The 56,944-nt window shown below is 72.2% G+C and carries 51 protein-coding genes, 1 tRNA gene and 2 pseudogenes (2 of these 54 cut by a window edge); 34 read left to right on the top strand and 20 right to left on the bottom strand.

Going from position 1 to position 56,944, the window contains the following annotated elements; all coding sequences use genetic code 11:
- From DMB38_RS12735 to DMB38_RS12685, 11 genes are all read left to right on the top strand, one after another.
- On the top strand, positions 1–257 hold the 3' portion of the coding sequence (locus tag DMB38_RS12735; RefSeq protein ID WP_125935279.1) for a phage tail tube protein. Its footprint begins 214 nt before the window's first position; 257 of the gene's 471 nt are visible here — the last part of the coding sequence; its start codon lies off the left edge, out of view; the stop codon is at positions 255–257.
- Positions 257–814, top strand: coding sequence for a hypothetical protein (locus tag DMB38_RS12730; protein ID WP_125935278.1), 558 nt, complete (start codon positions 257–259; stop codon positions 812–814). Before DMB38_RS12735 ends, DMB38_RS12730 begins: the two co-directional genes overlap by 1 nt.
- A 53-nt stretch (positions 815–867) precedes the next feature.
- On the top strand, positions 868–1,023 hold the full coding sequence (locus tag DMB38_RS12725; protein ID WP_206337685.1) for a hypothetical protein: 156 nt from the start codon (positions 868–870) through the stop codon (positions 1,021–1,023).
- A gap of 52 nt (positions 1,024–1,075) precedes the next feature.
- A complete protein-coding gene (locus DMB38_RS12720) occupies positions 1,076–4,225 on the top strand; it encodes a hypothetical protein (RefSeq protein WP_125935277.1) in 3,150 nt (1,049 codons plus the stop codon).
- Positions 4,226–4,240: 15 nt separating this feature from the next.
- Positions 4,241–7,012 carry a hypothetical protein gene (locus DMB38_RS12715; protein WP_125935276.1) on the top strand — a complete coding sequence of 924 codons (2,772 nt, stop codon included), beginning with the start codon at positions 4,241–4,243 and terminating at the stop codon, positions 7,010–7,012.
- Positions 7,013–7,072: 60 nt separating this feature from the next.
- Positions 7,073–7,588: a hypothetical protein gene (locus DMB38_RS12710; RefSeq protein ID WP_125935275.1), complete on the top strand. Its 516-nt coding sequence runs from the start codon at positions 7,073–7,075 to the stop codon at positions 7,586–7,588.
- Positions 7,589–7,649: 61 nt separating this feature from the next.
- Entirely contained in the window at positions 7,650–8,564 is a 915-nt protein-coding gene (locus DMB38_RS12705) for an N-acetylmuramoyl-L-alanine amidase (RefSeq protein ID WP_125935274.1), read from the top strand.
- Positions 8,565–8,601: 37 nt separating this feature from the next.
- On the top strand, positions 8,602–8,919 hold the full coding sequence (locus DMB38_RS12700; protein WP_125935273.1) for a hypothetical protein: 318 nt from the start codon (positions 8,602–8,604) through the stop codon (positions 8,917–8,919).
- Between the two features lie 28 nt (positions 8,920–8,947).
- Entirely contained in the window at positions 8,948–9,235 is a 288-nt protein-coding gene (locus DMB38_RS12695; protein ID WP_125935272.1) for a hypothetical protein, read from the top strand.
- On the top strand, positions 9,232–9,960 hold the full coding sequence (locus DMB38_RS12690) for a collagen-like protein (RefSeq protein WP_125935271.1): 729 nt from the start codon (positions 9,232–9,234) through the stop codon (positions 9,958–9,960). The genes DMB38_RS12695 and DMB38_RS12690 overlap by 4 nt, the downstream gene beginning before the upstream one ends.
- Before the next feature lie 142 nt (positions 9,961–10,102).
- Positions 10,103–10,867, top strand: a complete 765-nt coding sequence (locus DMB38_RS12685; RefSeq protein WP_125935270.1) for an HNH endonuclease family protein — start codon at positions 10,103–10,105, stop codon at positions 10,865–10,867.
- Between the two features lie 116 nt (positions 10,868–10,983).
- Here the strand turns inward: DMB38_RS12685 and DMB38_RS12680 are convergent, their stop codons facing one another.
- The 3 genes from DMB38_RS12680 to DMB38_RS12670 are packed head-to-tail and all read right to left on the bottom strand — an operon-like array spanning position 10,984 to position 13,717.
- On the bottom strand, positions 10,984–11,451 hold the full coding sequence (locus DMB38_RS12680) for an NUDIX hydrolase (RefSeq protein ID WP_240662156.1): 468 nt from the start codon (positions 11,449–11,451) through the stop codon (positions 10,984–10,986).
- Positions 11,448–12,710 (bottom strand): aminotransferase class I/II-fold pyridoxal phosphate-dependent enzyme, encoded by a 1,263-nt coding sequence (locus DMB38_RS12675; RefSeq protein WP_125935269.1) that lies wholly within the window; start codon positions 12,708–12,710, stop codon positions 11,448–11,450. Before DMB38_RS12675 ends, DMB38_RS12680 begins: the two co-directional genes overlap by 4 nt.
- The gene (locus DMB38_RS12670) at positions 12,707–13,717 is read right to left on the bottom strand and encodes a Gfo/Idh/MocA family oxidoreductase (RefSeq protein ID WP_125935268.1); all 1,011 of its coding nucleotides are present in this window, start codon (positions 13,715–13,717) and stop codon (positions 12,707–12,709) included. The genes DMB38_RS12675 and DMB38_RS12670 overlap by 4 nt, the downstream gene beginning before the upstream one ends.
- Before the next feature lie 183 nt (positions 13,718–13,900).
- On the opposite strand from DMB38_RS12670, the gene DMB38_RS37475 reads away from it, so the two are divergent.
- The gene (locus DMB38_RS37475) at positions 13,901–15,283 is read left to right on the top strand and encodes a helix-turn-helix domain-containing protein (RefSeq protein WP_276314956.1); all 1,383 of its coding nucleotides are present in this window, start codon (positions 13,901–13,903) and stop codon (positions 15,281–15,283) included.
- Here the strand turns inward: DMB38_RS37475 and DMB38_RS12660 are convergent.
- The 3 genes from DMB38_RS12660 to DMB38_RS12650 all read right to left on the bottom strand — a co-directional run bounded on the left by DMB38_RS12660 (position 15,239) and on the right by DMB38_RS12650 (position 17,251).
- The gene (locus DMB38_RS12660) at positions 15,239–15,565 is read right to left on the bottom strand and encodes a hypothetical protein (protein WP_125935267.1); all 327 of its coding nucleotides are present in this window, start codon (positions 15,563–15,565) and stop codon (positions 15,239–15,241) included. The two genes, DMB38_RS37475 and DMB38_RS12660, sit on opposite strands and share 45 nt — an antisense overlap.
- Before the next feature lie 85 nt (positions 15,566–15,650).
- The gene (locus DMB38_RS12655; protein WP_125935266.1) at positions 15,651–16,502 is read right to left on the bottom strand and encodes a helix-turn-helix transcriptional regulator; all 852 of its coding nucleotides are present in this window, start codon (positions 16,500–16,502) and stop codon (positions 15,651–15,653) included.
- Positions 16,499–17,251 (bottom strand): DUF6879 family protein, encoded by a 753-nt coding sequence (locus DMB38_RS12650; protein ID WP_125935265.1) that lies wholly within the window; start codon positions 17,249–17,251, stop codon positions 16,499–16,501. The genes DMB38_RS12655 and DMB38_RS12650 overlap by 4 nt, the downstream gene beginning before the upstream one ends.
- Before the next feature lie 223 nt (positions 17,252–17,474).
- On the opposite strand from DMB38_RS12650, the gene DMB38_RS12645 reads away from it, so the two are divergent.
- Positions 17,475–17,657, top strand: coding sequence for a hypothetical protein (locus DMB38_RS12645; protein WP_240662697.1), 183 nt, complete (start codon positions 17,475–17,477; stop codon positions 17,655–17,657).
- A gap of 150 nt (positions 17,658–17,807) precedes the next feature.
- Positions 17,808–18,020 (top strand): hypothetical protein, encoded by a 213-nt coding sequence (locus DMB38_RS12635; RefSeq protein WP_125938983.1) that lies wholly within the window; start codon positions 17,808–17,810, stop codon positions 18,018–18,020.
- 642 nt (positions 18,021–18,662) lie between these two features.
- Here DMB38_RS12635 and DMB38_RS12630 read toward each other — a convergent pair.
- From DMB38_RS12630 to DMB38_RS12605, 6 genes and pseudogenes are all read right to left on the bottom strand, one after another.
- A tRNA-Arg gene (locus DMB38_RS12630) sits at positions 18,663–18,735 on the bottom strand.
- An 851-nt stretch (positions 18,736–19,586) separates the two neighbouring features.
- Positions 19,587–20,222 carry a LysE family translocator gene (locus DMB38_RS12620; RefSeq protein WP_164715967.1) on the bottom strand — a complete coding sequence of 212 codons (636 nt, stop codon included), beginning with the start codon at positions 20,220–20,222 and terminating at the stop codon, positions 19,587–19,589.
- Positions 20,223–20,272: 50 nt separating this feature from the next.
- The gene (locus DMB38_RS12615) at positions 20,273–20,650 is read right to left on the bottom strand and encodes a nuclear transport factor 2 family protein (RefSeq protein WP_125938982.1); all 378 of its coding nucleotides are present in this window, start codon (positions 20,648–20,650) and stop codon (positions 20,273–20,275) included.
- 93 nt (positions 20,651–20,743) lie between these two features.
- A pseudogene (locus DMB38_RS36795) lies at positions 20,744–21,135 on the bottom strand (transposase); the annotation flags it as partial.
- Between the two features lie 2 nt (positions 21,136–21,137).
- The gene (locus DMB38_RS12610) at positions 21,138–22,628 is read right to left on the bottom strand and encodes a hypothetical protein (RefSeq protein ID WP_125935262.1); all 1,491 of its coding nucleotides are present in this window, start codon (positions 22,626–22,628) and stop codon (positions 21,138–21,140) included.
- A 410-nt stretch (positions 22,629–23,038) separates the two neighbouring features.
- Positions 23,039–23,926, bottom strand: a complete 888-nt coding sequence (locus DMB38_RS12605; protein ID WP_125935261.1) for an MIP/aquaporin family protein — start codon at positions 23,924–23,926, stop codon at positions 23,039–23,041.
- Positions 23,927–24,946: 1,020 nt separating this feature from the next.
- On the opposite strand from DMB38_RS12605, the gene DMB38_RS12595 reads away from it, so the two are divergent.
- The 3 genes and pseudogenes from DMB38_RS12595 (at position 24,947) to DMB38_RS12590 (ending at position 28,487) form a co-directional block, all read left to right on the top strand.
- Positions 24,947–27,103: a DUF6351 family protein gene (locus DMB38_RS12595; RefSeq protein WP_125935260.1), complete on the top strand. Its 2,157-nt coding sequence runs from the start codon at positions 24,947–24,949 to the stop codon at positions 27,101–27,103.
- Between the two features lie 100 nt (positions 27,104–27,203).
- Positions 27,204–27,317 (top strand): annotated as a pseudogene (locus DMB38_RS37670) (DUF2510 domain-containing protein); the annotation flags it as partial.
- A gap of 321 nt (positions 27,318–27,638) precedes the next feature.
- Complete coding sequence (locus DMB38_RS12590) at positions 27,639–28,487, top strand: hypothetical protein (RefSeq protein WP_346429537.1); 849 nt, start codon at positions 27,639–27,641, stop codon at positions 28,485–28,487.
- Between the two features lie 136 nt (positions 28,488–28,623).
- Here DMB38_RS12590 and DMB38_RS12585 read toward each other — a convergent pair whose 3' ends face one another.
- Positions 28,624–30,534, bottom strand: a complete 1,911-nt coding sequence (locus DMB38_RS12585; protein ID WP_125935258.1) for an AMP-dependent synthetase/ligase — start codon at positions 30,532–30,534, stop codon at positions 28,624–28,626.
- A gap of 26 nt (positions 30,535–30,560) precedes the next feature.
- Positions 30,561–31,901 carry an acetyl-CoA C-acetyltransferase gene (locus DMB38_RS12580; protein WP_125935257.1) on the bottom strand — a complete coding sequence of 447 codons (1,341 nt, stop codon included), beginning with the start codon at positions 31,899–31,901 and terminating at the stop codon, positions 30,561–30,563.
- A 106-nt stretch (positions 31,902–32,007) separates the two neighbouring features.
- On the opposite strand from DMB38_RS12580, the gene DMB38_RS12575 reads away from it, so the two are divergent.
- Together DMB38_RS12575 and DMB38_RS12570 are read left to right on the top strand one after the other, a co-directional pair.
- Entirely contained in the window at positions 32,008–33,351 is a 1,344-nt protein-coding gene (locus DMB38_RS12575; RefSeq protein WP_125935256.1) for a 3-oxoacyl-ACP reductase, read from the top strand.
- Position 33,352: 1 nt separating this feature from the next.
- The gene (locus DMB38_RS12570) at positions 33,353–34,339 is read left to right on the top strand and encodes a MaoC/PaaZ C-terminal domain-containing protein (RefSeq protein WP_240662153.1); all 987 of its coding nucleotides are present in this window, start codon (positions 33,353–33,355) and stop codon (positions 34,337–34,339) included.
- Here the strand turns inward: DMB38_RS12570 and DMB38_RS12565 are convergent.
- A complete protein-coding gene (locus tag DMB38_RS12565) occupies positions 34,322–34,984 on the bottom strand; it encodes a TetR/AcrR family transcriptional regulator (protein WP_125935255.1) in 663 nt (220 codons plus the stop codon). The genes DMB38_RS12570 and DMB38_RS12565 overlap by 18 nt on opposite strands.
- Before the next feature lie 80 nt (positions 34,985–35,064).
- On the opposite strand from DMB38_RS12565, the gene DMB38_RS12560 reads away from it, so the two are divergent.
- Positions 35,065–35,529: an SCP2 sterol-binding domain-containing protein gene (locus DMB38_RS12560; protein ID WP_125935254.1), complete on the top strand. Its 465-nt coding sequence runs from the start codon at positions 35,065–35,067 to the stop codon at positions 35,527–35,529.
- 47 nt (positions 35,530–35,576) lie between these two features.
- Here the strand turns inward: DMB38_RS12560 and DMB38_RS12555 are convergent, their stop codons facing one another.
- From DMB38_RS12555 to DMB38_RS12535, 5 genes are all read right to left on the bottom strand, one after another.
- Entirely contained in the window at positions 35,577–36,863 is a 1,287-nt protein-coding gene (locus tag DMB38_RS12555; protein ID WP_164715966.1) for a helix-turn-helix domain-containing protein, read from the bottom strand.
- A gap of 295 nt (positions 36,864–37,158) precedes the next feature.
- Entirely contained in the window at positions 37,159–38,370 is a 1,212-nt protein-coding gene (locus DMB38_RS12550) for a PucR family transcriptional regulator (RefSeq protein ID WP_125938979.1), read from the bottom strand.
- Between the two features lie 367 nt (positions 38,371–38,737).
- Complete coding sequence (locus DMB38_RS12545) at positions 38,738–39,694, bottom strand: hypothetical protein (protein ID WP_125935253.1); 957 nt, start codon at positions 39,692–39,694, stop codon at positions 38,738–38,740.
- Positions 39,695–39,840: 146 nt separating this feature from the next.
- Complete coding sequence (locus DMB38_RS12540; protein WP_125935252.1) at positions 39,841–41,397, bottom strand: DUF6801 domain-containing protein; 1,557 nt, start codon at positions 41,395–41,397, stop codon at positions 39,841–39,843.
- 119 nt (positions 41,398–41,516) lie between these two features.
- The gene (locus tag DMB38_RS12535; RefSeq protein ID WP_125935251.1) at positions 41,517–42,134 is read right to left on the bottom strand and encodes a hypothetical protein; all 618 of its coding nucleotides are present in this window, start codon (positions 42,132–42,134) and stop codon (positions 41,517–41,519) included.
- Positions 42,135–43,159: 1,025 nt separating this feature from the next.
- On the opposite strand from DMB38_RS12535, the gene DMB38_RS12530 reads away from it, so the two are divergent.
- The 14 genes from DMB38_RS12530 to DMB38_RS12465 all read left to right on the top strand — a co-directional run.
- Positions 43,160–44,179 carry an ATP-binding cassette domain-containing protein gene (locus DMB38_RS12530; protein ID WP_125935250.1) on the top strand — a complete coding sequence of 340 codons (1,020 nt, stop codon included), beginning with the start codon at positions 43,160–43,162 and terminating at the stop codon, positions 44,177–44,179.
- A complete protein-coding gene (locus tag DMB38_RS12525) occupies positions 44,176–45,054 on the top strand; it encodes an ABC transporter permease (protein ID WP_125935249.1) in 879 nt (292 codons plus the stop codon). Before DMB38_RS12530 ends, DMB38_RS12525 begins: the two co-directional genes overlap by 4 nt.
- 3 nt (positions 45,055–45,057) lie before the next feature.
- Positions 45,058–45,939: an ABC transporter permease gene (locus DMB38_RS12520; protein WP_234380406.1), complete on the top strand. Its 882-nt coding sequence runs from the start codon at positions 45,058–45,060 to the stop codon at positions 45,937–45,939.
- The gene (locus DMB38_RS12515) at positions 45,936–47,231 is read left to right on the top strand and encodes an MCE family protein (protein WP_125935248.1); all 1,296 of its coding nucleotides are present in this window, start codon (positions 45,936–45,938) and stop codon (positions 47,229–47,231) included. Before DMB38_RS12520 ends, DMB38_RS12515 begins: the two co-directional genes overlap by 4 nt.
- Positions 47,228–48,259 (top strand): MCE family protein, encoded by a 1,032-nt coding sequence (locus DMB38_RS12510; RefSeq protein WP_125935247.1) that lies wholly within the window; start codon positions 47,228–47,230, stop codon positions 48,257–48,259. Before DMB38_RS12515 ends, DMB38_RS12510 begins: the two co-directional genes overlap by 4 nt.
- Positions 48,256–49,281 (top strand): MCE family protein, encoded by a 1,026-nt coding sequence (locus DMB38_RS12505; RefSeq protein WP_125935246.1) that lies wholly within the window; start codon positions 48,256–48,258, stop codon positions 49,279–49,281. The genes DMB38_RS12510 and DMB38_RS12505 overlap by 4 nt, the downstream gene beginning before the upstream one ends.
- Complete coding sequence (locus DMB38_RS12500) at positions 49,281–50,453, top strand: MCE family protein (RefSeq protein WP_125935245.1); 1,173 nt, start codon at positions 49,281–49,283, stop codon at positions 50,451–50,453. The genes DMB38_RS12505 and DMB38_RS12500 overlap by 1 nt, the downstream gene beginning before the upstream one ends.
- Complete coding sequence (locus DMB38_RS12495; RefSeq protein ID WP_125935244.1) at positions 50,450–51,859, top strand: MlaD family protein; 1,410 nt, start codon at positions 50,450–50,452, stop codon at positions 51,857–51,859. Before DMB38_RS12500 ends, DMB38_RS12495 begins: the two co-directional genes overlap by 4 nt.
- Positions 51,856–53,121, top strand: coding sequence for an MlaD family protein (locus DMB38_RS12490; RefSeq protein WP_125935243.1), 1,266 nt, complete (start codon positions 51,856–51,858; stop codon positions 53,119–53,121). Before DMB38_RS12495 ends, DMB38_RS12490 begins: the two co-directional genes overlap by 4 nt.
- Entirely contained in the window at positions 53,118–53,660 is a 543-nt protein-coding gene (locus DMB38_RS12485) for a hypothetical protein (RefSeq protein WP_125935242.1), read from the top strand. The genes DMB38_RS12490 and DMB38_RS12485 overlap by 4 nt, the downstream gene beginning before the upstream one ends.
- Positions 53,657–54,310 carry a nuclear transport factor 2 family protein gene (locus DMB38_RS12480; RefSeq protein WP_125935241.1) on the top strand — a complete coding sequence of 218 codons (654 nt, stop codon included), beginning with the start codon at positions 53,657–53,659 and terminating at the stop codon, positions 54,308–54,310. The genes DMB38_RS12485 and DMB38_RS12480 overlap by 4 nt, the downstream gene beginning before the upstream one ends.
- 17 nt (positions 54,311–54,327) lie before the next feature.
- On the top strand, positions 54,328–54,942 hold the full coding sequence (locus tag DMB38_RS12475; RefSeq protein ID WP_125935240.1) for a hypothetical protein: 615 nt from the start codon (positions 54,328–54,330) through the stop codon (positions 54,940–54,942).
- Between the two features lie 22 nt (positions 54,943–54,964).
- Positions 54,965–55,705 carry a nuclear transport factor 2 family protein gene (locus DMB38_RS12470; RefSeq protein ID WP_125935239.1) on the top strand — a complete coding sequence of 247 codons (741 nt, stop codon included), beginning with the start codon at positions 54,965–54,967 and terminating at the stop codon, positions 55,703–55,705.
- A 79-nt stretch (positions 55,706–55,784) separates the two neighbouring features.
- A protein-coding gene (locus tag DMB38_RS12465) for a lytic transglycosylase domain-containing protein (RefSeq protein ID WP_125938978.1) crosses the window boundary here: on the top strand, positions 55,785–56,944 show its 5' portion. 136 nt of this gene lie beyond the right edge of the window; 1,160 of the gene's 1,296 nt are visible here — the first part of the coding sequence; its start codon is at positions 55,785–55,787; the stop codon falls past the right edge of the window.

Raw genomic sequence — 56,944 nt, 5'->3', positions numbered from 1 at the left:
ACAGGAAGCACACCCCCGACGACACCGCGTACAGCCCGGTGCACGAGAAGATCCGCACCGCGTTCTTCGCCTACGGCGACGACTCGAAGGTCCACCTGCGGTTCATGGACCGCAACGGGCTCCCCGAGGCGTACGAGGGCAAGGCACTGGTCAACTGGGCCCCGTCCGGCGGCGAGTACACCGCGCTGGACCAGGTCGAGGCCACGTTCACCGGCACCGGGCCGCTGACGCCGATCACGAACCCGATCGCGCCCTGATGGCCCGGTTCGAAGCTCTCGCCGAGCTGCACGACGACTCCCTCACCCTGCCCGTGAAGGGCGGCGACGGGCGCGTCCGCGAGTACACCATCCCCGCACCGTCAGCCGAGGTCGGGCTGAAGGTCCAGCAGTTGGCCGGCATGGCCGTGGGCCTCCTCGCCGGCGGCGCCGAGCCGGACACCTCCGCGCTCGACGACGCCGACGAGCTGGACCTCTACAAGATGTGCCTCGGGGACGTCCACGAGCAGCTCATCAAGGACGGCGTGACCTGGCCCTGGCACCGCCACGTGGCGATCACCGCCGTGCGGTGGATCATCGACGGGCTCGACGCCGCCGCGGAATACTGGAAGGCCGCGGGGGACCCTACGCAGGTGGCGGGCCCGAACCGGGAGGCCCGCCGCACCGCCGCCAAGGCGAAGAAGCCGAAGTCGAAGAAGAGTGGATCGGCTGCGGCGAGCAAGACCCGGTCACGGGCCTCTTCGAGTGGTACGAGCGCCCGGAAGGCTACGTCGACCGCCGCCGCCGAGACACCGGCGGAGGACTCTTCGCCGACCTGACGTGGTCGGACCTGCTCGAGCAGTGGGCGCTCATCGAGGCCGACCTCCACCAGGTGTACGGCATCGACGTCGAGGACGCCCACCTGCTGCGCCGCCGGTCGTGGCGGTGGCTGAAGATCCGCATCTTCGGCCTGCTGTCCAACGAGACGAGCAGGCTCTTCCGGCACTTCGCACCACCTCCCGAGGACATCGCCAAGCCCACGCGCTGACGCCACCGCGACCGCGCGCACCTCCGATCCGGCCGAACGGGGGTGCGCGGCGATGGCACTCACGATCGGGGAACTCGTCGGCGTCGTCACGGTCGACGACACCGGCGCCATCGCCGGCATCGACCGCACCGAGCGGCGTATGCGCGGGCTCCAGCGGGGCATGGACAGCCAGCTCCGCGCCATCGCCGGCAGTCTGCTGTCGGTCGGTGCGCGGATCGGCACGCTCGGCCTGGCGCTCGGCGGCGCGATCCCGGTAGCGGCCGGACTGGTTGCCACGCTCGTCGAGATCGCACCGGCCGCGGCCGTCGGCACCACCGCGATGCTCGCGATGGTCTCGGCGCAGACCGCTTTCAAGATCGGCATGCAGGGCGTCGGGGACGCCGTCGCAGCGGCGATGGATCCCTCCGACCCCGAGAAGTACGCCGAGGCACTGAAGAAACTCGCCCCGAACGCACGGGCGTTCGTCGAGCAGATCCGCAGCATGCAGCCCGCGCTCCACCGGCTGCAGCAGCAGGTACAGAACCGGCTCTTCGCCGACCTCGACCAGGACCTCGCGCGCACTGCGCGGGTGACCCTGCCGGCGCTGCGCAGCGCGCTCACCTCGTCCGCGTCGACGCTTAACGAGATGGGCCGCGGCGTGCTCACCACCGCGCGCGGCCTGGGCCGCTCCGGGGTGCTGGGCAAGGCCCTGTCGTCGGCCACCAGCGGGCTGAAGAACCTCGCCGACATCCCCGGCCAGATCCTCCAGGGCTTCGCCCAACTCGCCGCCGCCGCGGGCCCGACGTTCACCCGGCTGACCGCCGCCCTCGGCGACAAGGCCGGCGACCTGGCAGGGGTGCTCACCAGCGCGTTCGAGTCGGGCAGCATGCAGCGCGCCATCGAGCAGGCCGTCGAGCTGTCCGGCGACCTGTTCGACGTCCTCGGCAACGTCGGCTCCATCGTCGGGAGCATCTTCGGGGCCGCGGACACCTCGGGCGCCGGGTTCCTCAGCACGCTGAAGGAGATCACCGAGAGCATCGACGACGCGTTCGCGTCGTCCGCGGTGCAGTCCGGGCTGCAGGCCCTGATCGGCACGATGGCGACCCTCGCCGAGACCGCGGGCCCGATCCTCGGCACGGCCCTCCAGGTCGTCGGCCGCGTCTTCGCCAAGCTCGGACCGCCCGCGCAGAAACTGATCGGCGCGCTCGGCGACGCCCTCCTGCCCGTGATCAGCGCGGCCGAGCCGGTCCTGCTCGAAATGGCGGACGCCGCCGGAGAGATGGTCACCGCCGCCCTGCCGCTCCTGCCGGTGATCAGCCAGCTCGCGGTGTCCCTGCTGCCAGCCGTCACCCCGCTCTTTGCCGCGCTGGGAAGGATCTTCCGCGACTCCGCCCCGGTGATCAAGGAAACCGCGCAGATCCTCCTCGCCAGCCTGCAGCCCGCCCTTGCTGCGCTGCCGCAGATCATCGGCCCACTCGCGCAAATGTTTGCACAGAATCTGAACAATTCTCTGCAAATCTTCTCGCAGCTTCTCGTCGCCCTCGGGCCCAGCCTGATCGTGCTCGGCCAAGCTTTCGCGGACATCATGATCGCCGCCGGGCCGCTGATCCTCGCCTTTTCGCAGGTCAGCGCCGAAATTCTGACCGCGCTGATGCCCGCGCTCCGGCCGCTGATCGCTCTCGTCGGCCGCGTCGCGTCGGTGCTCGCCGGACGCCTCGCCTCGCAGATCACCGGCGTCGTGGTGCCCGCGCTGCGCGCGCTGACCGCGCTCCTGAGCGGCGACTTCTCCACCGCCTGGCGGCTCATGCGCCAGGCGGTGTCCACCTCTGTCCGACAGACCCTCGCCTTGGTCACTGCGGTGCCGCGGCGGATCATCGGCGCCCTCGCGCCGCTCGGCGGCATGCTGTTCGGCGCCATGGCCCGTGCCGGCGGCCGGATGCTGTCGGCCACGATCAGCCGGGCGACCGCCGTAGTCCGCTACATGAGCCGCGTACCGGGGATGATCGTCCGTGCGGTCGGCAGCCTCGGCTCCCTGCTGTACGGCGCCGGGCAGGCCGTCGTCGAGGGTCTGTGGAACGGCATCAGCAGCATGGGCGGCTGGCTGTCCAGCAAGGTCGGCTCCTTCGCCAGCTCGGTGATCCCGGGGCCGATCGCGTCCGCGCTCGGCATCAGCTCCCCGTCCAAGGTCACCGCCGCGCAGGGCCGTTGGATCGCCCGCGGCCTCGTCGAGGGCCTCACCGGCTCTGCCAAGCAGGTCCGCTCCGCCTCACAGCGCCTCGCGGACATCGTCCGCGACAGCCTCGCCCCCGGGCGCCGCCGCAGCGGCGCGCTCGACCGCATCAGCCGCCGCAACAAGCAGTTGACGAGGCTGGCGAACCAGGAAGCGCGGGTCGAGAAGAGGCTCGCCGCCGCGGAGAAGAAGCTCAAGGACCGGATCCGGGCGCGCGATCAGCTCGCCTCCCAGGTCCGCGGCGGCATCCTCCAGGGAGCCGCGGTCACCGCGCAGGACACCACCGGCGGGCCGGTCACCGCCTCCTCGATCATCACCGGTCTGAGGGCGGACGCGGCCGACGCGCAGATTTTCGCGCGGAACCTGGCCAAGCTCCGCAAGCTCGGGGTGTCGAAGAACATCATCGCGGACATCGCACAGGCCGGTGTCGAGGGCGGCGGCGCGCAAGCCGCGGCCCTGGCCACCGCCAACCGGGCCCAGATCAAGCAGCTCAACGGCCAGCAGAAGCTGCTGCAGCAGGCCGCCGGGCGGGCCGGGGACGTAGCCGGTAACGCGATGTACAGCTCCGGTATCCAGGCCGCCAAGGGCCTCGTCCGCGGCCTGCGCTCGCAGGACAAGGCCCTCGAGCGGGCCATGCTGCGGATCGCGAAGAACCTGCGGACGGGCATCCGGAAGGCGCTCGGGATCCACTCCCCGTCCCGCGTGATGGACAGAGACGTCGGCCGCTACATCCCCGCCGGTCTCGTACGCGGCATCCAGCATGGGCAGGCTGCGGTCGACGCGGCGATGTCGTCGCTGGTGTCGGTCCCGTCCCCGGCGACGGCGGGCGCGGCGGGCGGCGGCACGCCGGCCATGGCCGGCGCCAGCGCGGGCGGCGCCGTGGCAACGCTGCGGATCGAACTGGCCGGGCCCTCGGAGATGCGGCGCATCATCCGGCGCATCGTGCAGGTCGACGGCCGCGGCTCCATACAGGTCGCCTTCGGGAACAAGTAGAGGAAGGCGAGGACTGTGCCTGAGACGCTGTTGGAGATCCTCGCAGGCGCCACGCGGGTGCCGGTCACCGCGAAGGCGTACACGCGCGATCCGATCCAGATCCAGCGCGGCCGGCAGGACGCCGGGGCCGAACTGGGCCCCGGCTCCTGCAACATCACGCTGAACAACCTGGACGGCACGTGGTCGCCGAGGAACCCGCGCTCGCCTTACTACGGGGTCATCGGCCAGAACACGCCGGTCAGGGTGTGGGCGCGCGGCCCGCGCCGGTACCTGTGGCTGCCGGGCGCCCCTGGCGACCGCGCCCGCGTCGCCTCGGACAACGCCTTGAACGTGGCCGGGGACCTGGACGTGCGCGTCGACGTCGCGCTCGACCGCCTCCCGACGCTCTCCAGCATCCTCGCCCCGCAGGTCAACGAACTCATCGGCCGCTACAACATCAACTCCAACGCCCGCATGTGGCGCCTGCTGCTCACCAACGACGGGCGCCCCTCCCTGACCTGGTCCACCGACGGCGCCAACGCGATCGAACGTATCGGGACCGCCGTGGTGCCGCACTTCAGCGGACAGCGGTTCGCGCTGCGCGCCACCCTCGACACCGACAACGGGGCGTCGGGTCACAGCGTCACGTTCTACACGGCCCGGACGATGGCCGGCCCCTGGGAGCAGCTCGGCGACGCGGTCGTGACCGCCGGGACCACGTCGGTCAACACGGCGGGGACGGCGGACCTTGAGGTCGGGGAGATCAGCACGATCGGGTTCTCCCCGGGCGGCGGCCGGTACTACGCCGCGGAGGTCCGCGACGGCATCGGCGGCCCGGCGGTCGCGAACCCGGACTTCACGGCGCAGCCGGAGGGAACCGGCTCCTTCACGGACTCGGCGGGCCGGTCGTGGACGATCCAGGGCGGCGGGACGATCACCGCCCTGTACTGCCGGTTCGTCGGGGAGGCCGCGAAGTGGCCCGACCGCTGGGCACCTTCCGGAAAGGACGTGTGGGTCGAGCTGGAGGTCGCGGGGATGCTGCGGCGTTACGGCCAGCGGAACAAGGCCCTTGAGAGCACGCTGCGGCGCTTCATCCCGGGCCACAGCGGGCTTCTGGCGTACTGGCCTATGGAGGACGGCGCCGAGGCCACCCGAGCAGTGTCCGCGCTGGCCGACGGCCGCCCGATGCTCGCGCGCGATCTCGCGTTCGCCGCGAACGACAGCCTGGTCAGCAGCGACGCACTGCCCGCCCTCGGGGACGCCGCCAGCATCAACGCGCCGCTGCCCGCCCTGCCGTCGGGCTCGACCGGCTGGCGTGTCGAGATGGTCTACCGCCTCGACGCCATCCCCACCGGCAGCCAAAAGACCATGATCTCCGTGGCGACCAGCGGCGGCGGTATCGCGCAGATCGTCGGGTCCTACAGCACCGCCGGGCTCCAGGTGGCCGCGTACGACGGCGACGGCGTGCTCCTCGGCAGCTTCAACACCACCGACGCCGGCATCCTCGCCCTGGGGGCGCAGGGCTGGTCCCGGCTCATCCTGCGGGCACGACCCGGCACCAACCCGGGAGACACCGACTACTGGCTCATCGTCGCCCCGATCGGCCAGAACACGCAGCAGGGCGTCTTCTACACCCGCAGCGGGTTCACCCGGCCGCGGCGGATCGCCACCTCGTACGGCTCCGGACTCGCCTCCATGCCCATCGGGCACATCACCTACACCGCGAGCCCGGACACGAGCGTCCTGGGCGGCGGCGAAGGCGCCGCGGACTCCGCATACCGCGGCGAGACCGCGGTCGCCCGCCTCCGCCGCCTGGCGCAGGAGGAGCAACTCCTCCTCATCGCCACCGGACTCAGCTCCAACTCCGAACCCATGGGCCCGCAGCGCATCGCCACCGCCCTCGACGTCATACAGGACTGCGAGGACGTCGACGGCGGCGTCCTGGCCGAGCAGCGCGAGACGCTGGGGCTGCAGTACCGGGCCCGCCGCATGCGGTACAACCAGCGGCCGCGGCTGACTCTGGACTACACCGCCCCGGGGCACCTGGCCCCGCCGCTGGAGCCGGACAGCGACGACCTGACCATCCGCAACCAGGTCACCGTCTCGGTGCCCGAAGGCTCCTCGTCGCCGCCGGTGGCCCTGGAGGAGGGCCCGCTGAGCGTGCAGCCGCCGCCAGCCGGAGCGGGTGTTTACGACGAGGCGGTGACGCTCAACCTGGCCTCCGACGAGCAGGCAGAGCCTCAAGCCTGGTGGCGCGTGCATCTGGGCACCTGGGATGAGGCGCGCTACCCGTCGGTGACAATCAAGCTGCACACGGCGCCGGATACCGTCGTCGAGGACGTCCTCAACCTCGACTCCGGCGACATCATCGAGATCACCAATCTCCCCGACTGGCTTCCCCCCGGCCCCGTACGGCTGATCGTGGAGGGCTACACCGAGACGATCCTGCCGCGCACATGGGAGATCACCTTCGCGTGCTCGCCGGCAGGCCCGTGGACGGTCGGAGTCGTCGGCGACCCGGTGCTCGGCCGCGTCGACACCGCGGGCTCCGTCCTGGCCGCCGCCGTCGGGGCGGCGGACACCACGCTGCTCGTGAACGCCAGCGGCGACCTGCCGTGGGCCACGGACGCCGAGGTCCCCTTCGACGTGACCCTCGCCGGCGAAGACGTAACGGTCACCGCGGTGGCGCCGGGCGCCCCCACCGCAGACCGGGCCCTGACGGTGACCCGCTCCGTCAACGGCATCACCAAGCCGCACGCCCTGGGCACGTCCGTCGCGCTCAAGCAGCCCGCCGTCGTCGCGCTGTAGTCCACCCGCTCCGCGAGGCGGCACCCTCGCGCCCTCGCCGCCCGCCCGGAGGTGCTCTTCGTGGTCGCCATCGTCCAGCCCGGCCAGACGCTGACCGCTGACCGGCTCAACTCGGGTTTCCTCGTCGGGATGCTGCTTTTCCGCGCGACGAGGGACACCAACCAGGCCATCGCCACCGGCAACAACCCCATCGTCGGGAACGCGATCTCGTGGGAGACGGTCGAGCTGGACGACCTCGGCGGCTGGGCTGTGGCCAACCCGACGCGCTACACCTGCCGGCGCGCCGGCTGGTACGAGCTGACCGGTGAGGTGTCCCTCGAGGCGTCGACCGGGGGATCGGTCAGGGGCGCGGCCTGGTACCTGAACGGCTCGCTGGTGCAAGCCGGGCACGGAAACAGGATCACGGCGACGCCGACGAACCTGGTCACGGTGGTCTCGGCGCGAACCCTGAACCTCATGCTCGCGGTGGGCGATTACGTCGAGCTGGTGGCCGTGCAGAACTCCGGCGCGGCGCTGAACACCGGCACGGGCGGCGGCCGACCGTCGATGAACGTCACCTACAAGCGACCCGTCTGACCTGCTCCGCACGCCCCGGCGCCGGTCTGGCCCCGGGGCTTCACCATGTCTGGAGTCCCGCATGGCCGATCCACTGTCCGCCTCCGTCGTCCTGCGCGTGCTGAAGCGCGAAGGCTGCACGGTCGTCGAGCACGACGGATGGCGTACGCACAACCGCAACGGGCGCGGGCCGTGGGGCCCGGTGCACGGCGTGATGCTCCACCACACCGCCAGCGGTGACGGCCAGGGCATCATCGACGTCTGCCGCCGCGGCCGGCCCGACCTGCCGGGCCCGCTGTGCCACGGCGTCATCGACAAGCGCGGCCGCGTCCACCTCATCGGCCACGGCCGTACGAACCACGCCGGCCTGGGCGACGACGATGTGCTGCGCGCGGTCATCGCCGAGCGCTCCCTGCCCGACGAGAACGAGCTGAACACGGATGGGAACGCGAGGTTCTACGGGTTCGAGTGCGTCAACCGCGGCGATGGCGACGACCCGTGGCCCGACGTCCAGTTGGACGCGATCGAGCGCGCGGCCGCGGCGTTGTGCCGGGCGCACGGCTGGGGGGCGCGCTCGGTGCTCGGGCACGCGGAGTGGAGCCCGCAGAAGATCGACCCGCGCGGGTTCAGCATGGGCGGCATGCGGGGGCGGATCGGCGACCGGCTAGGTGACAAGGCACCACGGCCGGCCCTGCCGAAGCCCACGCTGCCCGTGGTTGACCTGTCCCGGCTGCGGACCGCGGCCAAGACCGACCCGCCGAAGAAGGGCACGCCCACGTCGTACGGCAGCGGCGTGCGGACTGTCGAGGCGGCGCTCGTCGACGCCGGTCTACTGCGCAAGGCGCACCTCGACGGCCACTTCGGTACCTCCACCGTCGCCGCCTACGCGGCGTGGCAGCGGCGCTGCGGCTACTCCGGCCCGGACGCCGACGGCATCCCCGGCAGGGCAACGCTGGCCCGTCTCGGCGACGCCGCGGGCTTCCGAGTCGTGGCCTGATCTCCGTCCGAACCTCTACTCGCAGAACGGATCACCTATGGACGTAAATCTCGATGCCGCGTACTGGCTCGGCCTCGTCATCTCCGTCGTACTGCCCGTGCTCGTCGGACTCGTCACCACCCGCGTGACGCATGCTGGCGTGAAGGCCGTCCTCCTGCTCTTCCTCAGCACCCTGAACGGCTTCCTCGTCGAGCTGGCGAGTCCCGGGCCCGACTTCGAGCCGGCGACCGCCGCCGTGCTCGCGCTCGTGAGCTTCGCGACCGGGGTGCTCACGCACTTCGGACTGTGGAAGCCCACCGGGGTCACCGCGGCGGCGCAGGACACCCTCGTCAAGGACGCGCCTCGCGGCGCCTGACGGCCGGTACGCGCGTTCGGGAGGTGGCATGGACGCCGCCATGGTCACGGCCGTAGCCGCTCTACTCGGCTCGCCTGTGGCCGCGGCGGCGGCCGTGTACGGCTCCCGGGCCGCGGCCAGGGCCCAGCGGGAGGGCGGCATCATCGGCGGATACGACAGCCTCACCGGCCGGTTGACCGCAGAGCGGGACAAGGCCGAGCGGGACCAGGCCGCGGCCGAGGCGCGCGCCTCCGCGGCCGAGGCGAAGGTCCACGCACTTGAAGCGGAAGTCGAGCGCCTGCGGACGCAGGTCGTGCAGCTCGGGGGGACGCTGTGACGCGCACAGAGCACGTCTTCGCCCGCCGCCGGCACGTGCTGTGGCTCGTCGCCGGGCTGCTGTTCCTCGGCGGCGTCGTCGGCGTGGTGTGGGTGCAGACGCAGAGCGAGGCTTCGCGGGCAACGGCGCGGGCGGACAAGCTCGCTGCCGAGGCCGCGCGGCTGGCCGACGAGGCGGACCGGCGCGGTGAGGCGGTCAGCACGCTGGCGACGGACGTACGGCAACTGCGCGCTCAGGTACAGGGGTCGGGGGAGCAGCCGGTCGCGCCGGATCCGGCCGAGGCGGTATCCGGACTGCCGGACCGTGCCGAGGTGCCGGTGCCGATCCCGGGGCCGCGCGGCCCCCGCGGGCCGGCGGGTCGGCCGGCGCCGACGATCACGCCGAGTCCCGGTGCGCCCGGGGCCGCCGGCCAGCCAGGGAAGGACTCGACGGTGCCGGGGCCGCCGGGTGAGCCGGGCGCGGATTCGACGGTGCCGGGGCCGCCGGGCCCGCAGGGAGCGGAGGGCCCTCGAGGCCCGCAGGGAGAACAAGGGCCGCGCGGTGAGCCCGGCGTGGAAGGGCCCCCCGGCCCGGCGTGCCCGGACGGCTACACCCTCCAGCCGCCCGCTTGGGATCCGGACGCGCTCATGTGCCGCCGCAGCGATGCCCCGGCGCCGTCGGACGGCTCCGGTGCGCCCGCCGCGCTGTCCATGGGCCTCGACCCGAACCGCCGCCAGTACCTGTGAACTATCGAGCCCCGGCCGCCCGAAGGCGGCCGAGGCTTCTGCACGTGCCGCTGCGCCGGCGTGGGCTGAGCGGCTCTCCCCGAAAGGGTGACGCCCGGCGCGGCGAGGGGGGCGGGGCTGGTGCTGGCGCTATCCAAGGCTCATGAAACTCACGAGATGGTTCGCCCGTGGGGTAGTCGGCGCGCTCGCCGCTGTTCTCGCGCTGTTGCTCCTGCCCGCAGGCTCCGCAGCGGCCGCACAGGGCGAGGTGGTGAAGGCTCCGTTGTCGGAGCTGATCGCCGCCCTGCCCGTCGAGGACGAAGGTCCCCGCGCCGGTTACAGCCGCGCCGAGTTCAAGCACTGGGTCGACCAGGATCGCGACGGCTGCGACACCAGGGCCGAAATCTTGCTCAGGGACGCGGTCACGGCGCCGCAGATCACCGGCCGCTGCACCATCGCGAGGGACACCGGCACCTGGTATTCCTGGTACGACGAAAGCACCCAGACGAGCAAGGTCGACGTCGATATCGACCACATGGTGCCTCTCGGTGAAGCCTGGGACAGCGGCGCGGCGACATGGACTGCTGCCGAGCGGGAGGGCTACGCCAACGACCTTGAGGACGAGCGCGCCCTCCTCGCGGTCTACGACAAGCAGAACCAGTCGAAGGCCGACCGCGACCCCGCCGAGTGGATGCCCCCTGCCGCATCAGCGACCTGCCGCTACCTCACCGACTGGGTCGTGGTGAAGATCCGCTGGGGGCTGACCGTCAACCCGGCCGAGCACGCCGCCATCCAGCGCATCGCCTCTGGCTGCGACGATGAGGAGATCACCGTCGTCCGCGCACGATCGGCACCTGCCGAACTGACTCCCGCGGTGCCGAAGACGCGATCCGATGTCCAACCGTCCTGGTTCGAGCCTGCGGCATAGCCGCCCCCGGCCCCATGCACCCCACCCCCGTCGTCCGGCCATCGGGCCGGGCGACGGGGGCGTTTCTGCATGCCCAGGCTGCGCGGGGTGGAGGCGTTCGCGCCTCCTGGCCTGTGTCAGTCGGTGTGCTGGCGCCATGCGGCCAGCACCTTCTGGACAGCTTCGGAGGTCTTGTGCTGCCCGGCGGTTTCGGCCCATTCGTACTCGTCGTGCTCAGTGAGCTTGACCGCGGTGCAGGAGGCGACTTCGGCGGCGAAGTTGAACTGGCGGGTGCGCCGGCCGCTGCCGGACAGGTAGTCGAAATGCCCCAGGTAGCTGCTGATGCCGGTGACGGGTAGCCCTGTCTCTTCGGCGACTTCGCGGCGTACAGCGTCGAGGAGGGTTTCGCCGTCCTCGACGCCGCCGGAGGGCAGCTCCCATAGGCCGCCGAGGAAGTCGTCGGCGGGCCGGTGCAGGAGCAGGACCTGGCCGGCGTCGTCGGGGATGACGGCGCCGACGACGCGCTTGGTGATGCCGTCGGCGTCGGCGGCGGTGGTGAGCGCCTGGAGCAGGGCGGCGTCGACTGGTGCGGCTGGTGCGATCACAGCAGGTCCTTGTGGTGGCGGGCGACTTTGGCCAGCGCCGCGGCGTAGGCGTCGGCGATTGCGGAGTCCTCGGGGCGGTGCCAGACGGGCAGCTTGAGCGTGCTGGCGTGTACGCGCGCGGCGCTGTGGCAGTCCCCGGGGGCGGGGTCCTGGGCGACAGGGTAGTGGGGGATCAGCTTCCCCGGGGTGTGGAAGAGGGGGTGGTCGCGGAGGGGGCGGGTGGAGCCGGGGTGGTCGACCTCGGTGGCTCCCTCGGCATGGGCCGCGGCCAGGAAGCGGGCCAGGGGCAGGCCGCCGAGTGCAGCCGACTCGTACCGCAGTGGCAGCGCGTACCAGGACGCTCGGGCCGCCGGGTCGAGGTGGGGGACGCGCAGTCCGGGGACATCTTCCAGGGCGGCGCAGATGCGCTTGGCGCAGGCGGCGCGGCCGGTGAGGTAGCCCTCTAGGCGGGGGAGTTGCGCGCGGGCGAGGGCGGCGGCGAGGGGGTGGATGCGCAGCTTGAGTCCTTGGCCGGTGGTCGCGTACTTCGCTAGCGGGTGGCCGGCCGGGATTTCGGTGCGGCAGCGCTTGTTGTACTGGCCGTGCAGCAGCAGCCGGTAGTACAGCTCGGTGTCGTCGGTGGCGACGAAGCCGCCCTCGCCGGCGGCTAGGGGTTTCGGTCCGTTGAGGCTGAAGGCCGCCGCCCGCCCGTAGGTGCCGACGAGCCGGCCGTTCCAGGAGGCGCCGTGGGCGTGGGAGCCGTCCTCCAGCAGCACCACGTCGTGCTCGCCGGCGAACGCGGCCAGGGCGTCGGCGTTCTCGGGCAGGCCCCACAGGTGCACGGCGACCATGGCCTTCGTCCGGGGCGAGACGAGGCGTGCGGCCGCGTCGAGGTCGAGCTGCCCGTCGTCGTCGACGTCGACGAGGACGGGGCGGGCGCCGAGGTGCAGCAGCGGGGTCGCCGTGGCGTGGAAGGTCAGCGCGGGCACGAGCACCTCGTCGCCGGGGCCGATACCGGCGGCGGCGTACATCGAGTGCAGCGCCGCGGTGCCGGTGCACGTGGTGACCACGTGCCGGACGCCGAGCCAGGCGGCCAGGGCGTCCTCCAGGTCGGCGACGATGCCGGAGCGGTCGGGAATCGAGACGGCTTCCATCACCTGCCCGGTGACGGCCTCGATGTCCCGACTGTCGATCGGCGGCCACGAGAAGTGCGCTCCGGGCGTGGTGATCTCCGGCTTCCCTCCGAGGAGGGCGAGCGAGGAAGTGGACGAGTCGGTCACGGCAGGTACTCCTTGGGGTCGCTCGGACGGGCGGTCGTGGCGGATTCGTAGGCGGCGGCCAGGAACGCGGCGTGCGCCCGGTGGGTCTCGGGCGGGGACGGGTTGGTGCGGGTGCCGTCCAGGACCCGGCAGAAGGCGTCGATCTGCGCGGCCGCGGCAGCCGGCCATGCGGGCTGGCGGGTCAGGGACTCGATCTGCTGGCCGGCCGGGTCCAGTCGGCGCACGCTGCCCCGCTCGACGATCACCTTGCCGCGGGTGCCGGTGATGGCCAGGGCCTCGCTCTTCGGGCCGCTGGAGCGGGAGATCAGCAGCGAGCCGTACAGGCCCGTGTCGTAGGACAGGTGGACCAGCGCGGTGTCCTCGGCGTCGTAGTCCGCGTGCGGGGCCGCGGCCGTGGAGACGTCGGCCAGGATCCGGTCCGGCAGCCCGAGGTACCAGATCAGCAGGTCGATCAGGTGGTAGCCCATGTCCATCAGCGCCCCGCCGCCGGCGAGCGTGCGCTGCCCGCGCCAGCCGGCGGCGGGGTCGGCGCAGCAGAAGGTGTAGCGGCCCTCGACGAGGTACGGGGTGCCGATCTGCTCCAGCAGTTGCAGCGCGGCGGTGTAGATGGGGTGGAAGCGGCGCTGGACGGTCACCATCAACTCGATGCCCGCCTTCGCGCAGACCGCCGCCAGATCAGCAGCCTCGACGGGATCGACGGCGAAGGGCTTCTCCTTCATCACGTGCACCCCCGCCGCGGCGCACGTCTCGATCACCTGACGGCCGGCGTGGTGCGGCACCGCGGCGATGACGAAGTCGGGCCGCACCTCGGCGAGCATCTTCTCCAGGTCGGTGTAGCCGGGCACCCGCCAGGCGACGGCCTGGCCCCCGGCGGTCTCCCTGTCGGTGTCGCAGACCGCCGCCAGCTCGGCGAACTGGCAGTCCGCGAGCGCCGGGAGGTGGTCCTCCCGGGCCTGGGAGCCCAGCCCCACCACCGCGGCTCTGCGCAGGGTCGTTTCGTTCAGCATGCACGGCCTCCCTCGGGGTCAGCGGGCGAGTCGCCCGCACTGCCCAGAGCACCGCGCCCCGGAGGGTTCCGGCAGAGCCGTCTGCGATCCGCGCACGCGGTTTGCACCGGGTGTAAACGGCTTGCAACAGACTGCGCTGGCACACCGGTTGCGGGGACAATGAAGTCCGGCAGGAGGTGGTCCATGGACGCCCTGGACAGCTCGCACCCGCTGTGGCACACGCCCGCCATGCGCGACGCCCTCACCCGCCGCGACGCCGGCGCGATCGTGCGCCTGGCCCGCCGCGCCGCGGACGTCACCCTCGCCGACCTGGGCCAGGCCGTCGGCTACACCGCGGCTTCGCTGTCGAGGATGGAACGCGGACAGCAGCCGATGCGTGACATCGACCTCCTCACGCGCATCGCCGGCCTCCTCGGCATTCCGCCGCATCTGCTCGGGCTGGCACCGCGACACGATCCAGCGACGGCAGCCTCATACGGCTCCGCCGCCCCACCCGGCATCGATAGCCTGAGCCGTGAGCCGATCGGCGAGGAGGATGAGGACCCGGTGCGACGCCGCAAACTCCTGGCCCGCGTAGCCGGGGCCACCACCAGCGTGATCCTCACCCCCACCGCGGCCACCGCTGCACCACGGCCCAGCCTGTCCGGCCTGGAGGACGTCCTCCTCTACCGCAACACCCCGGCCCTGGCCGCCCCGGAGCCGACGCCGGCCGCGGTCGCCGCGGCCCTCGACGCCGCCCGGCGCGACTTCGCCGCCTGCCGCTACGACCGCCTCGCCCGCGCACTCCCAAGCCATCTCGCCCTCGCCCAGGCCCTCACCGGCGCCGGGCACCCCGAGGCCGGGGCGACCGCGGTCGCCGAGCTGTACAACATCGCCACCCGGCTGTGCATCAAAATGGGCGAGGACGAGATGGCCGCCGCCACCGCCGACCGCGCGCTGACCGCGTGCCGCGGCGGCGCGGACGCACTGACCACCGCCGAGGCCCACCGCATGGTCTCCTCTGTCTGGCGCCGCGCCCAGCACTACACCCGCGCCACCGACGTCGCCGTCACCGCTGCCCAGCAGCTCACCGGCGCCAGCAACGATGCCGCCGTGCTGTCGGCGAAGGGCAACCTGTACGCCACCGCCGCCTACACCGCGGGCAAACAAGGCGACCGGTACCTGGCCCGCGACCTGATCGCCGAAGCCGGCGCCACCGCCGACCAGCTCGGGCACGACGCAGTCACCGGCGGCGCGGTGTTCGGCCCCAGCCAGGTGATCCTTCACCAGATTTCCATCAGCTACCTGCTGGGCGACGCCGGTACCGCCATCGAGCACGCCCGCAGAATCCGCCCGGCGACGCTGCCGACCCCCGAACGCCAGGCCCGCTACTACGTCGACGTCGCCCGCGCATTCGACCAATGGGGCAAGCCCGACCGCTGCTACAGCGCCCTGTTGGCCGCCGAGAAGGCGGCACCCCAGGAAGTCCGCCTCGGCTCCGTACGTACCATCGCCGCGGGTCTGATGCGCCACGACCGCCACCTACCCGGTATTCGGAACTTCGCCGCTCGTGTCGGTGCTCTCTGAACCGTCTTCCGACGGGATGAGGCGCATCGTGCGGCGGTCCCACCGGTAGGTGCGGCAGAACGTCTGGAGCATGCCGTCGAGGTCCGGCGCAGGGAGTCGGATCGTGACCTGCAAACCGATCTTGCCGTCCGGCCAGTCGTGACGCGCCATCACGGTAGCGGTGCGCCAGTCGCCTTCCGTGCGGACCAGCAGGCGCGGCGGGTGCCTCGCCGGGTAGACGCGGACACGTGGCGGGCGGCCCGAATCCGGGCGCCACGGTCGCATCTCTACAGCTTCGAGCACACGTTCGATTGTAAGTCAGGCGTCGTTCGGCGGCCCCTGCTCAACGAGTTCGGACCGAAACGAGCGCAGCTTCCAGGCACCCGGTTCACGGGGGGCCGAGCGTATTCCGCGCTCGGGTGATGACCCGGTGCGCGTCGGCGCCGTAGACGGCGGAGTCGCGGAGCCTGTCCCAGGTGCGCTGGTAGACAGCAATGCTGTCGGCGTCCTCGACCCACAGCTCGGTGTGCCAGTCCTCCACGATCACCAGGCGCTCGTCATAGATCCAGAAGGCATTCGCGGGCGGGATCTTCAGCGACGCGGTGAGCGGGATGACCCCGAGTTCCACGGTGTCCATGCCGATGATGCCGGCCAGCCGGTCGAGCTGAGCGCGGAGTACAGCCGGCGGACAGATCAGGGCGTGCAGCGCCGCTTCCCACATGATGATGTGGAACATGCGGCCCGGCTGGTACAGCAGCTCCTGCCGCTTCATACGGGCGCGCACCGCGGCTTCGGCGTCGCGTGGGGACTGTTGCAGTTCGGCGTATCGGGTGAAGATCGCCCGCGCGTAGTCCGCTGTCTGCAGGATGCCGACGATCATCGCGCCTTCCCAAGCGCGGAGGACGGCAGAGCGCTCGTACTCGGCGTTCAGCGCGTCCTGTACCGGGCGGTGCCCCGCGGTGAGTTGGCGGCGCCAGGACCGGGCGTGAGTCTCCAGCGCGTGCAGGCGGGCGAGCAGCTCCTCGGCGGCCTGCGGCTGGCCGACCCCGCGTGCCCAGGCGCGCAAGTCTGCCTCGGTGGCGGTCTGCCGCCCGTTCTCCAGCTTCGAGACCTTCGACTGCGCCCAACCGAGCCGCTCGGCGAGCTGCAAGCCGGTGAGCCGGCCCTCGGGGCTGCGCGTACGCAGTTCGCGCAGCCTTTCCCCGAGGGCCACTCTGGCTTGCTGGAAATCGGTGCTCACTCGCCAGCAGACACCTGCGGCTCGAAGCGCTCGAACGGAGTGGCATGGTGCCAGGCGGCTTCGCGGGCCTGGCAGTAGATCAGCACTTCGGCCGGGTTGGTGACGAGGTCGATGCCGGTGATCTCGTCCCCGTCATCGAAGTGGAGCAGGGCCACCACCCGCGAATCGAAGATCCAGAAATCGTCATCCGGCAACGTAAGTTCGGCGGCCTGGGCCCGGGTGAGGATCCGGATGTCCTCGCCGACCGCTCGGTTGCGGCGTGCGTTGTCCAGCAGGTAGAGCTGCCCGGGGGTGGCTGGCTCATCGACTATCCGTACGCGCTCGTACCGCTTGCCGAGCGCTGTCTGCTCACGGCGCTCGGCGCACCACGGATCGTCGAGATCCCAGTGCACAGCCTCGCCGCGCGCGAACTGCCGGTAGGTCTCCGTGCGCTCGTCGGAGGCGTAGCGGCGGCGCGTCTCCAGGCGCCATGCGGAGTGCGCCAGCGTAGAGAACATGCCATCGAAGTCGTCGAAGCCGATGGTCTCGCGCGTGGGGATCGCCTCCTTCGGGGCGAAGTTCGCCAGCAGTTCCCGCGGCACCACGACCGCGGCCTCGCCTGGGGCGAGGTGCCGCAATTGGGCGGCGTCTTCGGGATCGTCGTCCAGGACGCCCTGGACGACGAACTCCCCGCTGTCGAGGTCCTCGTACAACGTGGGGCAGCCGTTGTTGCCTGATCCGGAGCCGTTGAAGCGTAGCCGACGCGCCATGAGCGCTCCCTTCGGTGGGCCTACCGGCCTACAGCATGACCAGCAGTGCATGCCCTGCTCCACAGAGTGCACCTGTACGTCGTGAGAAAGAAGACGAATCTTCCTCCCGACCTTGCGAATATCCGAGAAAGTTCGATGGCTGGTCGACCGCGATCGTCCCTACGGTGCCGGGCATGGCGACTTCTCAGGCCCGGCCGTCGACCCGCACTCGGCCGTCGAGCAACTGCGTGCCGCGCTCACGCGGGCGGACATCGTTCTGCCGTCGCTCGCGGTTGATCCGGTCTCGCCCGATCTGCGGCTCGTCTACCTCGGCAACGTACGCGCTGACGTGGTGGTCAAGCTCGCCCGAGTGATCAGAGACGGGGGTGACTGCAATGGCCAATGCCGAGGTACAGCAACAGCCTGACGCCCCCCTGCTGACGCTGCGCGTGTCCCGCGACAGCGGGCGCACCTTCGAGCCCGAGAAGCGGTTCTACTCCCGCGACTGCGAGCCCCCTCTGCTTAACGGCGTCATGCCGCCCTGCGAGTGCGCCCGCTGCGGTGGACGGCGGTGACCATGACCGCCGAGGCCGGGGACGTGACCGACCCGCAGACCTACCCCTCGGAGCCCGTGTTCCTGCCCGTCCGCGAGGCCCGGGAGGCGCAGCCCTCCCTCGGCTGCGAGCGATGCAGCGAACTCGACCAGGAGCGCCGGGACGCGCGCAACCGAGGCGACTACTCCGCCGCCACCGACTGCTCCGTCCTCATCCGCCGGCACCCCCACCACTGAACTCCGCCCCCTGGTTGCCTGCCCGATCCCGCCAGGGGGCGGGCCAGAAGCCCCGCCCGCCCATTACGCCGGCTCCGGCGGGCGGGGCACGCACCAACGCCCGGGCCGCGCCCCCCGGCGCGGTCACGTTACTCGTGCTCGTGTAGGGGCAAATGCTTTCAGGTCGGAGCGTCACGCCGCTGTCGGTATCTACCCCCCACGCGAACGCCCGCCGGGCCATGCGGTCAGAGGCGGGCTGGGGGCGGCGCAGCGGCGTACGTGGATCCGCCGCAGTGTGCCCCCTCACGCTCTGATTCGGTCAGAGCAACCGCCCCACCCCCTGTGCGGGGGTGGGGCGGCCTAGTCTTCAGGGAGCCCCCGCCGACGCATTCGGCGGGGGCTCCCGCCTGCGGGACGGACCTCCCCGCCCGGGCACCGCAGGAGTGGGAGGGCGTGGATCTGGCGCGCTGGGGAGCCGCGCAGTCCCCTCCAATACCACAAAGCGTAGGGCGTCCCACTGGCCACCTGGGGTCACTCACACGGGTGATCTGCCGCATGATCGCAGGGGGTTGTGGACTCTACGTGGACCCTGATCATGAAGAGGCCGCCCCGTTCGATTGATCGGGGCGGCCTCTACCGTGCTTGACCTGCGAGTTATTCGTGTGCCCCCGGCAGGATTCGAACCTGCGACACCCGCTTTAGGAGAGCGGTGCTCTATCCCCTGAGCTACGGAGGCGGGGATCTGTCGGAAAACATTTCTGAAAGTCGCCCAAAAGGGGACAAGGCAGCTCAACTGTGTTCTGGCAGACCTGCGGTGACGTAGGCGGCAGCCCTGCGTCGCCGCAGCCAGTGTACCGGGTGGCCCGCGGCGAACGTGGCCGGCTCTGTCTCTTGGCGGTGTGGGTCGCTTCGGGCCCCCTGCCGAGCGCGGCGTCGGGGCTCTTCGTGAGTCGTCTGGAGAGGGCAGTCGGGTCCTCAGTGCAGGGCGCGGGCGATCGAGTTGTTCGCCCAGGCGTACCCGATGTAGATCAGGAGGGCCGCGTCGGCCCGTAGGCGGGGACGCGCTTGTGTGGGTACGCCCGATCGAATCGTGAGTGCTGTGATCTGCTGTCCTGCCGGAAGCCTTTCAGGCGACGTCCTGCGGGGGTGTCGGGGCGACTTGCCTGAGGTGATCGGTTCTGTTGAATCGCTGCCGCTTGGTGACGGATCGATTCGTCGGCTCGGATTCTGATTTCCTGGTTTCCGTGTGTTTGACGGGTCGGACTGCGGTGGTCCCTTCGTCGTCTCGATGCGGCTCCTGGGCTCGCTTCTTGTGGCGTACCGATTCGAGGGCAAGGATGATTCGACTGTGCGGCGCGTTGGCCATCCGGATGGCCAGGGAGAAGAACCTGTTACCGTAAACCCGGCTCTGATCGCGGTGCGCGTAGCAGGCGTACCGTCTGCGGGAGTGAAGTGACAGGCCGGATAAAGGGTCCGGATGGCCCTGTGCGCGCGACCATGCTCAGGCCCTGAAGATGCTCAGTGTGGGCCTCGTCGGGCTCGAGGTCGGCTGGACCTGCCCGGTGCCACGCGCTTGACGCCGCGTGATCAGTGGGCGCCGGCCGTGAAGGCTGCGGTGGCGAGCAGCAGGGCCGCGGAGACAGCGCTGAGCCTTCGGGCCGCGCGCGGGCTCTTACCGAAGGTGCTGCTGGCACGGGCGGAGGCGAGCGCGACCAGTACGTAGCCGAGCGTGCAGTTGACGACGTGCAGCAGGCCGAGTACCGCAGTCTGCACTCCCAGCGGCAGGGCCGCGTCCGGGTTGATGAACTGCGGGATCAGCGCCAGGTAGAGCAGGAGTCCCTTCGGGTTGAGCAGCGCCGTGAGCAGGCTCTGCCGCAGCACCGTCGCCGGGCTCGGGCCCGTTTCGGCGAGCCCGTCCGCGGCTGCGCGCAGGCCACCGGCGTGACGCAGCGAGCGCAGCAATGGAAACGCGAGGAAGAGCAGGTATGCCGCGCCCGCGTAGCGCAGTGCGGGCAGGGCATCGGGTACCGCCCCCAGTGCCGCCGCGAGGCCGACCGCGGCGAGCACGGTGTGCGCGGCGTAGCCGGTGCCGATGCCGGCGACCGCGTACAGCGCCGCCTGGCGACCCTGGCCGAGACCGCGGGCGACGATGTACAGCCAGTCGGGCCCGGGGGTGGCGATGAGGAGCAGGTCGACGCCGACGCCGTCGGCCGCGGCTTCCAAGCGTTCGTCACCGTGGCGCCGGCGGCTCCTCGGGTTTGCTCCCGCCATCTCTACATCGGTTCGACGAAGGCGGCCCGCCATTGAGGCTGCGGGTCCGCTCCCAGGCTCGTCCAGTACTCCGTCCCCCGGACGATCTGCCCGTCACGGACAGTCCAGAACGACGCCGCGCGGAAGACGCCGAGATTGTCGTGTGGCACTTCGACCTCGGAGACGACTTCGTCGCCCTCGGCCACCACCTTGAGCACCCGAATCGACCAGCCCTCCGGATACTCACGGTTCACCGCGACGAAGTTCCCCCGGCCGCTGATGCGTTCGAGGCTGGTCGGCCACTCGACAATGACATCCTCCGCGAGCAACGCAGCGACACCGGCCCAGTCGCGAGCCTGGATCCGGTCCCACAGGCTCTCAATGACTTTCGAAGATTCCATCGACGGAGCCTCCCACAGCGCTCTGACAGCGGCCGCCCCGATGGTGAGCGCCCCCGAGTCCGCGGTGCGTGAGTGACGTGGTGGTGTGCCGGTCCGCCGTTCCCAGCGGATGCGCCGGTGCCGGAAGCTGCGGAGCCAAGCGAAGATCCGCTCGAACACCCACCTGCAGGCGCCCCAGACCTGTGCCGCGCCGCGTGCCGCGGCGGGCCATGGCCACCGCGATGCCCCAGTCGCGGATGCTCGCGGTGATGGTTCGTGGTCGTAGCCGCGGTCACCGAAGAGCGAGTCGGGCTTGCGACAGGGACGGGCGACCCGGCCACGGACCGAGGTCGCGTCGAGCAGCGGGATCAGCTGGGTGACGCCGTTGCGGTGGCCGCCTGCCGGCAGGACCGCCGCCGGGTGCCGTGCCCGTCGGTAATCAGGTGATGTTTCGAGCCGGCCCGTGCGGGTTCCACTTTTACGTGTTCGCCCGCTCGGGCTCCTCGGGTCACTCCCCATTCCGTCGTCGGCGCAGTGTCACCACCAGCGCCGCGGCAGCCGCCGACGTGACCGCGGCGCCCGTGCCCCAGGCTGCCGGGCCGAGGCCAGAGCCGTCCGCGGCATGTGATCCGGGGACCGCCATCCGGACGGGGGCCTGGTCGTTGGCGGGTTCCGGGTCCCGGACCCGTACGCCGTCCTGAGTGTTCAAGAGCATCGTGGATGCGGCAACGCTCCCCGGGCGGTCGTCCTTGTTCATGATGCGCAGCGTGAAGTCGAAGAAAACCTGCTCGCCGACCGCGCCGTGGCTGGTGCACACGTACGTTCGCCCCTCGTCCTCCTTCTTGCAGAGCTGGGGGAGCATCTCTTCATCAAGCTCTGGGTCGTACGGCGCTTTCACCACCTCGGCGCCGGGCGGCACGGTGAATACGGCGCGGGTTTCCGCGGTATCCGGATCGGCCGGGCCGTTGTTGCGGAAGCCGATGCTGATCCGGTGCTCCGTGCCGACGGCGCCATGCAGGAAGTCGCCGATGGCTTCGACGTCGGCGCTGTTGCGCACCGGCACGGTCACGTCGGCTGGATCGAAGGTCGGGGTGAACTCGACCCCGGCGTCGCCACCGGGGTCTCTGGCGAGGGAGAGCGGGGCAGCCGTGCCACGCGTGGTCCTACCCGGCGGAAGGTCGCGCCGGAAACCGGTGTGGAAGGCCCATGCGCCATACGAGAGCCGGGCGTCGAGCGCACTGCGGCGCGGCTTCACGCGCGGGTCGGGGGCTACCCGAAACGTCTCTCCCGGGGCGATCTCGACATCGGGGAACCTGCAGTGCATAGCGCTGCCGCCAGCCGCGTAGCGGCAGTTGGAGTGCCGCCTGTCCAGGTCCATGGTGCCGTCCGCGTCGAGCACGAGGTCGACGCCGAGGGCCGGCACGTCACCCTCGTTCCGGATCAGGACCGGCGCGTCAAAGGACTTGCCTACGGCCTTCACGCCGACCCGGCCGCCGGTGTTGACGCGCAGCTCCGGCCGCCCGGCGACGACCGTGACGCTGCCCTTCACGGCGGGCAGCCCGGCCGGCTTGAGGGAGTAGCGCAGCACACCGGAGTCGCCGGCCCGGGCCCCTGCGGCCGCCTCGAAGATCAGCTCCTGCCGGGCCCAGTCGTCGGACAGCCGTATCGAGCAGCTGAATTCCGGCTTGGCCGGCCGGCAGCCGTCAGCTCCCCCTGTGATGTCCGCGACGCCCTCGATCCCGCCGACGTCAACCGTAAGTTCGGCTTCCGTGTCCGGGCCCGAGTGATCAAACTCCAGCGGCAGCACGTTCGCGCCCGCCCACGCGGTCTCGGGGTGCAGCGACGCGTAGTAGTACGGAGGGGTGAGGTCGCGTGGCGCTCGCTTGTCCGCGAACGTGGCTCCAGGCCCGACCGCCGTCGTGGCGACTGCAGCGATGACGGCCAGGGAGAGCGTGAGCAGTTGGCAGGTCCGGTGTCTGTCTCCTCGGGTGCCGGTCATGTCTGCGGAGTCTGCCGCGCTCCGGAGCAACCGGGAGACACGGCCGGGTCACGATGCACTCACGCGGCTCCGGCAGAACTGCCGCACGTACTCGGGCAGTCCGGGTCGCGCGCCGCTCACCGTGAGGCCGTGCCTGGCGCGACCCGGGCGCGGTCGGCCTGGAGCCGCTGCCGACGGAGATGACCGATGCCCTGGTCGACCCGCTGATCGCCCTGGTGCAGAAGATCAACACCCCTGCCGGGCGGCGGGTGGCGAGGCAGCTCACGGCGGCGTTGAAAGGACCGCGGCAAGGAGGGGCATCCTCTTCAAGCTCGCCGACGCAGCGATCGGCAAGCCGGACGAGACGTGCGTACCGCGCTGTATCCGGTGGTCGGGGCGAATCCACTGCCGGACGGAGTCTGCTCCGTGTTCTACGGCTCCTCGGTGGCGGGTCCTTCTTCGGGTTCTACCCTCCTGGCCTTGATCAGCGGAGAGATGACCAGGTCGTACACCGCGACACCGGCGAGTCCGCCGACGAGCGGGCCGACGATGGGGATCCACCAATAGCCGCTGAACCAGTCGAACGTACCGGGGAGAGCAATAGAGCCCCAGCCTTCGAAATACGTCAGCAATCGGGGGCCGAAGTCACGTGCGGGATTGATTGCGTACCCGGCGTTTGTGCCGAAAGACAAACCGATCGCGACGACCACAAAACCGATGAGGAACGGATGGAGATTGGACATCGGAGCGGTATTGCGCTTGTCGATGAGTGCGCAGATCAGCAGAAGCAGGATGCCGGTCCCCACGATCTGGTCGAGCAAGGGGCCCCACCAGGAGTCTCCGTAGTATTCGGCGGGGAACGTGGCGAAGATCGAGTATGTGGGCAGCGATTTGTCTCGCGGGACACCCTCCTTTTTGATGGCCGCGTCGATGGCCCACCTGTAGGTCGCGTAGATGAGCGCGGCGGCGACGAAGGCGCCCACGACCTGCGCCAGCCAGTAGGGCAGGACCTTCCTCCAGGGGAAATCCCGTCGAGCCGCGAAGCCGAGGGTCACTGCGGGATTGAGGTGGGCTCCACTGATACCTCCTGCCACATACACGCCGAATACCACGGCGAGGCCCCATCCCCACGAGATGATGAGCCAGTTGGCGGGCCCGAAGTCCCCGGTCTGCCGGCCTGATCCCGGCAGACCGGCGACCGCTACAGCCACCGACCCGACACCCAGCAGAATCAGGACGAACGTGCCCAGGAACTCGGCAGCCATCTCGCCGCCTAGTCCTTCTCGATACCCACGTCGACGAACGATGCGTTCAGCCATGGACCCTCCTCGGTCAGAAAGTAACCAAACTTTCAATTCCTCATCCGAAATGCAGGGTAATTCGGTGTGGACGCGCCGGTGAATCTGCAGATTTAACCTATACGGAGCAATTCGCGCGCCATTTCCCGGCGGCCGCGCAAGATGTCACAAGACAGGCGGACGGCCGCCAGCGCTGACGGCTCGTCGTCCCAGATCACGGCTAACTAACCCGTGCATGGTCAGCGGCGCTTGCAGCGCGTCCCCGTCAGCGGGCCGTGGGTGCTGGGGCGAAATACAAGCTTGGCTTCATCGACCGCCTGCTGTTCGGAGATCACCCACGCCCGCCAGTGAGGGCTGGTCAAGGTGCTGGCCGACGGACCATCGGTCGAGATCCTGGCGGATGCCGGCTGTCAAGGTACGAGGAGATGCACGAGCGCCAGCGCAGCGCCCCCTCCTCACGGCCCACCCGGGTCGAGCACGGTGGTACTGCCAGTGTCCGGGGGCGGATCGTCTCGCCCGGACGGGATCCTGGTGCCGCGCACGCGGTGGGACACGCCGCTGTCCCGCGGAGCGGGTCGGCACGGGCCGAGCGTTCTACCATGACAAATGCCCCCTTCCTGGGTGGTGGCCGACAGGGTCCCCGGGCGTTTCCATGGTCCGTGGGAGTGTTCGGGCTACGGCCTGGCCCTGGAGGTACTCAGCACTCCCGCGGGGCCGCGGGAGTGTCTGAGAAAATGCCCAGCGGGCATCGGGCAGACACAAGATCACGAGCCAGTGCGGCTTTGATCGCCGACTCAAGACATCCTCCGTGCTCTTTCATGATTCTTTGGTCCGCGCACGGAGCGACGGGATTTCCCGCACGTCCCACGGAGGCGGGGTGGGCCCGTGGCCCGGTCACCCGCGACGGTGTAGCGGGTGGCGGGGCTGTGCGGGGTGGTGGGGGTGGGGCGGGGGTGGGGTTGTGTGGTGCGGTGTCTTTTCGGGGTGGGGTTGAACGCGTACGGTCAAGTTGTAGGCCGCAACGAACCGGAGGACCCCTGCATGCGCCCACGCCGTGCTCTGCTCGTCCCCCTCTCCGCAGCGCTCGCCGCTCTCCTCGCCCTCCCGCTCACCGCCCAGGCCGCCGCCCCCCAGGCATCCCAGCGCATCGACCTCGACGTGCTCTCCGGCCGCCCCGGCTCCGTCACCGGCGGCGACGCGCTGCTCCGCGTCGCCGCCGCCGACCCCGCCGCCGTGGAGATCCGGCTCAACGGGGAGGACGTCACCCCGCTCTTCGCCCCCGACGGACCCGGCGCCGTCTCCGGCGTCGTCGACGGGATACGCGACGGGCGCAACACCGTCACCGCCACCGCCCCCGGCCACCGCGCCGCCCGGCTCACGCTCACCGGGCACCCCGCCCAGGGCCCCGTCTTCTCCGGGCCGCACCAGCAGCCCTTCGTCTGCGAGACCGGCACCTTCCGGCTGCCCGTCGTCGGCGGCACCCTCGGCGACCCGCTCGACGACGACTGCTCCGCGAAGACCCGCGTCGACTACTTCTACCGGAACACCGCCGGCGTCTACACCGCCTGGCCCGCCGGCGCCACCGGCTACCCCGCCGACCTCGGCCGCACCACCACCTCCACCGGCCGCACCGTCCCGTTCATCGTGCGCATGGAGACCGGCACCGCCAACCGCGGCATCTACCAGTCCACGATCCTCCACGACCCCCTCGCCGAGCCGGACCCCGATCCCCGCAGCCGCCCCGCGGGATGGAACGGCCGCGCCGTCTACACCCTCGGCGGCGGCTGCATCGGCGGCTGGTACCGGCAGGGCAACACCACCGGCGGCGTCACCGACACCCACATGCTCGGCCGCGGGTACGCCGTCATGTCCTCGTCCCTCAACGTCTTCGGCGCCAACTGCCACGACCTCACCGCCGCCGAGACCGCGATGATGGTCAAGGAGCGGTTCACCGAGGCGTACGGGCCGGTCGACCACACCATCGGCTTCGGCTGCTCCGGCGGTTCGTACCAGGCGTACCAGATCGTGGACAACTACCCCGGCATCCTCGACGGCATCCTGCCCGCCTGCTCCTTCCCCGACGTCGGCTTCGCGATGACGAACAGGGTCACCGACACCCGGCTGCTCACCGAGTACTTCGCCGGTGACACGGACCTGTCCTGGACCGAGGAGCAGAAGCGCGCCGTCACCGGCTTCGCCTCGTACGCCGTCGCCACCGGCACCCAGGGCGACGCCGCGCGCATCGACCCGACGGGCAACTGCGGCGTGCTGCCCGAGGAGTTGCGCTACGACCCGGAGACCAACCCCCGCGGCGCGCGCTGCGATCTCTACGACCACGCCATCAACGTCTACGGCCCCGACCCGCGCACCGGCTTCGCCCGCCGCCCGCTCGACAACGTCGGCGTGCAGTACGGCCTCGGCGCCCTCGCCGCCGGGACGATCGGCAAGGAGCAGTTCCTGGAACTGAACGAGCGCGTCGGCGGCTACGACCACGACGCCCGGATCGTCGGCGCCCGTACCACCGCCGACCCGATCGCCACCCGTACCGCGTACCGCACGGGACGGCTCACCAACGGCGGCGGGGGCCTCACGGACGTGCCGATCATCGAGTACCGCGCGTACGTGGACGACGCCCCCCGCGGCGACACCCACCTGCGCTACTACTCGCTCTCCATGCGCAAGCGCCTGGTGAAGGCCAACGGCACCGCGGCCAACATGGTCTCCCTCATGGAGGACAACCGCTACGGCGGCCAGAGCACCGCCAGCCCCCTCGTCCGCCACTCCCTCGCGATGATGGACCGCTGGCTCACGAACCTCGACGCCGACACCTCCGCCGCCCCGCGCCTCGACAAGATCGTGGCGGCGAAGCCCGAGGAGCTGCGGGAGGGCTGCAACACCCGGGACGCCGAGCCGCGGTTCGTCGCCGAGGCGCTGGACCGCGACCCGGACAGCACCTGCGAGAAGCTCTACCCGTCGAACTCCTTCCCGCGCGAGGTCGCCGGCGAGGACATCGCCACGGACGTGATCAAGTGCCGTACGGAGCCGCCGCGGCGGGACACGTACGCGAAGGAGTACGGCGTGACGTGGACGGACGCCGAGTGGCGGCGGCTGCGGGCCGTCTTCGACCAGGGCGTCTGCGACTACTCCCGGACGGGGGTGGGGCAGCAGGGGCTCGCGGGCACCTGGCTCTCCTTCTGAGCGCTCCCCGGGACGTCTTCTGAGGGTTTGCGCAGTTGGACGGGCATAAGGTTCAGACCGCTCTCATCCGGTTCTCAGGGAGCCTCGATAGCCTGCATGCATGAGTGGAATGGCACCTGCAGGGTGGTATCCCGACCCGGACCGCAGCGACGACCAGTCGCCGAGGGAGCGGAGGTGGGACGGTGAAGGCTGGACGGACGAGGTCAGGCCCGCTCCTGTCGCCGCAGATGTCCCTGCGCAGAGCCCCGAAGGGGGCACCGGGGCCGACGGAGCCGCCGACGGGGCCGCCGGCGGGGCCAAGGGGCCTGACGGGCCCGCGGACCCCGCGGCGCCCCCGGCTCTCCCGGCCCCCGGTGCCCCGCAGGACGCCCCGTCCGGCGGCCTCTCCGGCGGCTTGCCTCCGCCCGGCGGCATGCACGGGGCGCCCACGGAAGTCATATCCGGCGGCCACGCCGAACCGCTCGGTCCCGAGGGGCCGTACGCGAAGAAGCGCTGGGCGGCCAGGCGCCCGCTCGCGCTCGGCATCGCCATCGGCGTGGCCGCCGCGGCGCTCGTCGGCGGCGGCATCGCCGGCGGGTACGCGATGTGGGGCGGCGACGACGGCGACGAGGCCGGGGGCGGCGGCCCCGTGGTCTACGGCCCGGACGGCGAGCCCCGTTCGCCGGGCCCCGACGAGGGGCCGGGCGGCGGCGGCTCCGGCGGTTCCGGCGGCGGGCCGGGGGAGTCGCCGGGCCCGCAGGACCCCGAGGGCGGCGAGCAGGATCCCCGCGACCCCGACGGCGGGCAGCCGCCGATGGAGATCCCCAGCGAGGACGGCTTCGCCACCGACCTCGCCAGCGGCATCAAGATCCCGGTGCCCGACGGCTGGAAGGGACAGTCCGGGCAGATAGGCGCCTCGGTGTCGGTGGGCGAGTACAAGTGCCCGACGTCACCGAAGGACACGTGCGTACGCGGCGGGGTGAACTCCGCGCCCGCCCTCGCCCTCGGCATCGACGCGACCAGCCCGAAGAGCATCGCCGAGAAGGACATCGAGCCCAACGCCGAGGCGTCGTACGGCGACGAGGCGTACGGCGGCATCACCTCGCACGACGAGGTGGAGTCCGGCGAGGTCGAGGTGGCCGGCGAGGAGGGCTACCTGGTGCGCTGGAAGGTCGTGACGAAGGAGGGCGACGACGGCTACGTGCAGTCGCTCGCGTTCCCGTCCCCGGCCAACCCGGACACGCTGGTCCTCGTCCGCGCCGGCTTCGACATCGGCGACGACGCGCCCGCGCTGGACGAACTGGACGAGATCACGGACGGCATCAAGGAGTCCGAGGGCGGCGCGGGCCTCCCGGGCGGCGGCCGGCCGGCGAGCTTCACGCCGGCGGCGATCGCTCGGAGCTGAACCACGGCGGACACCTCCGGGACGCCGTGCGGCGCGCCCGGGGTCGTATCCGTACGACCCCGGGCACCGCCGCGGCCCGGCGGCACCCGGCCACGGCGCCCGGCCGCGGCACCAGGCCACGGCGCCCGGCTGCGGCTCACCCCTCGTACAGCGCCTCGATCTCCCTCGCGTACGCCGCCTCCACCGCGTGCCGCTTCACCTTCATCGACGGCGTCAGCATCCCGTTCTCCTCCGTGAACTCCCCGGCGACGATGGTGAACCTGCGGATCGACTCCGCCCGCGACACCGCCTCGTTCGCGTAGTCCACCGCCCGCTGCACGTCGGCCCGGAGCTCCGGGTCGTCCCGCAGCTCCGCGAGCGGCGTGTCCCGGGGCCGCTTCCGTACCGCCAGCCAGTGCGCCAGCGCCTCCGGCTCCAGCGTCACCAGTGCCGCCACGTACGACCGCTTGTCGCCCACCACCAGCACCTGCCCCACCGGCGGCCGGCTGCGCAGCCGGTCCTCCAGCACCGCGGGGGAGACGTTCTTGCCGCCCGTGGTGATGAGGAGGTCCTTCTTCCGCCCGGTGATCGTCAGATAGCCGTCCTCGTCCAGCGCGCCCAGGTCGCCCGTCGCGAACCAGCCGTCCGCCAGCACCTCCGCCGTCGCCTCCGGATTCCGCCAGTACTCGCCGAAGACGATGCCGCCCTTGATCAGCACCTCCCCGTCGTCCGCGATACGGATCGCCGTCCCCGGCAGCGGCCGGCCGACCGTGCCGGGGCGGGGGCGCAGCGGCGGGGTGATGGTGGCGGCGGCGGTGGTCTCGGTGAGGCCGTAGCCCTCGTAGACGACGATGCCCGCGGCGTAGAAGAAGAGGTTGAGGTTGCGGTCGAGCGGGGAGGCGCCGCTGATGGCGTAGTGGAGCCGGCCGCCCAGCTCCTTGCGGATGCGCCGGTAGACGAGCAGGTCGTACAGGCCCCACGCCAGGGTCAGTCCTGGGCCGGGGCCCTTTCCGGTGCCGAGGAACTTGTTCAGGTGGGCCTCGCCGAAGCGCACCGCGATGCGGTCGGCGCGGTCGAAGGACGCGCCGCGGCCCAGCTTCTCGGCCATCTCCCGGCCGGTGTGGTGGATCTTCTCGAAGAGGTACGGGACGCCGACGAGGAACGTCGGCCTGAAGGTCTTGAACTCCGGCCGCAGCTCGTCGGGTTTGATCGACGGCCAGTGGCCGATCTCGATGCGCGCGGAGAGGCAGGCGATCTGGATCGCGCGGCCGAGGATGTGGGCGAGGGGCAGGAAGAGGAGCGTCGAGGCGGTCTGCCCGGTGACCTCCTTGAAGATGGGGTGCAGCAACTCGACGCTGTTGGCGGCCTCGGCGTGCAGGTTGCCGTGGGTGAGGACGCAGCCCTTGGGGCGGCCGGTGGTGCCGGAGGTGTAGCAGAGGGTGGCGATGGTGCCGGGGGTGAGGGCGGCGCGGCGCTTGGCGATCTCGTCGTCGGACACGTCCCGGCCGAGGGCCTTCAGCTCGTCCAGGCAGCCGTCGTCGAGCTGCCAGACGTGCGCGTCGGGGGCGGCGGTACGGACCGTCCGCTCGTTGGCGGCGGTCTCGGTGACGACGAAGCGGGTGCCGGAGTCGTGCAGGATCCAGGCGACCTGGTCGGCGGAGGAGGTCGCGTACACCGGTACGGACTGGCCGCCGGCGGCCCAGACGGCGAAGTCCAGCACGCACCACTCGTAGCGCGTACGGGACATGAGGGCGACCCGCCCGCCGGGTTCGAGCCCGGCGGCGACGAGGCCCTTGGCCACCGCCGTCACCTCGTCGGCGAACGCGCGGGCGGTGACCGGGACCCAGCGGCCGCCGGCCTTGCGGCGGATGACGACGGCGCCGGGGGCCTCGGCGGCGTTGGCGTACGGGATGCCGGCGACGGCGCTGCCGCTCTCCGGGGCCGGCGCGGCGAGCCGCGGTACGGTCGCCTGGCGCACGACGCCGCCGTCGGTGCGTACGTCGACGGGGGCGCGCCCGGCGAGGTCCGAGCGCTTCCGCGCGGTCCTGAGGTCCTTTCGTACGCCCACGATCGCTCCTTCGGTTGGCGGGGGGTTCAGGCTTCGAGCAGCGCCGTGACGCCCTGGCCGCCGGCGGCGCAGACGGAGACCAGGCCGCGTACGGGCCGGGCGTCGCCGGCCGTGCGCCGCGCCGCCCGCTCGTGCAGCAGCTTCGCCAGCGTCGCGACGATCCGGCCGCCGGTCGCGGCGAAGGGGTGCCCGGCGGCGAGGGAGGAGCCGGCGACGTTCAGCCGCTCCCGGTCGACGGCGCCCAGCGGTGCGTCGAGGCCGAGGCGCTCCTTGCAGAACTCCGCGTCCTCCCACGCGGCGAGCGTGGCCAGCACCTGGGAGGCGAACGCCTCGTGGATCTCGTACAGATCGAGGTCCGCCAGCGCGAGTCCGGCGTCGGCGAGCAGCCGCGGCACCACGTACGCGGGCGCCATCAGCAGCCCGTCCGGTCCTCCGGCGAAGTCGACCGCGCCGGTGCGCGCGTGCGTGAGGTACGCGAGCACCGGCAGCCCGCGCGCGGTGGCCCACTCCTCGCTCGCGAGGAGCACGGTGGCCGCGCCGTCGGTGAGCGGGGTGGAGTTGCCCGCGGTCATGGTGGCGCCCGGCTCCGCGGCGCCGAACACGGGCTTCAGCCGGGCCAGTTTTTCCGGTGTGGAGTCCGGGCGCAGGTTCTGGTCGCGGTCGAGACCGCGGTACGGAGTGAGCAGGTCGGCGAAGAAGCCCGCGTCGTACGCCGCGGCCAGCCGCCGGTGGCTGGTGGCGGCCAGCTCGTCCTGCGCGGCGCGCGGCACCCGCCACTCGCGGGCGGTGATCGCGGCGTGCTCGCCCATGGAAAGCCCGGTCCGCGGCTCGGCGTTGCGCGGGATGTCGGGGACGACGTGCCGCGGGCGCAGCCCGGCGAGGGCGGCGATGCGGCGGCCGGTGGACCGCTGCCGGCGGGCGTGGAGGAGGACGCGGCGCAGGCCGTCGTTGAGGCCGAGGGGCGCGTCGCTGGCGGTGTCGACGCCGCCGGCGACGCCCGCGTCGATCTGGCCGAGGGCGATCTTGTTGGCGACGAGGAGCACGGCCTGGAGGCCGGTGCCGCACGCCTGCTGGACGTCGTACGCGGGGGTGCGGTGGTCGAGCCCGCTGCCGAGGACGACTTCGCGCGCGAGGTTGAAGTCGCGGCTGTGCTTGAGCACGGCGCCGGCGACGAACTCGTCGAGCAGCGTGCCGCGCAGCCCGTACCGCCCGACGAGGCCGTCGAGGGCGGCGGAGAGCATTTCCTGGTTGGAGGCGGTGGCGTACGCGCCGTCCGCGCGGGCGAAGGGGATCCGGTTGCCGCCGACGATCGCGACGCGCCGCACGCCGCCGCCGGTCCGCCCGCCCGTCCTCGCCGCTGCCGCCATCGCCGCGCTCCCTCCGTCGCCTCCCCGCGGCTTCTTGTGCGGCGGGGGTTCGGTTCCTACGCTCCTTACTCCGCAGTAAACTTACTCAGGCGTAAGGAGATTGCCAATGGCCGATCGCTACCAGAAATTCACGAGCCGCGGAGCCGGGGCCTTCGTCGCCAAGCGGCTGGGCCTCCCGCGGCCCGCGCGCCTGGAGCGGTACCGGCCGGGGCAGCCCGTCGCCCGCGGCCCCGTCGTGCTCGGCGGCGCGGCCGGCGGCCGGATGCACAAGACGCTGCGCGACCTGCTGGACGCGGTGGGCGCGGAGGTGGCGGAGGCCGCGGACGGGGCGTCCGTACGGGCCGGGGCGCTGGTCTTCGACGCCACCGGCATCGCCACCTCCGCCGGACTGCGCGCGCTCTACGACTTCCTCCACCCCAGGATCCGCGAACTCGCCCCCTGCGGCCGCGTCGTGGTCGTCGGCACCCCGCCGGAGAACGCGGCCGGGACGGCGGAGGCGGTGGCGCAGCGGGCGCTCGAAGGGTTCGTCAGGTCGGTGGGCAAGGAGCTGCGCGACGGGTCGACGGCGCATCTGCTGCTGGTCGCGCCGGGCGCGGAGGGCGGGGTGGAGTCGACGCTGCGCTTCGCGCTGTCGGCGCGCTCCGCGTACGTCTCGGGCCAGGCGCTGCGCGTCACGGGCACGGCGCCGGTGCCGGGGACGGCGGACTGGGCGCGGCCGCTGGCGGGGAAGACGGCGCTGGTCACGGGCGCGTCGCGGGGGATCGGCGCGGTAGTCGCGGAGACGCTGCACCGGGACGGGGCGCGGGTGGTGTGCCTGGACGTCGCCGCGCAGGGCGCGGAGCTGGCGGCGGTGGCGGCCCGGGTCGGCGGCGGGGCGCTGGAGTCGGACATCACGGCGGCGGACGCGGGGGACCGGCTCGCCGCGTACCTCGGCGAACACCACGGCGGCGTCGACGTCGTCGTGCACAACGCGGGCATCACCCGCGACAAGACCCTGGGGCGGATGAGCGCCGGCCAGTGGGACGCGGTCATCGGGGTCAACCTCACCGCCGTCGAGACCCTCACCGCCCGCCTCCTCGGCGACGGGCTGCTGCGCGCGGACGGACGGATCGTCTGCACCTCGTCGATCAGCGGCATCGCGGGCAATGTCGGCCAGACCAACTACGCGGCCAGCAAGGCGGGCCTCATCGGCTACGTCCAGGCGGCGGCGCCCGGGGCGGCGGCACGCGGCGTGACGGTGAACGCGGTGGCGCCCGGGTTCGTCGAGACGCGGATGACGGCGGCGGTCCCGCTGGTCATCCGCGAGGCGGGCCGGCGCATGAACAGCCTGAAGCAGGGCGGCCTGCCGGTGGACGTGGCGGAGGCGGTGGCGTATTTTGCGGCGCCGGGCAGCGGGGCCGTGACGGGACAGGTGCTGCGGGTGTGCGGCCAGGCGCTGCTGGGGGCGTGAGGTGGAGACACGGGAGCTGGACAGGGCGCCGCGGCTGCTGCCGCTCTACGCGCGGGCGGTGGTGCCGAAACGGCGGGGGAGGCCGTACGGGACGGGGGCGGGAGCCGGAGCCGCCGGGGAGACCGGACCCGCAGCGGCCGGGGAGGCCGGCGCCGGGCCGCCCGCCGTCCCGCAGCGCCGCCTGGTCCTCCGCGACGTGCGCCCCGACCCCGCCCGCCTCCGCCGCTACGCCGCCGTGTGCGGCTTCCCCGACGACGGCCGGCTGCCGGTCACGTACCCGCACGTGGTGGCCTTCCCGCTCGCCATGTCCCTCATGACCGCCCGCGACTTCCCCTTCCCGCTCCTCGGCCTCGTCCACCTCGCCAACCGCGTCGAGCACCTGCGCCCCGTCGACGCCGGCGAACGGCTGACGTACGTCGTCGCGACGGGCCGTGCGCGGCCGCACCCGAAGGGCACGGCGTTCCCGGTGGCCGCGCACGCGCGCCTGCGCGGCGAGACGGTGTGGCGCTCCACGAGCACGTACCTGAGCCGCGGGCCGCGGACCGGCACCGGCAGCGGCACCGGCACCGGCGAGCCGCCCGCCGAGGCGCCCGGGGCGCCGGAACTCACCGCCGCGGCGCGGGAGGAGAGCTGGCGGCTGCCGGGTTCGCTGGGCCGCTCGTACGCCGCCGCCTCCGGCGACCGCAACCCCATCCACCTGCACCCGCTGACCGCCCGGCCGTTCGGCTTCCGGCGCGCGATCGCGCACGGGATGTGGACCAAGGCGCACTGCCTGGCGGCACTGGCGGCCGACCTGCCCGCGGCGTACGCGGTGGAGGTGTCGTTCCGCGCGCCGGTCCTGCTGCCGGCGGCGGTGCGCTTCCGCGCGGAACGCGCCGAACGGGCGGGACAGCCGGAACACGCGGCGGGCGGCTGGGCGTTCGACGTCCGCGGCGCGGACGGCGACCGCGCCCACCTGCGGGGCGCCGTCTCACCCCTGGGCGGCTGACGGCTCCGGCGGCGGCGCCCAGGTCTCGCCGTCGAGCACGTTGCGCATGCCCACCCAGATCATGTTCATCAGCCGCCGCGTCATGCCCTCCGGCGACTCGGCGGGGTGCTCCGCCATCCAGTCCGTCAGCGCGTCGGCCGCGCCCACGATGGTGTGCGCGACGAACCCGGCGTCCTCGTCCCCGAGCCGGACGGGCCCGCCGTTCTCCTCGATCCCGGTCCGTACCAGCGCGGTGACCTCCGCCATCACCGCCCGCCGCGCCCCCGCGGACTCCGCGGCGATGGCCTCGCTCAACTCCGCGGCGTGCCGATGCAGCACGACCCAGCCGTCGCGGTGCTCGGAGACGAACGAGAAGAACGCCCGCAGCCCCGCCCGCAGCCGCAGCTCCGGCGTCAGCACCCCGTCGGCCGCCCCCTGGAACGCGGCCACCAGCCGCTCCGCCTCGCGCCGCAGGCAGGCGATGAAGAGCCCTTCCTTGGACTCCAGGTAGAGGTAGACCATCGGCTTGGATATCCCGGCCAGCTCGGCTATCTCGTCCACGGAGGCGGCGTGGTAGCCGCGCTTGGAGAAGACCCGTACGGCCACGTCGATGATCTGCTGCTCCCGCACCTGCCGGGGGAGCCGCCGCCTGCGCTTTTCGGTCACAGTTGCGAGCGTACTCTGCCGCCTCCTATATTTAACTATTGAGTAAGTCTACTATTCGGTAAGGAAGATGGGGTGTGCGGATGACCGACGACACGTCGGGGCTCGAGGGCCTGGACTTCGCCGCGGTGTCCCCCGAGGAGTACGCGCGCATCGTCAGGGGGCTCTCCTCGCGGGAGATCGGGGAGCTGGCCCGGGACGAGGCGCTGCGCGCGCGGGTCGTCGGGGAGGTCTTCCGGCGGATGGAGCAGCAGTTCCGGCCGGAGAAGGCGGGGGAGCTGGAGGCGGTCATCCGCTGGCGGATCGCGGGCGTGACCGAGGTGGTGTACGACGTGACCGTCTCGGGCGGCGCCTGCTCGGTGCGCGAGGGGGCGGGCGAGGCGAAGCCGCGGGTGACGCTGGACATGGGCGACGAGGAGTTCCTGAACGTCACGTCCGGGAACGCGGGGCCCGTCAAGCTCTTCATGACGCGGAAGCTGAAGGTCACCGGAGACGTGGCGCTCGCGCTGAAGCTGACGGGCATGTTCGACATCCCCAGGGCCGACTGAGCGCGGGCGACCCCCGTCGCCCCACCCGGTCCCGCCGGCGCCGGCCGTCAGCCCGGCGGTTCGGTGCGCTCCGTGCGTTCCGTGCGCTCGGCACGTCCCGTGCGGCCCGTGATCGGGCCCGTCGACGGCAGGTCCGCCTGGTCGCGCAGCCAGAGTGCGCGCAGCGTCGCCTCCAGGGCGAAGCGCCGGTCCGGCTCGGTGAGCTGGGAGCCGAAGTGCCGGCCGAGGGTCCGCATCCGGTAGCGCACGGTCTGCGGGTGGACGTGCAGTTGCTCGGCGATGCGCCCCGCAGTGCCGCGCGTGGTCAGCCACACCCGCAGGGTCTCCACCAGCCGTTCGCGCCGGCCGGTCGTCACGGCGGCCAGCGGCTGGAGCTGGCGGCCCGCCATCTGCTCCACCAGCGCGGGGTCCGTGAGCAGCCAGAGGGTGAGCAGGTGGTCCTCGACCCGTACCGGGGAAGGGGCGCGGATCGCGCCCGACTCGACCATGCCGAGGGCCTGCCGCGCCCAGCGCAGCGAGTCCGCGGTCCTGTGCAGCGGCACGGTGAGGCCGACGGCCACGCCGACCGTGCCCAGCGCGACGTCCAGCGCCTCGCGGCGCTCGTCGTCGAAGGGCCCGGGGATGAGCAGGTACGGGTGCGGGCCCGCGGTGTCCGCCAGGACGTCCTCGGGCAGTCCGGTCAGCGACGTGAGCCGCTCCGCCGGCATCAGCGCGGCCGGCGTCACCTCCTCCGGTAACTGCCAGCGGGCCTGGGCGGCGATGTCCTCGACGGTGTGGCGCGGTACGGGCGGCTCGGCGACCAGCGTCCGCAGCAGCCGCCTGCGCAGGCTCTTCAGCCGCTCCGCCGAGTCGGCCTCGGCTTGCAGATAGCCCTCCCTGGCCAGCTCCGACAGCTCGTCGATGTAGGCGAGCAGGGCGTCGGCGAAGGCGTTCATGACGTGCGAGGCGAGGTGGTTGCGCTCGCCCACGACCATCGCGCGCCGCCACGCGACCCGCCCGCCGATGCGGTACGCGGACTGCAGGGCGTCGAGGCTGCGGCCCTCCTGCGCCTCGAACCGGCCGAGTCTTCGGTGCACCTCGGCGAGGCTGACGGCGCGTTTGCGGGGCGTCGCGACCCGGTCGGTGAAGGTGTTGAGCGATTGCCGGACGCCGAGCCGCAGGGCCCGGTCGTACGCCTCGCCCCGCTGGAGCCCGTACTCGGGCACCGCACCGCGGATCGCCGCGACGATCTCCCGGTAGAGGCTCGGTAACTCCGGCCGGATCAGCGCGGCCAGCTCCCGCGGCAGCGGCTCGGGCGGCTCGGCCAGTGCGACTGCCTGCACTTCGGACGACATAGGTCTACCCCTCACGCCGCCGGCGAGGCAGGGGGACACCGACCCGGTGGGGGGTGTGCAAGTCAGATGCCCTCCGGTACGGGTGGTGCCGGCGGCTCACTGTCGGATGAAGATCCGCGGGCGCCCGGCAGCGCACCGGTGACCGCGGTGTTGCGCGTGGCGTGTCTCGATACCCGGAAGAAGCTGTAGCCCACACAGAGTGGCGGCGGCACTACTCACCCGGCAAGCGCTTGTACGCATCTTTTGTATGCCGGTGATAGTTCCCCGCCTCCGGCCGGGCCGCCCGTGCGGCGGCTCAGCCGCCGTCGCCCCGCTGCCGCAGATGCAGCGTCCGTACCGCGACCTCCACCGCGAACCGCTCGTCGTGGTCGTCCAGTTGTGCGCCGAAGAGCTGGTGGAGGCTGCGCAGCCGGTAGCGGACGGTCTGCGGGTGGACGTGCAGCAGCCGCGCCATCCGCGCCGCCGTGCCGCGGGTCGTCAGCCAGACCCGTAACGTGTCGACCAGCCGCTCCCTGCGGACGGGCGTGTGGCCGGCGAGCGGCGCCAACTGCCGCCGGGCCAGCTCCTCGGCCAGCGGCGGGTCGGCCATGAGCCACAGGGTCACCAGGTGGTCGTCGCAGGCGAACACCGGCTCGTCGCGGACGATGCCGGTCTCCGCGTGCGCCAGCGCCTGCCGGGCCCAGCGCAGCGAGTCCGCGGACCTGGCGAGCGGCACCGTCACGCCGAGGGCGGCGCGGCAGCCGGCGAGCGCCGCGGCCAGCATGGCGCGGCGCTCCTCGGTGAGGGGTCCGGGCACGAGCAGGTGGGGCTGTGGATCGGCGAGTTCGACGAGCACGTCGCGGTGGAGCGACTTGGGGTCGGGGCGGCGGTCGGCGGTGAGCGCGACGGGTGTCGCCACGTCGGGCAGCGGCCAGCCGGCGCTGTCGGCGAGGTCGGTGACCGCGGGGTGGGCCAGGGGCAGCGCGCCGCCGGAGAGCAGGAGCCGCAGCAGCCGCCGCCGGCGCGCCTCGGCGTCCTCGGGCCCCGACTGCGCCTCCCGGTAGCCCTCGCGGCACAGTTCCTCGGTCGCGTCGACGTGGGCGAAGACGGCGTCGGCGAACATCGCCATGAGGGTGGGGGACATGTTGTAGCGGGCGCCCACCGACTTGGCGCGACGCAGCGCCACCCGCGCGCCGATGCGCAGCGCCGAGCGCAGGTACTGGAAGCTGCGGCCCTCGTACGCCTCGAACCTGCCCAGCCTTCTGCACATGTCGTCCCAGCGGGCGGTCGAGGATGCCGGGTTCGCCACCTGCTCGACGAATGTGGAGAGATTCTGCTCCACGCCCTGCTGCAATACCTCGCCGTACGGGCCCTCCAGTAACCGGCTGTATTCCGGAATGGCCTTCCTGATCTCCTGTGCGATTTCCTCGACGAGGCTGGGCAGTTCCGGTCGCATGATCGCGGCGAACTCCGGCGGCAGCGGCTCGGGCGGCTCGACGAGTCCGGCCGCGGGTCCGGCGTCTGGCATCTGCATGACTCCTCCCACCCCGGGGCGGAGCCCGATCGGCGGGGCTCCGCTTGCGGGTGGCGCGATGAGACGGGGCGGTGAGACGTGGTGGGGCCGCGCGCGTGCCGCCAAGCATGCGCGGTGGGGCGGCGGTACGGGAGTGGAACGCGCGCGATTGCGCACCGGGCGACAAAAGCCCCGGGGGGAGTACTTGCGCGGTGACAAGCGCGTCCTTTCCCCGTCCCGGGGAATCCGGGCGGAAAACCCGCACGGAAGGGAGCTGTGCGCAAGAAGGACGCCGGACCGCACCGCGCCCGTCTCGCCACCGGAACACGCGGCGGTGGCCGGCCACTCGGGGGTGGCCGGCCACCTCGTGCGGGCGGCGTGTTCAGCGGACCGCGGAGTGCCAGTACTGGGAGAGCAGCTTGCCGTTGTCGGGTGCGATGAGGCCCGGGGCGGTGAGGGCCGCCATGTACGTCGAGGCGTCGTTGAGGACGAGGTGGTTGTTGCCCGAGGCCGACGGGAGTCCGGTCTTCAGGTTCACGGCCAGGTCGATGAGGCCGAGGAGGCCGCAGCCCGTCGCGCCCGGCACGGAGAACGCGGAGTCGCCCTGGTCGGCGCCCGGCAGCTCGACCCTCGTCATCGCCGCGTCCGGTGCGGGGTTGGGGGTGCCGTCGCTGTCGAAGCGGGTCGCGCCGAAGGACGGCTGGGTGAGGTTCGCCGGGTGGAGGACGACCGGTTTCGAGGTGGAGCCGATGTAGCAGGAGTCGGAGAGGAAGGGGTTCTCCAGGTGGATCCGTACCGGCAGGGTCACGATCGGCTTGCCCGTGGTCGCGCCCGCCAGCAGGTCGAAGTTCGACGGGGAACCGGCGGACTCCATCGTCGCCGTGATGCGGTTGAGGTCGGAGTTGCTGATCGAGTCGCAGATCTTGCTCACGACCGGGATGTCGCTCGGGCACATCAGCCCGAGCAGCCCGCCCGGCACCGTGGCCGGATCGGCGACGAGCGCGCCGCCCTTGGGCGGTATGACCTCGAAGGTGCCCGCCGCGGTGTTCTGGACGAGGCCGAACTGCAGGTTCGAGTTACCGGCTTTCACCTCGGAGTTGCCGAGTTTGATGGCGCCGCCGGCCGAGGCCGAGGACACGCACTGGGCGACGAAGTCCTCGCCGTCGGCGGCCAACATCCTGGGGTCGTCGACCGGACAGCGGGTGAAGGGCCCCCAGGAACCGTTCAGCTCGGTGGCGGAGGCGGCGTTCGCCGTGGACATTCCCATGGAGAAGAAGGCGGTGAAGGCCGTAAGCGCGCACAGCAGCGAAGCCTTTACCCCGTTTCTGACTGCTTTCATGCTTCCCTTTCCGGTCGGGCCCACTCCGTGATCGCGGTCATGGGAAAGGGTCGTCCGCACAACCGGGCATGGGCGCCTGGGCAGGTGGATGGTGACCTGTGACGTACCGGCCCCCGGTCGCCGGAGGCCGGAAGAGCTGGGAGAACTCAGCGTTCGGCCTGGGGGATGTCCCGGGGGTGGAACTCCTCGGTGCAGCCGCCGTTTGCTTCGGGGGTCCGCCAGGAGCAGGCCCCGCCCTGCGTCTGCTTGAGCAGGTTGCCCGGCCCGGACACCGAGGCGGTGAAGAGCGGGTCGAGGTCTTCCTCCGCACCGCAGCCCTCGAAGCGCGGGATGGTGACGTTTCCGGGCAGGGTGCCGCCCGCGCCGAGCGTGTATCCGTCGAAACTGCCGTCCGGGTTACGGAAGGTGAACCCGGAGAGCACCATGTGGTCCTTGGTGTCCTGCGCCGGATCGGGGTCCTTGGAATAGAGCGGCCCTGCGGTGCGGCAGTCCGGTCCGACGTCCAGGGGCGTTCCGTTGACCCGTACATCGGTGATGCGGATCACCAGGGAGATCCTGATGACGGCGGTGGCCTCGCCCTGCGTGACGTCGAAGAGGTGGGTCTTCGAGTCGGCGACGACCCGCATCGGCCCTTTCTGTTCGAGCACCATGGTGGCGGTCGTCGGCATGAAGCCGAAGGTGAGGAAGGTGGCCTTCACCGGGGGCGACTGAGGGCGGCCCTTGTACATCAGCTCGCCGTCACCGGTGCCGTGAATGTAGGCCCACGGGAACTGGATGTCGATGGTCGGCTCGTACTGGAGGAAAAGGCCGCACATCAACGGGAGCCGGGCCGCGCCGTTCAGCTTTTCTACGTTCGAGAACCCGGTGATGTACGCGGAGAGCGACTGCACGTCGGTGACGTCCGAGGGGCAGGGCGGCGCGTCTTCCCGCGGGTCCGCGGGTGCCCGCGGGGATACCGGCTCGCCCGCCTCGTTCTCCGGGGTGGAAGGGCCCCCGCCGTCGCGCGGGTCGTCCGGGTCGTCCGGGCTCCCGCCGGCGGGCGGGCTGCCGGCCGGGGGGCTCTCCCCGTCGCCGGGGCCGGTCACGGCAATGCTCGCGAGCAGCACTTCCGCATCCTCCGCGGGAGAACAGGCCACGGTCAGCGGCTCGGCCGCAGCCTCCCCGCTTTCGGCGGCCGGGCTCGCGGTGAGGTCCATGGCCAGGTCGCCGGCCGCGACGGTCAGGTCGCCCGGCGTCTGCGTCGTCATCGACGGCGCCAGACCCGGCGCCGGGAGTGTGACGTCACCCGCGTCCGGAACCGGGACGTCTCCCTCGGTCGCGGCCGTCCACTCCGCCTCCGCCGTGTCCTGGCCCTGGGCGACGGCGGTGTCGAGCGACACCTGTGCGTTCAGGGCAGCGGGCCTGGTCGCGGAGATGTCGGGAAGCGCGGACTCCGGGAGCCGGATCTCGACGGCCACCTCCTGCGGCTGGATCTCCTCGCCGGTGTCCACCCGGTCCGGGAGTTCGGCGACGACCCGTACCGCGACGTCCTGCCCGCCGGAAGGGAATCGGCAGGTGTAGGGGATCTCCGTGTCGACCGGCTGGGTTCTGGCCGCGGCGCTCTCGGCCGGGATCGCCCCGGCCAGGAGCAGGGCGGCGACCACCGCGCCGGCGCGCGGGGTGATGCGCGGTCTGCGGCTCTTCGCCGCGTCGCTCTCGGTCACGACTTGCTCGATCCCTTCCGGACCTGGGCGGGATGCCGGCTGCTGGGACATGCCCGGGCTGCCCGGCCGTCGCGAGAGGCCGGGCAGCTTCACGTCAGGCGTGGTGCACTAGCGGATCGTCACGCGGGCGGGTTGGACCCGACGATGGTCGGCTTGCCGCCGCCCGGGATCGTGACGTCGTACACCGAGTCGAAGCTCGGCTTGTCGCCGTTCTTGGCGATCGCACCGCAGTTCACGGAGTTCTGGACGGTGAGGTCGCCGACCACGCTGTCGACCGTCAGCTTCCCGGTGGCGTTGCTGTAGTTCCCGGACGCCTTGCCCACGACGTCGAAGGTGCACGCCAGGACGGCGAGCTTGGCGGTGACGTTGCCGACGTTCCCCTGCGTCACCCCGGCGTTGTAGTCGACGGCGTTCAGCGACCAGGGCTTGACCGGGGTGACGGTGAGGGGGCCGAAGGGGGTCGTGCAGTTGTTGAAGGCGACGTCGCTGATATTGCCGACCGCTGCGGGGTTGCCAGTCTTGCTGGACAGGGTGCCCGAGGCCGTGGAGTTCGTACAGGTGAGCAGGATGCCGTTGAGTTCGAGCTTCGTCGAACTCGAAACGGCGTTGAACGCCTGGGGGCTGCCGGGGCCGACCGTCCACACGGTGGAGGGGCTGGCGGCGGCGGGACCGGCCGCAATGGCGATGGAGCTGACCGCGACGGCCGCTCCGACGGCGAACTTGCGGATCTTGCTCATTCTCGTCCTCGCATTCGTCGAGTTTGCAGGACAGATGGCCGTGCCGCAGCCGAGAATCGGCGCACCGTGGTAGGGGGACACAGTGAATGCATACACTGTGCTCGTGGCCTCCTGGCGTTTACCGGTGCCAATTGCGCAGGCCGGTACGCCTGAATATGCCCACATCTCAGCTACTGACGGGTACCGTAGCCACATCCGCAAGAGGGCACAACACCTTCGCCGGGAAACTATCCGAGAAGTCCCGCGGCCGTGTTGTTTCTGTCAAATCATTGTCACGCCGTGACAATCGGGCGCTTGCCGGGCGCGCAGTCGCTGACAAATCCGGAAGTCGCGCGGCCGGAGAGGTGGTTGAGCGGACGGGCGGCCGGCGCCGTACGCCGTCCGGAGCCCGCCCGATCGTGCTGGTCAGGGCGGTGCCCGCCCGCGGCGCGCGCCCGCCCCGCGCGTCGTGCGCGTCGGAGCCTTCTTTTTGGCGTGGCTGATTTCGTTGTCACGGGATGAGGAACGGCGGTACGCCCGCGGCTGTTCCCGGCGGTCCCGTGATTGTCAGCCGGTGACAATCCGGCGGGTCCGATTACTCAGCGGGCGACAAGAAAATACCCGCTGGTAAGGAGCCGGTGACTTTCCCTGCCGCGGCTATTGATTCCCCGGTTACCCGTGCGTAGCGTCTCCCCCCGCAGGTGCTCGTGCAGCCCGTCCCCCAGCAAGGCCGCACCGAAGAAGCCGGGGTCCGCCGCAGCGTGGATCCCGTAGGCGCAGAGGCCGCACCGGCTGCTGCAGGACTGCTCATGGAGTGATGCACGCATGCGCACGGCAGAACACGCGTCGCGCGGAAACCGGGCCCGGCCCGCCGCTCTTTGCTCACTCGGAGACAAGGCGTGCCCCCGGGATTGTCACCCGTTGCCAGTCGTCGTCCGGGCCGGGCTCACTCCGGCGGCTGCCGTGCTGTGCTGTGCCCGCACCGGACTCGACGGGACCGGCCGCGGTGTACACGGCCGGCGCTGCGCACCCGCCAGGGGGCTGTGATGGGAATCGAAGTCGTCGTGGACGGCCTGACGAAGTCCTTCGGGCGGCAGAACATCTGGCGCGACGTCACGCTGACGCTGCCGGCCGGCGAGGTGAGCGTGATGCTCGGCCCGTCAGGCACGGGGAAGACCGTGTTCCTCAAGTCGCTCATCGGCCTGCTCAAACCCGAGGAGGGGCAGGTGCTGGTCGACGGCGTCGACATGGTGAACGACCGCGAGCGCGACGTCTTCGAGGCCCGCAAGAAGTTCGGCCTGATGTTCCAGGACGGCGCCCTCTTCGGCTCGATGAGCCTCTTCGACAACGTCGCCTTCCCGCTCCGCGAGCACACCCGCAAGAAGGAGTCCGAGATCCGCCGCATCGTCATGGAGCGGATGGACCTCGTCGGCCTCGGCGGCGCCGAGGGCAAGCTGCCGGGCGAGATATCCGGCGGCATGCGCAAGCGGGCGGGGCTCGCCCGCGCGCTCGTCCTCGACCCCGAGATCGTGCTGTGCGACGAGCCGGACTCCGGACTCGACCCGGTGCGTACGGCGTTCATCTCGCAACTGCTCATCGACGTCAACGCGCAGATCGACGCGACGATGCTGATCGTCACGCACAACATCGACATCGCCTCCACCGTCCCCGACAACATCGGCATGCTCTTCCGCCGCAACCTCGTCACCTTCGGGCCCCGCGAGGTGCTGCTGACCAGCGAGGAGCCGGTGGTCTCGCAGTTCCTCAGCGGCTCAAGGCTCGGCCCCATCGGCATGTCCGAGGAGAAGGACGCGGCCACGCTCGCCGCCGAGGGCCTCGACGCCGGCGGCGCCTCCGGTACGGGCCCGCGCGAGATCGTGCCGCAGTTGGAGCCGTCGCCCGGGATGCCGCCGCGGCAGGCGGTGGACCGGCACCGCGAGCGGGTGCTGGGCATGCTGGCCCAACTGCCGTCCGCCGCACGCAAGGCGATCGTCGCGGGCATCGGCGGCCCGGTCGCGCACGCCCGGACGCTCACCATGCCCGCGCCCCCGGAGGAGCGGCCATGACCACGACCCTGCCGCCGGTGCCGCACCCGCCGGACCCCCCGGACCCGGAACCCGGCAAGGAGCCGGAGGCCGCCGGGGAGCAGCCGCCGCCGCGCCCGGCCTGGTCCGTACCCGGTGCGGGTGCGCTGCGCGAGACCGGGAAGCTCTTCGCGCTGGCGTTGTCCGTCGCCCGGCTGTCGTTCAAGCGGCCGTTCCAGTTACGGGAGTTCGTCGAGCAGTTCTGGTTCATCGCCAGCGTGACGATCCTGCCCGCGGCCCTGGTGTCGATCCCGTTCGGCGCGGTGATCGCCCTCCAGGTCGGCTCGCTCACCCAGCAGTTCGGGGCGCAGTCCTTCACCGGCGGCGCCAGCGTGCTCGCCGTCATCCAGCAGGCGTCACCGCTCATCGTGGCGCTGCTGATCTCCGGCGCCGGCGGCTCGGCGATCTGCGCCGATCTCGGCTCCCGGAAGATCCGCGAGGAGCTGGACGCGATGGAGGTCATGGGCGTCTCGCCGGTCCAGCGGCTCGTGGTGCCCAGGGTGCTGGCCACGATGGGCGTCGCGGTCCTGCTCAACGGGCTGGTCTCGGTCGTCGGCACGCTCGGCGGCTACTTCTTCAACGTCATCCTCCAGGGCGGCACCCCCGGCGCGTACCTCGCCAGCTTCTCCGCCCTCGCACAGCTTCCCGACCTCTACATCAGCGAGATCAAGGCGCTGATCTTCGGGTTCATCGCCGGCATCGTCGCCGCCTACCGCGGCCTCAACCCCCGCGGCGGCCCGAAGGGCGTGGGCGACGCGGTCAACCAGTCCGTCGTCATCACCTTCCTGCTGCTGTTCTTCGTCAACACCGTGCTGACGTCGATCTACTTGCAGGTCGTCCCCCCGAAGGGAGGCTGAGCGATGGCCCTGGCCCAGAAGGACGGCACGGCGGGGGAGTACGAGCAGGGCCCCCGGCGGCTGCGCGCAGGACGGCTCCTCGACCGCCCGCTCTCCTGGCTCGACCAGGCCGGCGACCAGCTCGTCTTCTACGTACGCGCCCTGCTGTGGACCCCGCGGGCCGCCCGCCGCTACCTCAAGGAGGTGCAGCGGCTGCTCGCCGAGGTCGCCTTCGGCAGCGGCGGCCTCGGCGTCATCGGCGGCACGATCGGCGTGATGTTCGCGATGACCCTCTTCACCGGCACGGTCGTCGGCCTCCAGGGCTACGCGGCCCTCAACCAGATCGGCACCGCCGCCTTCACCGGCTTCGTCTCCGCGTACTTCAACACCCGCGAGATCGCCCCGCTCGTCGCGGGACTCGCGCTCTCCGCCACCGTCGGCGCCGGATTCACCGCCCAGCTCGGCGCGATGCGGATCAACGAGGAGGTCGACGCGCTGGAGGGCATGGGGGTGCGCTCCATGCCGTACCTCGTCACCACCCGCATCATCGCCGGGGTGGTGGCCATCATCCCGCTCTACGGGATCGGGCTGCTCAGCTCGTACCTCGCCTCGCGCGCCGTGACGGTCCTCTACAACGGGCAGGCCGCCGGCACGTACGACCACTACTTCAATCTCTTCCTCTCCCCGGCCGACGTGCTCCTGTCGTTCATGAAAGTGCTGATCTTCAGCGTGATGGTGATCCTCGCGCACTGCTACTACGGCTTCCGCGCCACCGGCGGCCCCGCAGGGGTGGGCGTCGCCGTGGGGCGCTCGGTGCGTACCGCGATCGTGCTCATCGCGGTCACCGACTTCTTCCTCAGCCTGGCGATCTGGGGCACCACGACCACGGTGAAGGTGTCCGGATGAGCCGCCTCGAGACGACGGGACGCAGGACCGCGGGGCTGGTGTTCCTGCTGGTGATGGCGCTCCTCGTGTGGCTGTCGGTGGCCGTCTACCAGAAGGAGTTCACCGACACCGCGACCGTCACGGTCGAGACCGGCAGCGTCGGCAACGAGATGCACCCGTACGCCGAGGTGAAGTTGCGCGGCGTCGTCGTCGGCGAGGTGCGGGAGATCTCCGCGGAGAACGGCGGGCGGACCGCCCGGCTGACGCTCGCGCTCGACCCCGGGCAACTGGACCGGATCCCCGCGGGCGTCTCCGCGCAGATGCTGCCCACCACGCTCTTCGGCGAGCGGTTCGTCTCCCTGGTCCCGCCCGCGGACGGCGGCACGGCCGGCGAGACGCTGGCTGCGGGCAGCGTCATCCCGCAGGACCGCAGCGAGAACGCCATCGAGCTGGAGCAGGTGCTCGACAACGTGATGCCGCTTCTCACCGCCGTGAAGCCGGCGAAGCTCTCCGCCACGCTCACCGCCATGGCCGACGCGCTCGACGGCCGCGGCGAGAAGCTCGGCGACACCCTCGTCGAGCTGGACGAGCACCTGCGGAAGCTCAACCCGCACCTCCCCACACTCAACCGCGACATCCGGGAACTGGTCGAGTTCGGCCACCTGTACGCCGACACCGTCCCCGACCTGACCAAGGCGCTGCGGGACGCGACGACGACGAGCGGCACCATCGCCGAGAAGGCCCAGGACCTGGGCGGGCTCTACGGCACGCTGACGACCACGTCGCAGGACCTGGACACCTTCCTGGAGCAGAACCGGGAGAACATCATCCGGTTGTCCGCCGACAGCCGGCCCACGGTGGAGAAGATGGCCGAGTACGCGCCGTCGTTCCCCTGCACGCTGCGTACCCTCGCCGACTTCGTGCCCGTCATGGACAAGGCGCTCGGCAAGGGCACCGCCGAGCCGGGACTCCACGTCGACGTCGAGGTGCTGCCCGCCCGCGGCAAGTACGTGCCCGGCCGGGACACCCCGCGCTTCGACGCCGGCGGCGGCCCGCGGTGCTACGGCGTCCCGTACACCGGCGCGCCCGCCGGGAGCGGCAGCGCCGCCGGCCGGCCGCAGTCCGCGAAGACCCTCGCCACCGAGCCGGCCACCGACGAGCAGGCTCTCGGGCTGCCCAACTCCCCGGCGGAGAACCAGCTCGTCAACGAACTCCTCGCGGCCGGCATGGAGAGCCCGCCCGACGACCTGCCCGACTGGTCGAGCGTGCTCGCCGGACCCGTCTTCCGCGGCACGGAGGTGCGGCTGAAGTGAAGAGAAGAAGCCTCGCGGGGCCCCTGATCAAGTCCCTCGTCTTCGTCGTGGTCACCGCGCTCGCCACCACCGCGCTCGCCTTCTCCATCGCCAACACCGGCGTCGGCCCCACCGACGGCTACAGCGCCCGGTTCACCGACGTGACCGGCCTGGTCGAGGGCGACAGCGTGCGGGTGGCGGGCGTGAAGGTCGGCGAGGTCGAGTCCATCGAGCTGAGCGGACGGCGGTACGCGCGGGTGGAGTTCACCGTACGCGAAGGGCGCGAGCTGCCCGCCTCCGTCAACGCCTCGGTGAAGTACCTCAACATGGTCGGCCAGCGCTACATCGACCTGGAGCAGGGCGAGGGCCCGGTGGGGCGGTCGCTCGCGCCCGGCGGCACGATCCCGCTGGAGCGCACCCGGCCCGCGCTCGACCTCACCGAGCTCTTCAACGGCTTCCAGCCGCTCTTCCAGGGGCTGTCGCCGCGGGACACCAACAAGCTCGCGAACGAGATCGTCCAGGTGCTCCAGGGCCAGGGCGGGACGGTCGACAGCCTCGTCGAGACGGTCGGCTCGCTCACCAGCACGCTGGCCGCGAAGGACCAGGTGATCGGCGAGGTCATCGACAACCTCACCGAGGTGGTGGAGACCGTCAACACCCGCGAGAAGGAGTTCAACGACCTGCTGGTGACCCTCCAGGACCTGGTGTCCGGCTTCTCCGACGACCGCAAGCCGCTCTTCCGCGCCGTCGACGCCATGGGCGACCTGACGGCCACCACCGCCGATCTCGTACGCGACGGGCGCGCCCCGCTCAAGGAGGACATCCACCAGGTCGGCCGGGTCGCCGAGCGGCTGGCGGACAACGTGCCGCTGGTGGAGGAGTTCCTGGAGCAGACCCCGGTGAAGATGGCCACGCTGGGGCGGCTGGCCTCGTACGGCTCCTGGTTCAACCTCTATCTCTGCGAGGCGCGGGTGACGGGCGTGAGCATGTCCGACGGCAGCGAGCCGCCGACCGGGATCACGGTGCACCCGCCGAGGTGTGAGCGATGAGAGTGCCGGGGCTGAAGCCCGTACGCGAACGTAACCCCATCGCCGTGGCGCTGGTGGGACTGCTGGTCCTCGCCCTGGGCGGGTTCGCGGCGTACCGCGCGGACGCGCTGCCGGGCGTCGGCGGCGGCACCTCCTACACGGCCCACTTCTCCGAGGCCGCCGGGCTGCGCTCCGGCGACGAGGTGCGGGTGGCCGGCGTGAAGGTGGGCGAGGTCGACGGGGTCGGGCTCGACGGGCCCCGGGTCGCGGTCGACTTCACGGTGCGCGACGCCTGGATCGGCGACCGGTCCACGGCCGCCATCGCCATCGAGACGCTGCTCGGCGAGAAGTACCTGGCCGTGGATCCGCTGGGCAGCGTCCGGCAGGACGCCGATCAGCCGATCCCGGTCGAGCGCACCACCTCCCCGTACGACGTGACGCAGGCGTTCCAGGATCTGTCGTCCACCGTCGGCGAGCTGGACACCACGGCGCTCGCGGAGAGCTTCGAGGTGATCTCGGAGACCTTCGAGGACACCCCGCCACACGTGCGCAAGGCGGCGAACGGGCTGGCGGACCTCTCGCAGACCATCTCCTCCCGTGACGCCGAGCTGGCCCGGCTGCTCTCCGGCAGCGACGAGATCACCAAGACGCTGAAGGACCAGAACGACACGTTCGAGACGCTGCTGAAGGACGGCAACGACCTGCTCGCCGAGGTACGCGCCAGGCGCGACGCGATCCACGCCCTCTTCACCGGCACCCGCGACCTGGCGAAGGAACTGGACGGGCTGGTGGAGGAGAACGAGGAGCAGATCGGCCCGGTGCTCGACGCCCTCGACCGGGTCACCGGAGTGCTCCGGGCCAACGAGAAGAACCTCGACAAGGCGCTGGCCACGGCCGGCCCGTACTACCGGCTCGTCGGCAACACCCTCGGCAGCGGCCGCTGGTTCGACAGCTACCTCTGCGGGCTCGTGCCGCGGGAGTACGCGCCCGACGTCGTGCCGGACCGCGGGTGCCGGCCGCCGGAGCCGAAGGGGGGCCGGTGATGGCACGTCCTGTCACGGGAGCGGTGCGGCGGCTGCGCGCGGCCGCCGGCCGGCTGCGTTGCCGCAGGCCGGTCGCGCTGCTGGTGACCGCGGCGGTGCTGGTGGCCGCGGGCACCTGGGGCGTACGGGCGCTCACCGGCCCCGACGGCAAGAAGATCACCGCCTACTTCGACTCCGGAGTCGGCCTCTACAGCGGCTCGGACCTGCGGATCCTGGGCGTCAAGGTCGGCACGGTGGACTCCGTCGAGCCCGAAGGCGACCGGGTGCGCGTCGGGCTCACCCTCCACGACGGCGTCCGGGCACCGGCCGACGTGCAGGCGGCGGTCATCGCGCCGAGCGTCGTCTCCGGCCGCTACGTGCAGCTCAGTCCCCCCTACACCGGCGGGCCCGAACTCGCCGACGGCGACGAGATCCCCGTCGAGCGCACCGCGACCCCGGTGGAGATCGACGAGCTGTACGCCTCCCTCACCGACCTCAGCGACGCCCTCGGCCCCGACGGCGCCAACGCCACCGGCGAGCTGAGCAAGCTGCTGGAGACCGGCGCCCGCAATCTGGAGGGCAACGGCAAGGAGATCGGCGACAGCATCGACCGGTTCGGCGACGCCACCCAGACGCTCTCCGGCCGCAGCGATGACCTCTTCGGCACGATCGAGAACCTCCAGTCCTTCACCACCATGCTGAAGCGGAACGACCGGCAGGTGCGCGACGCCGAGCAGCAGCTCGCCGACGTCGGCACCTTCCTCGCCGAGGACAAGGACGAACTGGCCGCGGCGCTGGAGGAGCTGGGCAAGGCGCTCGGCAGAGTGCAGGGGTTCATCAAGGACAACCGCGGCCGGCTCAAGGCCAACGTCGGCAAGCTCGCCGACCTCACCCGCCTCCTCGTGGACAACCGCGCCTCGCTCGCCGAGGCGCTGGACACCGCGCCGCTGGCCACCGACAACCTGCTGCGCGCCTACAACCCCGGCAAGCGCACCATCGACGGCCGCGGCAACCTCAACGAGCTGAGCATGGGCGGGCCGCCGGACGCCGGCCTGGCGGACGGCGGCGGCGGCGCCACCGGCCGCGAAGGGCTCGTACCGGCGCCCGCGGAGCGGCAGGAGGAGCTGCCCGGACTGCCGCTGCCCGCGGTCGGCGACGTCTACGGCACGCCGGAGCAGGGAGGCGGGCGATGAACCGGCACGTCAAGACGGTCGCCGGGATCGTGGCCGCCGCGCTCGTCCTCGCCTCCCCGCTGGTGGTGAGGGAGGTCTACGAGTCCGCGGACGTCGAGTTCACCGGCATCCAGGACCTGCCGCTGCCCGGCGGCGCCGACCTCGGCAGCCACCCGTACGAGGTCACCGCCGAGTTCGAGGACGTGCTGAGCCTCGTGCCGCAGTCCTCGGTGCGGGTCAACGACGTGGCCGTCGGCCGGGTCACCGACATCGAGGTCGCCGACGACCGGTGGACCGCCGTGGTCACCATGAAGGTCAACGGCGACGTGCGGCTGCCGGCCGGCGCGTACGCCCGGATCGAGCAGTCGAGCCTGCTGGGCGAGAAATACGTCCAGTTGATCGCCCCGCCCGGGAAGAAGCAGGCCGACGCGGAGCAGGCGGGAGACCTCGGCTCCGCCCCCGGGGACGTGACCACGGCGATCCTCCCCGACGACGGCGAGACCGACATCCCGCTCGCGCGCACCAACCGCAACCCGGAGGTCGAGGAGGTCTTCGGTGCCCTGTCGATGCTCCTCAACGGCGGCGGCATCGAGCAACTGCGCACCATCAGCCGGGAGCTGAACGACGCGCTCCAGGGCAACGAGCCGCAGGTCCGCTCCATGCTCAAGCGCGTCGACACCCTGATGACGAGCCTCGACGACAACAAGGACGGCATCACCGACGCGCTCGACAGCGTCAACCGGCTGTCCGCCACCCTCGCCACCCGCAAGACGGAGATCGGCGTGATCCTCGACGACCTCAGCCCCGGCATGAAGGTGCTGGAGGAGCAGCGCGGCGCGCTGGTCACCATGCTCCGCTCGCTCGACCGGCTCTCCGACGTCGCGGTGGAGACCATCGACGCGAGCAAAGAGGACATGATCGCCGACCTCAGGGCCCTGGGGAAGGTGCTGAAGAACCTCGCCGACGCCGGGCAGGCGCTGCCCGCCTCGCTGGAGGTGCTGCTCACGTACCCCTTCACCGACGAGGTGCTGCGCGGCGTCAAGGGCGACTACCTCAACATCTACCTCGCGGTGACCGCGCCCTCCGGTACGGAGCTCATCCCGCCGCTCACCGAGGGCCCGGCCTCCGGCCCCGGAGACCCGGGCGGCGCCCCCACGGGCACCGCTCTGTCGCTGCCGCTGCCGTCCGTGGGACCGACGACGTCCGGCGCCGGCCCGTCGGCGTCCCCGGACCCGGGCGGTCCCGCGCCGGACGACACGGGGTCCCGGGACCCGGGGTCCGCCTCTCCGGGCGGCGGCGGCCCGCCCGACGGCGCCGGCACCCCGTCGGGGTCGCCGGGCAGCCCGTCCGCTACGGAGCCGGAGTCGCCGCCGGCGTCCGGCAGCGAGTCGCCCGGCAGAGAGTCGCCCGGGGGTGAGGGCCGGTGATCACCAGGTCCGTCATCGTCAAGAACATCGTGTTCGCCCTCGTCGCGGTGCTCGTCATCGGCTACATCGGCGTGCGCTACGCCGACCTCGGCCGCTACGTCGGCATGCGCGACTACTACACGGTGCGCGTCGAACTCGCCGAGACCGGCGGGCTGTTCCCGCACGCGGAGGTCACCTACCGCGGGGTGTCGGTCGGGCGCGTCGGGCCGATCGAGCTGACCGGCACGGGCGTCGAGGCCGAACTGCGGATCCGCGACTCGGCCCCGCCGATCCCCGCCGACCTGTCGGCCGAGGTCGCCAACTACTCCGCCGTGGGCGAGCAGTACATCGACCTCAAGCCCGCCGCCGACTCCGGCCCGTACCTCGCCGACGGCGCCGTCATCGGCCGCCAGCACACCGCGACGCCCGCGCCCGTCACCAACCTCCTCAGCAGCGTCGACTCCTTCGCCACCTCCGTCGACACCGGCGAGCTGCGCACCGTCGTGGACGAACTCGGCGACGCCCTCGCCGGCCAGGGCGACAACCTCCAGCGGCTCCTCGACACCGGCAGCGAGTTCATCCGGGCCGCCGACGCGGCGCTGCCGTACAGCACCCGGCTCATGATCGACGGCGAGACGGTGCTGCGCACGCAGAACGACTCCGGCGAGGCACTCCGGGAGTTCGCGAAGGGCGCCGAGGAGCTCACCGCGCAGCTCAAGCGCTCCGACGGCGACCTGCGCCGCGTCGTCGAGGCGGGCCCCGGCGCCGCGAGCCAGGTCACCGGGCTGCTGCGCGACCTCGACCCGAGCCTGAGCATCCTGCTCGCGAACCTGCTGACCACCTCGGAGATCGCGGTCACCCGGCAGGACGGCCTGGAGCAACTGCTCGTCCAGTTGCCGCAGGTGGCCGCCGCCGGATCCACCGCCATCACCTCCGACGGCGCCCGCTTCGGCATGGCGCTCAGCTTCTTCGACCCGCTGCCCTGCACCCGGGGGTACGGCTCCACGGTGTACCGCAACGGCCTCACGACCAGCCCGGCGGGCTTCAACACGGCCGCCCGCTGCACCGCCCCGGCGTCGAGCGGCGTCAACGTCCGCGGCTCCGCGCACTCCCCGGGCGGCGGCGGGGTGCCCGAGCCCGCCAGGCCCGGCTCGGGACTCGCCGACGACCGGCCGGGCACCCGCGCCGCGCTCGGAGCCCTGCCCGGCGCGCCCGGCCTGCCCGCGGTCGGCGACGGGCCCACCGACATGGCCGGGCTGCTCGGCCTGAAGGAGGCGCGATGAGCCCCCGACCGCCGTACGCCCGCAGCGCCCCGCCGCGGCGGACGCTCGCCGCCGCACTCGCCGTCGCGCTGGTCCTCGCCTTCGCCGGCTTCTCCGCCTGGCGCTACGCGGCCGCCGCGACCCGCGACGACCTGGCCTTCGGCCGCGAGCGCGACCGCGTGCTGGCCGCGGGACAGGAGCACATCGGGACGCTCAACAGCATCGACGCGGCCGACCCGGACGCGGGCCTGGCGCGCTGGGAGGAGGCCACCACCGGACCGCTCCACGAGGACCTGCGCCGGTCGCGGGCCGCGAGCGCCGGCGCCGTCGACCGCGCGGGGGTCACGGTCCGCGCGACGGTCACGGAGGCCGCCGTCACCGAGCTGGACCCGCGCGCGGGTACGGCGAAGGCCCTGGCCACGGTGCGGGTGGAGACGAGCGGCGGCGCGGAGGGGGAGCGTACGGACCGCAAGCGGTTCGAGGCGGGCCTGGAGCGGACGGGGGACGGCTGGAAGATCGCGTCGCTCACCGCGATCACGGTGGAGGGGAGCGATTCATGAGCCGGGACGGCGAGAGCGGGAGCACGGCGGGCGTGGCCGTCGACGCGCGCGAGCGTGAGCCGGCGGAGTCCGCCGACACCGCGGAAGCCGAGGCCGCGGAAGCCGGGTCCGGCGAGCCCGGGGGTGAGGGCCGTACGGGATCCGCCGCCGCCCGGCGCCGCCTGCGGGCCGCGGGCGTCGCGGTGCTGGTCGCACTGCTCCTCGGCGGCACCGGACTCCTCGTCCAGGCCGCCCGTCTCAACGGCGACGACGCGCTGGCCAACCGGGCGCTCACCGACGCCCCCGGCACCGCCGCCGTCGCCGGCGACGTCAGCAACGCGCTGAGCAAGGTGTTCTCGTACGCGCCGGAAGACCCCGGCGTCACCGCGCGGGACGCCGACGACCTCCTCGCCGGGCCCGCCCGCGAGCAGTACCGGCAGCTCTTCGGCCAGATCCGGGAGCGGGTCGTCGCCCAGGAGCTGACGCTCACCACCCACGTCGTACGCGCCGGGGTGATCCGGCTCGACGGCGACGACGCCACGCTGCTGGTCCTCCTCGACCAGATCACCGAACGCAAGGGCAAGGACCCGACCAGCGCCGGCGCGCAGCTCTCCGTGACCGCCGAGCGGCAGGACGGGCAGTGGCGCATCACCGACCTGAAGTCCCGCTAGCGAAAGGGCGGATCGACGTGAGCCTGAGGAAGAACCCCCTGCTGACGCTGGCCCTCGTGGCGGCAGCGCTGGCGGCGGTGCTCGCGGCGTGGGCCGGCACCTCCTGGTACGCGGCCGCGCACGACGACGCGGCGGACTTCGCCGCCTCCCGGGACGACGCGCTGGCCGCCGCCCGGCAGGCCGTGACGAACCTCAACACCCTCGACCACCGCGATCTCGACGAGGGCCTGGACCGCTGGGAGGCGTCCGCCACCGGCGAACTCCTCACCCAACTGCGGCAGGGGCGCGCCGGGTTCGAGAAGGAGGTGGCGAAGGCGGAGACCGTCACCACGGCAGAGGTGCTGTCGGCGGCGCTCACGGAACTGGACGACCGGGCCGGCCGGGCGGACGTGCTGGTCGCGGTCCGTATCACGGTCGCCGCGCCCGGGGAAAAGCCGCAGGCCAAGGAGAGCCGGATGCTCGGCGAGATCACCCGCACCGGCGACGGCTGGAAGCTCAGCGCCCTCGGGCAGGCGCCCGCGGGCGACTCCGCCGGCGGTGACGCGGGCGAGGGGTCCGGCCGGGGCCCGGGGCAGGGCACCGACCAGGGATCGGGCTCGGACTCGGGCCGGGCCGGCGAAGCCGGGCAGTGAACTTCCGGAGAGGACCGCAGAGATGTCGACCACCCGCCACCTGATCAACCGGCGCCGCCGCACCGCACCCCCCGCCGAGGAGGCGCGGACGCCGGCCCGGCGGCAGCCCGCCGCGGCCGTCCGGGCCAGGCCCAGGAGCAGGACCGCGGCCCGTCCCGCGGAGCCCGCGGAGAAGCAGCCCCCGGCCCCGGCCCGCAGGCCGCGGACCGGCGCCCGGGACCGTACCGCCGGGGACCGTACGGGCGCCCCGACGTCCGCGCGCGGGGGGCGGCTTGCCGCGGCGCTGGGCGCGGCCGCCGTGCTGCTCGGCTGCTTCGCGGCCTTCGCCGCCGTGCAGGCGAGCGGGGGCGGCGATCCCGCCGCCGGCAACGCCGCGCTCGTGGACGCGCCGCTGACCAGCGAGGTCAAGGGCGGCGTCGGCGAGGCGGTGGAGGCGGTCTTCTCCGTCGACTACACCGACCTCGACGAGAACCGGAGGGCGGCCCGTACGTACCTCACCGGCAAGGCCGTCGCCCAGCACCGGGACATGCTCGCGGACGTCCGCGAGCAGGCCCCGTCGCAGAAGCTCGTCCTCACCACCACCGTGACCGACTCGGCGGTGGAACTGGCCGGCGGCGACGCGGCCCGCGTGCTGGTCTTCGCCGACCAGCGCAACACCCGTACGGACACGGACGAGACGTCGTACGGCGCCGCGATGGTCGCGGTGGACGCGGTGAAGGACGACGGCAGGTGGCGGATCTCGCACATCGACACCTTCGGCTGACGGCCCGGGCACGGCCGCACGCCACGACCAGGCAACCCCGACTTCGCCGGGAGGCAGGTCCATGGCTTCACTGAGCAGGATGCGCCACAGCGTGGCGACGGCGGCGCTCGCGGCGGCGGCGATGGTCGCGCTCACCGCCTCGCAGGCCCCCGGCGGCGAGGCCGGCCGGGCGGCCGGGGGCGGGGCGGAGGACCGGCTCGACACCGTGCCCGTGCTGCCGCCGGGGACCCCGGGCGACGGCCAGTACCACACCGAGATCCCGCCGCTTCAGGGCATGGACCCGGTCGTCAGCACGGAACCGACGCCGCCCGCGGTGATCGAGCAGCAGTCCGGCGTCCCGGCGACCGTGCTCGACGCGTACCGGAAGGCGGAGCGGCGGATCGCGGTGAGCGACCCCGGCTGCGGGCTGCCGTGGGAACTGCTGGCCGCCATCGGCAAGGTGGAGTCCGGGCACGCCCGCGGCGGCGCCGTCGACGCGGACGGCACCACGCTCACCCCGATCCTCGGGCCGGTCCTCGACGGCAACGGCTTCGCGCACATCTCCGACACCGACGGCGGCCGCTACGACGGCGACACCGGCTACGACCGGGCCGTGGGGCCGATGCAGTTCATCCCGTCGACGTGGGCGGGGTGGGCCGCGGACGGCAACGGAGACGGGCGCTCCGACCCGGAGAACGTCTACGACGCGTCGCTGGCGGCGGGCCACTACCTCTGCGCGGGCGGCCGGGACCTGACGGCGGCGGCCGACCTGGACCGGGCGATCCTCAGCTACAACCACTCGCGGGACTACCTCGCCACCGTGCTGGCCTGGGTGGGCTTCTACCGCTCCGGGGTGCACGCGGTGCCGGACGGCACGGGCGTGCTGCCGGCCAGCTCCGGCGCGGGCAACCCCCGGTCCGTACCGGAGAAGGGGAGCAGGAAGCCGCCGGGAGAGCCGGACGGTCCCGGCGGGATCGTGGTCGGGCCGCGGCCGAGTCCTTCGGACGGCGGGTCGGGGGGCTCCGGCGGGTCGGAGGGCTCGGGCGGATCCGGGGGCTCGGGCGGTACGGCCGGATCCGGCGGTACGGGTGACTCCGGCGGCTCCGGCGACCCGGGCGGAACGGGAGACCCCGGCGGCGACTCCGGCGGCGATCCGGGCGGCGGCCCCGGCGACCCGGGTGAGAGCGGCGGCTCCGGCGACCCGGGCGAGACCGGCGGCTCCGGCGACCCGGGCGGCGACCCCGGCGGCGGCACGGGCGA

It is taken from the genome of Streptomyces sp. WAC 06738 (assembly GCF_003945505.1).
Taxonomy (GTDB): Bacteria; Actinomycetota; Actinomycetes; order Streptomycetales; family Streptomycetaceae; genus Streptomyces.
This window is presented reverse-complemented; position numbering and strand designations above follow the sequence as displayed.

Coding starts and splice junctions, on each gene's coding strand:
- DMB38_RS12730 (WP_125935278.1), top strand. CDS start 257: ATGGCCCGGTTCGAAGCTCTCGCCGAGCTGCACGACGACTCCCTCACC.
- DMB38_RS12720 (WP_125935277.1), top strand. CDS start 1,076: ATGGCACTCACGATCGGGGAACTCGTCGGCGTCGTCACGGTCGACGAC.
- DMB38_RS12705 (WP_125935274.1), top strand. CDS start 7,650: ATGGCCGATCCACTGTCCGCCTCCGTCGTCCTGCGCGTGCTGAAGCGC.
- DMB38_RS12700 (WP_125935273.1), top strand. CDS start 8,602: ATGGACGTAAATCTCGATGCCGCGTACTGGCTCGGCCTCGTCATCTCC.
- DMB38_RS12695 (WP_125935272.1), top strand. CDS start 8,948: ATGGACGCCGCCATGGTCACGGCCGTAGCCGCTCTACTCGGCTCGCCT.
- DMB38_RS12685 (WP_125935270.1), top strand. CDS start 10,103: ATGAAACTCACGAGATGGTTCGCCCGTGGGGTAGTCGGCGCGCTCGCC.
- DMB38_RS12670 (WP_125935268.1), bottom strand. CDS start 13,717: ATGCTGAACGAAACGACCCTGCGCAGAGCCGCGGTGGTGGGGCTGGGC.
- DMB38_RS37475 (WP_276314956.1), top strand. CDS start 13,901: ATGGACGCCCTGGACAGCTCGCACCCGCTGTGGCACACGCCCGCCATG.
- DMB38_RS12650 (WP_125935265.1), bottom strand. CDS start 17,251: ATGGCGCGTCGGCTACGCTTCAACGGCTCCGGATCAGGCAACAACGGC.
- DMB38_RS12635 (WP_125938983.1), top strand. CDS start 17,808: ATGACCGCCGAGGCCGGGGACGTGACCGACCCGCAGACCTACCCCTCG.
- DMB38_RS12615 (WP_125938982.1), bottom strand. CDS start 20,650: ATGGAATCTTCGAAAGTCATTGAGAGCCTGTGGGACCGGATCCAGGCT.
- DMB38_RS12610 (WP_125935262.1), bottom strand. CDS start 22,628: ATGACCGGCACCCGAGGAGACAGACACCGGACCTGCCAACTGCTCACG.
- DMB38_RS12605 (WP_125935261.1), bottom strand. CDS start 23,926: ATGGCTGAACGCATCGTTCGTCGACGTGGGTATCGAGAAGGACTAGGC.
- DMB38_RS12595 (WP_125935260.1), top strand. CDS start 24,947: ATGCGCCCACGCCGTGCTCTGCTCGTCCCCCTCTCCGCAGCGCTCGCC.
- DMB38_RS12580 (WP_125935257.1), bottom strand. CDS start 31,901: ATGGCGGCAGCGGCGAGGACGGGCGGGCGGACCGGCGGCGGCGTGCGG.
- DMB38_RS12575 (WP_125935256.1), top strand. CDS start 32,008: ATGGCCGATCGCTACCAGAAATTCACGAGCCGCGGAGCCGGGGCCTTC.
- DMB38_RS12560 (WP_125935254.1), top strand. CDS start 35,065: ATGACCGACGACACGTCGGGGCTCGAGGGCCTGGACTTCGCCGCGGTG.
- DMB38_RS12555 (WP_164715966.1), bottom strand. CDS start 36,863: ATGTCGTCCGAAGTGCAGGCAGTCGCACTGGCCGAGCCGCCCGAGCCG.
- DMB38_RS12550 (WP_125938979.1), bottom strand. CDS start 38,370: ATGCCAGACGCCGGACCCGCGGCCGGACTCGTCGAGCCGCCCGAGCCG.
- DMB38_RS12545 (WP_125935253.1), bottom strand. CDS start 39,694: ATGAAAGCAGTCAGAAACGGGGTAAAGGCTTCGCTGCTGTGCGCGCTT.
- DMB38_RS12535 (WP_125935251.1), bottom strand. CDS start 42,134: ATGAGCAAGATCCGCAAGTTCGCCGTCGGAGCGGCCGTCGCGGTCAGC.
- DMB38_RS12530 (WP_125935250.1), top strand. CDS start 43,160: ATGGGAATCGAAGTCGTCGTGGACGGCCTGACGAAGTCCTTCGGGCGG.
- DMB38_RS12525 (WP_125935249.1), top strand. CDS start 44,176: ATGACCACGACCCTGCCGCCGGTGCCGCACCCGCCGGACCCCCCGGAC.
- DMB38_RS12520 (WP_234380406.1), top strand. CDS start 45,058: ATGGCCCTGGCCCAGAAGGACGGCACGGCGGGGGAGTACGAGCAGGGC.
- DMB38_RS12515 (WP_125935248.1), top strand. CDS start 45,936: ATGAGCCGCCTCGAGACGACGGGACGCAGGACCGCGGGGCTGGTGTTC.
- DMB38_RS12505 (WP_125935246.1), top strand. CDS start 48,256: ATGAGAGTGCCGGGGCTGAAGCCCGTACGCGAACGTAACCCCATCGCC.
- DMB38_RS12500 (WP_125935245.1), top strand. CDS start 49,281: ATGGCACGTCCTGTCACGGGAGCGGTGCGGCGGCTGCGCGCGGCCGCC.
- DMB38_RS12495 (WP_125935244.1), top strand. CDS start 50,450: ATGAACCGGCACGTCAAGACGGTCGCCGGGATCGTGGCCGCCGCGCTC.
- DMB38_RS12485 (WP_125935242.1), top strand. CDS start 53,118: ATGAGCCCCCGACCGCCGTACGCCCGCAGCGCCCCGCCGCGGCGGACG.
- DMB38_RS12480 (WP_125935241.1), top strand. CDS start 53,657: ATGAGCCGGGACGGCGAGAGCGGGAGCACGGCGGGCGTGGCCGTCGAC.
- DMB38_RS12470 (WP_125935239.1), top strand. CDS start 54,965: ATGTCGACCACCCGCCACCTGATCAACCGGCGCCGCCGCACCGCACCC.